Annotated in this window: 37 protein-coding genes; 16 read left to right on the forward strand and 21 right to left on the reverse strand. The window is 42.1% G+C overall.

Annotated elements, in window-relative coordinates; translation table 11 throughout:
• Positions 1 to 261: type II toxin-antitoxin system VapC family toxin (locus OSCI_RS03635; RefSeq protein ID WP_039961702.1), on the reverse strand; the 261-nt coding region annotated here is incomplete at its 3' end.
• A complete protein-coding gene (locus OSCI_RS03640; protein ID WP_007353501.1) occupies positions 258 to 560 on the reverse strand; it encodes a hypothetical protein in 303 nt (100 codons plus the stop codon). The genes OSCI_RS03635 and OSCI_RS03640, both read right to left, overlap by 4 nt.
• Before the next feature lie 414 nt (positions 561 to 974).
• Here OSCI_RS03640 and OSCI_RS03645 point away from each other — a divergent pair, with 414 nt between their 5' ends.
• A complete protein-coding gene (locus tag OSCI_RS03645; protein WP_007353503.1) occupies positions 975 to 1304 on the forward strand; it encodes a hypothetical protein in 330 nt (109 codons plus the stop codon).
• Between the two features lie 31 nt (positions 1305 to 1335).
• On the opposite strand, the gene OSCI_RS03650 is transcribed toward OSCI_RS03645, so the two are convergent.
• Positions 1336 to 3306: a TerD family protein gene (locus tag OSCI_RS03650; RefSeq protein WP_007353504.1), complete on the reverse strand. Its 1971-nt coding sequence runs from the start codon at positions 3304 to 3306 to the stop codon at positions 1336 to 1338.
• Positions 3307 to 3505: 199 nt separating this feature from the next.
• On the opposite strand from OSCI_RS03650, the gene OSCI_RS03655 reads away from it, so the two are divergent.
• From OSCI_RS03655 to OSCI_RS03665, 3 genes are all read left to right on the forward strand, one after another.
• A complete protein-coding gene (locus tag OSCI_RS03655; protein ID WP_007353505.1) occupies positions 3506 to 7186 on the forward strand; it encodes an NACHT domain-containing protein in 3681 nt (1226 codons plus the stop codon).
• Positions 7187 to 7702: 516 nt separating this feature from the next.
• Positions 7703 to 11125 carry a response regulator gene (locus tag OSCI_RS03660; RefSeq protein ID WP_007353506.1) on the forward strand — a complete coding sequence of 1141 codons (3423 nt, stop codon included), beginning with the start codon at positions 7703 to 7705 and terminating at the stop codon, positions 11123 to 11125.
• Positions 11126 to 11297: 172 nt separating this feature from the next.
• A complete protein-coding gene (locus OSCI_RS03665) occupies positions 11298 to 11981 on the forward strand; it encodes a Uma2 family endonuclease (protein ID WP_007353507.1) in 684 nt (227 codons plus the stop codon).
• Positions 11982 to 12051: 70 nt separating this feature from the next.
• Here OSCI_RS03665 and OSCI_RS03670 read toward each other — a convergent pair whose 3' ends face one another.
• The 4 genes from OSCI_RS03670 to OSCI_RS29550 form a co-directional block, all read right to left on the reverse strand.
• Positions 12052 to 12375 carry a S1 RNA-binding domain-containing protein gene (locus tag OSCI_RS03670; RefSeq protein WP_007353508.1) on the reverse strand — a complete coding sequence of 108 codons (324 nt, stop codon included), beginning with the start codon at positions 12373 to 12375 and terminating at the stop codon, positions 12052 to 12054.
• Positions 12376 to 12379: 4 nt separating this feature from the next.
• The gene (locus OSCI_RS03675) at positions 12380 to 13972 is read right to left on the reverse strand and encodes a hypothetical protein (RefSeq protein ID WP_007353509.1); all 1593 of its coding nucleotides are present in this window, start codon (positions 13970 to 13972) and stop codon (positions 12380 to 12382) included.
• 158 nt (positions 13973 to 14130) lie between these two features.
• Entirely contained in the window at positions 14131 to 14988 is an 858-nt protein-coding gene (locus OSCI_RS03680) for an oxidoreductase (RefSeq protein WP_007353510.1), read from the reverse strand.
• A gap of 108 nt (positions 14989 to 15096) precedes the next feature.
• Positions 15097 to 15234 carry a hypothetical protein gene (locus tag OSCI_RS29550; protein WP_007353511.1) on the reverse strand — a complete coding sequence of 46 codons (138 nt, stop codon included), beginning with the start codon at positions 15232 to 15234 and terminating at the stop codon, positions 15097 to 15099.
• A gap of 46 nt (positions 15235 to 15280) precedes the next feature.
• On the opposite strand from OSCI_RS29550, the gene OSCI_RS03685 reads away from it, so the two are divergent.
• Positions 15281 to 15868, forward strand: coding sequence for a Panacea domain-containing protein (locus OSCI_RS03685; protein WP_007353513.1), 588 nt, complete (start codon positions 15281 to 15283; stop codon positions 15866 to 15868).
• Positions 15840 to 16217, forward strand: a complete 378-nt coding sequence (locus OSCI_RS03690; protein WP_007353514.1) for a hypothetical protein — start codon at positions 15840 to 15842, stop codon at positions 16215 to 16217. The genes OSCI_RS03685 and OSCI_RS03690 overlap by 29 nt, the downstream gene beginning before the upstream one ends.
• A gap of 150 nt (positions 16218 to 16367) precedes the next feature.
• Here OSCI_RS03690 and OSCI_RS03695 read toward each other — a convergent pair whose 3' ends face one another.
• Genes OSCI_RS03695 through OSCI_RS03705 form a run of 3 tightly spaced genes read right to left on the reverse strand, consistent with a single transcriptional unit; the run spans position 16368 to position 18642 of the window.
• Positions 16368 to 18041, reverse strand: a complete 1674-nt coding sequence (locus OSCI_RS03695; protein ID WP_007353515.1) for an ATP-dependent nuclease — start codon at positions 18039 to 18041, stop codon at positions 16368 to 16370.
• A 35-nt stretch (positions 18042 to 18076) separates the two neighbouring features.
• Positions 18077 to 18334 (reverse strand): type II toxin-antitoxin system Phd/YefM family antitoxin, encoded by a 258-nt coding sequence (locus OSCI_RS03700; RefSeq protein ID WP_007353516.1) that lies wholly within the window; start codon positions 18332 to 18334, stop codon positions 18077 to 18079.
• Positions 18331 to 18642: a type II toxin-antitoxin system RelE family toxin gene (locus OSCI_RS03705; protein WP_007353517.1), complete on the reverse strand. Its 312-nt coding sequence runs from the start codon at positions 18640 to 18642 to the stop codon at positions 18331 to 18333. Before OSCI_RS03705 ends, OSCI_RS03700 begins: the two co-directional genes overlap by 4 nt.
• A 378-nt stretch (positions 18643 to 19020) precedes the next feature.
• Here OSCI_RS03705 and OSCI_RS03710 point away from each other — a divergent pair, with 378 nt between their 5' ends.
• Positions 19021 to 21261, forward strand: a complete 2241-nt coding sequence (locus OSCI_RS03710; protein WP_007353518.1) for a Tex family protein — start codon at positions 19021 to 19023, stop codon at positions 21259 to 21261.
• 388 nt (positions 21262 to 21649) lie between these two features.
• On the opposite strand, the gene OSCI_RS03715 is transcribed toward OSCI_RS03710, so the two are convergent.
• The 5 genes from OSCI_RS03715 to OSCI_RS28190 all read right to left on the reverse strand — a co-directional run bounded on the left by OSCI_RS03715 (position 21650) and on the right by OSCI_RS28190 (position 32128).
• Positions 21650 to 23683, reverse strand: a complete 2034-nt coding sequence (locus OSCI_RS03715) for a response regulator (protein ID WP_007353520.1) — start codon at positions 23681 to 23683, stop codon at positions 21650 to 21652.
• A gap of 6 nt (positions 23684 to 23689) precedes the next feature.
• Complete coding sequence (locus OSCI_RS03720; RefSeq protein WP_007353521.1) at positions 23690 to 24397, reverse strand: chemotaxis protein CheB; 708 nt, start codon at positions 24395 to 24397, stop codon at positions 23690 to 23692.
• Positions 24369 to 25196, reverse strand: coding sequence for a CheR family methyltransferase (locus OSCI_RS03725; protein ID WP_007353522.1), 828 nt, complete (start codon positions 25194 to 25196; stop codon positions 24369 to 24371). Before OSCI_RS03725 ends, OSCI_RS03720 begins: the two co-directional genes overlap by 29 nt.
• A 244-nt stretch (positions 25197 to 25440) precedes the next feature.
• A complete protein-coding gene (locus OSCI_RS03730) occupies positions 25441 to 31278 on the reverse strand; it encodes a HAMP domain-containing protein (protein WP_007353523.1) in 5838 nt (1945 codons plus the stop codon).
• A 613-nt stretch (positions 31279 to 31891) separates the two neighbouring features.
• Positions 31892 to 32128 carry a transposase gene (locus OSCI_RS28190; protein ID WP_407635881.1) on the reverse strand — a complete coding sequence of 79 codons (237 nt, stop codon included), beginning with the start codon at positions 32126 to 32128 and terminating at the stop codon, positions 31892 to 31894.
• A 362-nt stretch (positions 32129 to 32490) separates the two neighbouring features.
• On the opposite strand from OSCI_RS28190, the gene OSCI_RS03735 reads away from it, so the two are divergent.
• From OSCI_RS03735 to OSCI_RS03745, 3 genes are all read left to right on the forward strand, one after another.
• Positions 32491 to 33930 (forward strand): NB-ARC domain-containing protein, encoded by a 1440-nt coding sequence (locus tag OSCI_RS03735; protein WP_019487059.1) that lies wholly within the window; start codon positions 32491 to 32493, stop codon positions 33928 to 33930.
• A 95-nt stretch (positions 33931 to 34025) separates the two neighbouring features.
• Positions 34026 to 35723 (forward strand): protein kinase domain-containing protein, encoded by a 1698-nt coding sequence (locus OSCI_RS03740; RefSeq protein WP_007353527.1) that lies wholly within the window; start codon positions 34026 to 34028, stop codon positions 35721 to 35723.
• Positions 35724 to 35837: 114 nt separating this feature from the next.
• Positions 35838 to 36731, forward strand: coding sequence for a hypothetical protein (locus OSCI_RS03745; protein WP_007353528.1), 894 nt, complete (start codon positions 35838 to 35840; stop codon positions 36729 to 36731).
• Between the two features lie 7 nt (positions 36732 to 36738).
• Here the strand turns inward: OSCI_RS03745 and OSCI_RS03750 are convergent, their stop codons facing one another.
• Together OSCI_RS03750 and OSCI_RS03755 are read right to left on the reverse strand one after the other, a co-directional pair.
• Positions 36739 to 39210, reverse strand: coding sequence for a CHAT domain-containing protein (locus OSCI_RS03750; RefSeq protein ID WP_007353529.1), 2472 nt, complete (start codon positions 39208 to 39210; stop codon positions 36739 to 36741).
• 167 nt (positions 39211 to 39377) lie between these two features.
• Entirely contained in the window at positions 39378 to 42197 is a 2820-nt protein-coding gene (locus OSCI_RS03755; RefSeq protein ID WP_007353530.1) for a filamentous hemagglutinin N-terminal domain-containing protein, read from the reverse strand.
• Between the two features lie 207 nt (positions 42198 to 42404).
• On the opposite strand from OSCI_RS03755, the gene OSCI_RS03760 reads away from it, so the two are divergent.
• Positions 42405 to 42596, forward strand: coding sequence for a hypothetical protein (locus OSCI_RS03760; protein WP_019487062.1), 192 nt, complete (start codon positions 42405 to 42407; stop codon positions 42594 to 42596).
• A 70-nt stretch (positions 42597 to 42666) separates the two neighbouring features.
• Here OSCI_RS03760 and OSCI_RS29555 read toward each other — a convergent pair whose 3' ends face one another.
• Positions 42667 to 42834 carry a hypothetical protein gene (locus OSCI_RS29555; protein WP_155523384.1) on the reverse strand — a complete coding sequence of 56 codons (168 nt, stop codon included), beginning with the start codon at positions 42832 to 42834 and terminating at the stop codon, positions 42667 to 42669.
• A gap of 348 nt (positions 42835 to 43182) precedes the next feature.
• Between OSCI_RS29555 and OSCI_RS03765 the strand changes: the two genes are divergently transcribed.
• Complete coding sequence (locus tag OSCI_RS03765; RefSeq protein WP_019487063.1) at positions 43183 to 44568, forward strand: cation:proton antiporter; 1386 nt, start codon at positions 43183 to 43185, stop codon at positions 44566 to 44568.
• Positions 44569 to 44903: 335 nt separating this feature from the next.
• Complete coding sequence (gene ilvN, locus OSCI_RS03770) at positions 44904 to 45422, forward strand: acetolactate synthase small subunit (RefSeq protein ID WP_019487064.1); 519 nt, start codon at positions 44904 to 44906, stop codon at positions 45420 to 45422.
• Between the two features lie 294 nt (positions 45423 to 45716).
• Here the strand turns inward: ilvN and moaD are convergent, their stop codons facing one another.
• Both moaD and OSCI_RS03780 read right to left on the reverse strand, forming a co-directional pair.
• The gene (moaD, locus tag OSCI_RS03775; protein WP_007353535.1) at positions 45717 to 45977 is read right to left on the reverse strand and encodes a molybdopterin converting factor subunit 1; all 261 of its coding nucleotides are present in this window, start codon (positions 45975 to 45977) and stop codon (positions 45717 to 45719) included.
• Positions 45978 to 46039: 62 nt separating this feature from the next.
• Positions 46040 to 48868, reverse strand: a complete 2829-nt coding sequence (locus tag OSCI_RS03780) for a hybrid sensor histidine kinase/response regulator (protein WP_007353536.1) — start codon at positions 48866 to 48868, stop codon at positions 46040 to 46042.
• Positions 48869 to 49484: 616 nt separating this feature from the next.
• Here OSCI_RS03780 and OSCI_RS03785 point away from each other — a divergent pair.
• Positions 49485 to 49772 carry a hypothetical protein gene (locus OSCI_RS03785; protein ID WP_007353538.1) on the forward strand — a complete coding sequence of 96 codons (288 nt, stop codon included), beginning with the start codon at positions 49485 to 49487 and terminating at the stop codon, positions 49770 to 49772.
• 437 nt (positions 49773 to 50209) lie between these two features.
• Here the strand turns inward: OSCI_RS03785 and OSCI_RS03790 are convergent, their stop codons facing one another.
• Positions 50210 to 51586, reverse strand: a complete 1377-nt coding sequence (locus OSCI_RS03790) for a cytochrome P450 (protein WP_007353539.1) — start codon at positions 51584 to 51586, stop codon at positions 50210 to 50212.
• A gap of 256 nt (positions 51587 to 51842) precedes the next feature.
• On the opposite strand from OSCI_RS03790, the gene OSCI_RS03795 reads away from it, so the two are divergent.
• Both OSCI_RS03795 and OSCI_RS03800 read left to right on the forward strand, forming a co-directional pair.
• Positions 51843 to 54056 carry a transketolase gene (locus OSCI_RS03795; RefSeq protein WP_007353540.1) on the forward strand — a complete coding sequence of 738 codons (2214 nt, stop codon included), beginning with the start codon at positions 51843 to 51845 and terminating at the stop codon, positions 54054 to 54056.
• Between the two features lie 73 nt (positions 54057 to 54129).
• Entirely contained in the window at positions 54130 to 54723 is a 594-nt protein-coding gene (locus OSCI_RS03800; protein ID WP_007353541.1) for a Uma2 family endonuclease, read from the forward strand.
• Positions 54724 to 54879 lie beyond the last annotated feature (156 nt).

Below are 54879 nucleotides of genomic sequence, written 5' to 3' on the forward strand. Positions count from 1 at the left end.
ATTTAAAGCCAGTGAAATAACAGCTCGATCGACTGTAGCGACTTGGCAGAAGGTGGCTAACTGCCTTAAAAAAGCAAGTGTAGAATCGCGACCTTTACCTCTACGAATAATGTAGTAAAGATCGCTAAAAGTCGATCCTGAAATATAACCTTCAACTTGCCCTTGCTCAACGAACGATAAGACGCGATCGCTATCAGGAAAGAAAGGCTTTCGCTCAAGAGCAACATCGACTATAACATTGGTGTCTAACAAAATTTTCACAGGTTATGTTTCTCCTTCAAATATTCCCATTTTGCTTGTTTGTCTGGATCGTCGAAATCTTGTGTTTCAGGTGTGGTGTCTTCATCAAATAAACCCTGAAATGCCTTGACTTGGCTTTCAAACTTCCTCTTAGGTGTCTCTGGTTGTAATTCTTCGGTTACTGAAACTGTAGAACTGGCAACTTTATCAACTGTTTGCAAGAGGATAATTTCAACATCGCCTGGGGGCATATTAACAGGTTCGGCAACTATTAAATTACCTGCGGAATCGATAGTTCCTTTGAGTTTGTATGCTTGCATGATATTTGCCTATAACTCTATTTCTATTTTATATGGCACTTACGTATCCGTAACGCTGCCCTCTGGGGGGTATTTTTACCGCCTAGAGGGGCGAGTTACGTAAAAGTCTAAAGGTATAGAAGTGTTTATTTATACTTAACCTACTTAGTTTCTGCGATCGCTCTCTTGTCTTCTGCGACAATTCAGGGTGCGAAGGGGATTTTGAGCCTGAAATCCATCATTTTACCTACCTCCGTAACGCCAAACTTCACGCGGAGAGGGGATTTTTAAAGATTGAGTGAAATTTGCCCAAGACTATTTACACCCGTACTTTGGCGAGTAATGATTGAGGAAGTAGGGGGTGTCAGCCAGAGGGGGTTATACCCTTCGCTATAAGTAAAAGTTTGATGGCGCGACTCCCTGTGAGGAGGATTTATGAATAAAACAACTAATTTACTGACGAAATTTACTACCTCTGCACTGATATTAAGTCTTTTAGTTGCTGTGGCTGCTCCCAAAGCGTCTGCTGGCGATAAATTACCGCAGCAAAAGAGTGAAATCAAACTCGCCTCGCGCGATCGCGCCGCCTCTGAAACTTCAAAGCAATTTTTGCTCCCTCCTGTGGCGATAGTAGTTCGCGAAGTATTAGAAGAGGGAGAGTTACAATTTACTGAACTTTTAACTCTGAATGGTTTAGCCTTGGCCGCTAGCGGATTAGTGGGAATTCGCCGTTTTCGGCAAGGGAAAAAAGTAAATGGTCTTTAAGCTTTAGTGTTTAAAAAAGCTTAAATTGAGCTTATCTTCTACTTCTTCTACTCCTGCGAGGTCTGCTACTGGTGCTATCAGAATTAGAGGGAAATGTTTGCTGTTTTCTCGTCTCATTTTTAATGTTAGTATCGGGGTTAGAGGAGTTAAAGGTAGAATTTCTGCGGATGATAACTGGAATATTTACACGCACACCGCAGCGCCGACCTAATGAGTCTATATTAGTTGAATAATTACATTTTACTAGCTCTGGGCTTGGTGAGGCTGGCTCTTCAAACTTGTCGATCAGGGTTTGGGCTAGTTCGTAATTCTTTGTATCTCCCTGCTTAGAAAAAAGCTCTGCTGCTTGGCGGAAGTCTTGCAAACCTTGCGGTTTAGAGCCTATTTGATAGCGAATAGCGCCTCGTTCTAGGTAGGCTAGGGCATAGTTAGGGTTAAGGCGAATGGTTTGTTCATAATCTGCGTTCGCCTTTTGTTTAATTCCCATTTCATAGTAGGCTTGACCCCTGCTAAAGTAGGCATCTGCAAAGTTAGCATTAAATTTTAGTGCCTGGTTATAGTATTGAATTGCCTGATAGTTATCACCTAGTTTTGAATGAGAAATTCCTAAGCCGAGATAAGCTTGGGGTAAGTTCTGGTTGAGGCTAACTGCTTGGTTAAAATCTGCGATCGCGCCTCGATAATCGGCTTTTTCCAGCTTCAGAGAACCTTGATTGCTGAAAATAACAGCTTTTTGGGCTGTAGCGAATCTTTGACTAATAACAGTCTGATTCGCAAGGTAATTAGAGAGCTTTTGTTGAGCTGGAATATAAACAGATGCGTCTGTTGGAATCGCCTGTAAAAGCGCGATCGCTTGCTGCAATTTACTTTGCGAACCCTGCCAAACTTCCGCCGCATGAGGTGGATTTTTTACGGCAATAGCAGCTTCTAATGCTAATTTTTGAGCAGTTTCTAGACTTTGAACAGCTTTGATATTTTGCTCAACTGACACCAAACTGGGACGGAGGTTTGCTAAATCTGATTGAGCTTGATGATAGGCAAAACCAGGTAAGTTAGGGATTTTATCTAAATTTGCTACTGATTTTATGAGGCTTTCGCGTACAGTTGTTAGTAAATTTATATCTGTTGAAGTTCTAAATTTTTCTTGGTCAGCTATCAGTATCTTGGCTTGATTCAGACTTACTTCTTGTGATTTGATTAACGCAATCGCGCCTGCACTTACGCCCATAATTAAAACACTTAATCCTGCTAATAAACTTAGGGGGATTTTGCGATTTCTAGTAGGAACTTGATTATTAGTTTTGGGTGTTTTGCGTCTTTTTTTCTTACGCGGTTTTTTCGGTTCTGATTCTACACTTGAGTCGTTAATAACAGACTGAGAATTATCTAATGATGGGCTAGTTAACGATGCGCTAGCAGTAGATTGTATATTCTCGATATGATATTTATCAACAAAGCTTTGTAATCCAGCATTATATCCTTGTCCTACAGCCTGAAACTTCCATTCTCCTTTGTTTCTATACAAACGGCCAAACTCTACAGCCGTCTCTTGGGAAAAACTTTCTGCTAGATCGTAGCGGGTAATTTCGCTACCATTATCCAAGTTACAAATTCTGATAAAAGCATTTTTAACTAGGCTAAAGTTGGCATCTTTTTCTGGATTTTCTTCAATAGTACCAACAAATATTATTTCCTGAATATCAGAATTAATTTTTTCCAGCATCACACCATAAATCGCCTTATTTCCTGTCTTTTCTTGTTGTTCTTTCTTAGGTGATGATTGCAGGATAGCGCCATCAAAGGATTGTAGATTATTGTAGAATACAAAATATTGTTCGTGAGGAATTTTGCCATCTGCTCCTAACATAAACGCAGAGGCATCTATCTCATAACTTTGATCGGAGTGAGTTGACTCCCAACCGAGGGCGATCGCAACTTTCTTTAAATCGGGAGCTTGTTTAGAAAGGTTAAACCTTGCACCCTTAGTTAATTCGACTACCATCTGCGATCGCCCTATAAATATAAATATTTTATTGCAGAATATTATAATAGGTAGTAGATATCCCGCTTCTGAATTTTAACAAATCTTAAAAATCAGTCTAAGCGTGCATTCGCGTTGTGAAGACATAAATTCCTCAGTTAAGTTATACTATCATTAGGTTTAATTTTTATACTTTTTACAGTCAGGGTAAAAATTTACTATGACTTTAGCTCGATCGCTCCTCAAATTGTCAATTGTAAGTGCTGTTGTATTGGGTAGTGCAGTTATTTCAGCCGGAACTTTGCCAGCGATACCAGTGGTGGGGGGAATCCTAATAACAGAAAGCATTATTGATAGTATTCTCAATTCCTTTGCAGGTGTGGCTGGCGGTATTGCTGCAAATACGGCTGATAATTTATTGCCATCCACAGAACCTCAATTTGTTTCCTTGACTAATAATGATTTGACAAAAGCAGCAGGAAAGGCGATTGCCTCTGTGATTGCTGTTTTTGCTAAAAATCATAATGATAAAGATACAAAGTCTAAACTGGATAGATTAGCCAAAATTGCGAAAGATCGCTGGTCAGAAATTGCCAATGAGCAAATTGAACAAAGACACTACCCAGAAGAACTAAAAGAAATTAAATTACAAGAATTTCTCACTCCTACTGGTGAAAGTTTTACTGCTGAAACGGCTCTGGATATTGACGCTTGGGAGAAGATTGTTAATTTATTAGATAAGAAAGATACAGAGAAAAAGCATTTTTTGGGGAATCAAGCAACTGTTAATCCAGTAACTAATAGTCGAGTTGCTCACGAACTATGTCAAAATTTCCCGAAGGCTTTACGGGAAGTTTTAAAAGAGGATTTTAAGAAAGATGGTAAGGCTTTTGCAGTTTTGACTATTCAATTGTTACAAGAAACTCGGAAAAATTTAGAGAAAACCAGTGAAGATGTAACTAAAGTTATCGCCCGCTTACAACAGTTAGAAACTCAATTAACTGGTAGTGATGAACACCAGCAACAGTTATTTACAGAACTAGCTGCTAAAATTGACTCTGGTTTTGCTGAATTTTGTCAACGATTCGGAGTGGTAGAAACTAATATTACTCAAATTTTACAAGGCTTAGATGAAATTAAAGAGCATATCGAAGATATTAAAGAGAATGTGGAAAAGATTAAGGCTAGACTTGACAAAATTCTCCACTCTCAACCAACATCTTTAACGGCTGAACAATGGCGCGATGTTTGTTTTATTATGTTTGCAGATCGCGAACATAAAACCACCACAAATTTTTTGTATGGAATCGCTGGCTTTACTCCCAACTTTGATGATATTTATGTACGTCTAGCTTTAGTAGAAAAGCAAGTTAAACCTAAATCCGAAGCTAATATTACTCCTGAAACTGGATCGGCGGCTTATCGGGAAAAACCCACCCAGGAAATAGAAACTCAAATCAGTGAAGATGAGTTTTTTCATCAAGTATTGGGAAATGGGAAAAGTCCGAAAAGTCAAGGGCGTAGAATTGCGATTATTGGGGAACCGGGGGCGGGTAAAACTACGCGGTTACAAAAAATTGCTAAGTGGATTTTTAAGGGAAATTTAGGTTTGCCGATTTGGATCGATTTGCGGAAGTTGGACGGTAAATCAATTCAGCAATATTTAAAAGAAACTTGGTTGCATGATGCGACGGGAATTGAGAGTCATTGGCAAGGTTTAATTGAACAATTTAACCAGCAGCGAGTTTGGTTATTATTAGATGGTTTAGATGAAATGACTGTGCTGGCTAATGCTCACGAGTTGCTGAAATTACAGGGATGGGTGAGTAAGGCACGGGTAATTGTCAGTTGTCGGACGAATGTTTGGGATGGCGCAAGTTTCGGAAATAGCGATTACGATCTGTTTCGGAATCAGGATTTTGCGCCGGAAGAAGTGCAGAAATTTATTAGGAATTGGTTTGATCGGGCGAAACACCCGCAGGTTGGAGAATTTTTGTTAGCAAAGTTGGCGCAACCGGAACATCAACGCCTTGCGGATTTGATTAGAAATCCTTTGCGGTTAACTCTGTTTTGTTTGAATGGTTTGGAATATCGGGACAAGGGCGGTTTACCGGAGACGCAAGCAGCACTTTATGAGGCTTTTGTTGAGCAGTTTTACAAGGCAAATAATGAGAAAACTCAATCGGATTTGTGGACAGATAAAAATCAGCAAAAGGAGTTAAATCAGGTGTTGGCTGAGTTGTCACTGTGGGCGATGACGCGGGAGATGACTGCGAGTAGTTCGCGTTTTTTAATTCGCCCTAGTGAGTTGTCGCCACAATTAAAGCAAAAGTTGGGGGGTGAAGATGTAAATAATTGGTTGGCCTGTCGGTTGGGTTGGTTGAATTTGGTCGGTGTCGATCCCCAAAATCAGCAGCTTTATGGGTTTTATCATGCTACTTTTCAGGAGTATTTTGCGGCTTTGGGGGTGAAAAATGGTTGGTGTTTCTTTGAGGGAAATCGCATTTTTGATCGGGAATGGAAACAGATAATTTTGCTGTGGTTGGGGCGTAAGGATGTTAGGGATGAGGAAAAAGAGGAGTTGATTCAGACGTTGATTGACTTTGAGGATGGGTGTAATGATTTTTATACGTTTCGTGCCTATTTTCTAGCAGCGGCGGGGATTAGTGAGTTTAATTCTGGTAAGTCTGAGGAGATTGTTAATCAAATTGTGCGATTGGTTTCTGGTTATTTTAATGAAGAAAACCAGGAATGGATGATATATCTTGCTCCTATTAAAGAAACTGCCACACAGGTATTAAAAGAGACTGATAGGGGAAAGGCGATCGCATCTTTAGTTAATCTGCTGGCAGCTACTGAGGATGAATTTACCCGTGGCCTAGCAGCGGAGAGCTTAGGTAAAATCGGTCCCGGCAACCAAGAGGCGATCGCATCTTTAGTTAATCTGCTGGCAACTGCTGAGGATGAATCTACCCGTTGGCGAGCAGCCGAGAGCTTGGGTGAAATCGACCCCGGCAACCAAGAGGCGATCAGATATTTTGTCAATCTGCGGGCAACCACTGAGGATGAATCTACCCGTTGGCGAGCAGCCGAGAGCTTGGGTAAAATCGACCCCGGCAACCAAGAGGCGATCGGATATTTTGTCAATCTGGGGGATAAAGATACCTGGCAAGCAGTCTATAACTTAGGTAAAATTGGCACGGGCAACCAGGCGATCGCGGCTTTAGTCAATTTGCTGGCAACTTCTAAGGATGAATCTACCCGTTGGCGTGCAGCCAACAGCTTGCTTAAAACCATCGAAACTAACGAACAATATGCCTATGTTGTCTCGCAATTGCAACCCTATCTCAGCGATGAAACTTGCCAAAACAACTTCGAGCTATTTGACAATTGTTACCGAATCCTCTGGCAATGCGCCCAAAATCTCCCCTATCACCAATTCTATCAACTCTGGAACCAGCAACCCCACCCGGCAACCCTACCCCTCACCCAAAGATTAAAAAACCATCCTCCCCTCAACCAATATCAATGGCTGTTAATTGATGGCAGTAAATTCATCGACAGAGACAACCCCGCCCTAGATATTTATGACCAAATGCTGGCGGCAAACTATCCAGAAAGCAGCCAAAAACTCCCGGAAACCATGCAGCTATTCGGATTCTACTGGAATCAATTGCAACGGAATCAAACCGCCCCGATTTTAATCTTTTATGAAGACCCCGCGCCGCCCTTACGCCAAGGTTTTAACCCAGTTTTTCTCACAGCATTCAGTCGGTTAGCGGGTAAAATTTGCATCATTAGTGATGAAGTAAATCTCTGTGTGAAAACCTTTGCACCGAGTCATCCGAATTTAGAAAAAGAGATTTGCCGATGGATAGAGGAAGTGGACGCGAATAATTAATAATCAATATCATACACAACTCAGACTTCGTGAGGGCGCTTAGCTGCGTGTTCTTCCAGACGGTGAGCCATAAAGCAGAGTGTTGACGCTTTCGATCCCCTACAACATAATAGATACCAGAAGGCAGAAGACAGCTATGCTGAAAGCAGAAATTAGAAGAAAAATTCAATCTTCATCATGGTTTCAGCAAATAAGAATGTCTTCATCACCTTAGCAGTTGCTATATCTACAGGAGAATGGCGCAGGCATATCTTACAGTCGCTAACATCCTGTCTGCTTTTAAAATACGGTGGATAGTCCGCCTTTCTCAACAGGGTAAGTTAAAAGTGCGTGCAGTAGTTATTCACTAGCCTCAATTGAGAGCTAAATGCTTCTATGTTATTAGAACAGCTTTCAATTAAGGATATACTGCTTTTAATTACAATTACAAATTAGCAATTTGAACGCAAAGTTCATAGATTTTAGTAACTTAACTTTCCGATCGATTAGCAATTACCAATTACCCTAGTCTACCTTATGCAACTGAAAACGGCTATAAAATCTGTCACCCGTCCCGTTTCTAAAGTTTCAGGTAAAATTCCCCTCCGCATCTTGCTTGTAGTCCCCTTTGTTCTACAAATCTTTGGAGCAGTAGGACTCGTAGGATATCTATCATTTCGCAACGGACAGAAAGCTGTTAACGATGTAGCTACGCAACTTCGCAGCGAAGTTACTGATAGAGTACAGCAACACCTCCAGAATTATCTCCGCCAACCAAATGTCATCAATCAAATTAATGCCGATGCTGCTAAGCGCGGAGAATTAACTTTTGATGATTTCCCGGCTGCACAGTATTTTCTCTGGCAAGAAATCCAGTTGTTTAATGCCATTAACTCCATTTATATTGGGAGTAAAGAGGGAGAATTTATCTATGTAAAAAACGAACAGAACGGCACATACACAGGTAAAGTCGTTGAGCAATCTCCAGAACGTCGAGCCTATAAACTCGATAGCCAAGGTAATATAGGTGAGTTGATCGTAGTTGATAAATATGACCCCAGAACTCGACCTTGGTACATCAAAACAATTCAAACCAAGCAACCTAATTGGAGTGAGATTTATAACTTTACTGGCGGCGAATTGGGCATCACAGCATCGAGGTTGTTATATGACAATACAGGCACTTTTCGCGGAGTAATGGGTGTTGATTTAATTCTCAGCTTAATTAGTGATTTCCTGAAAAGTATCAATATTAGTCCTCAAGGTCAAGTCTTCATTATTGAACGTTCAGGTTTATTAGTAGGCACTTCAACTCCTGAAAATCCCTTTATTATGAACGACCTGGACAAGAAGGCAAAACGCCTCAGTGCCATCGATAGTAAAGATCCCTTAACTCGCGCTACAGCTCAATATTTAACCAAACATTTTAGCAATCTCAGCCTGCTTGAAAAATCAGAACAACTCGATTTTTTAATTGATGGTCAGCGGCAATTCGTGCAAGTTGTACCTTACAAAGACATAATGCGATTAGATTGGCTGATTGTCGTTGTCGTTCCCGAATCTGACTTCATGGAACATATTAATGCTAACAATCGCACTACAATTTTACTATGTTTAACTGCATTGCTATTAGCTACCTTTATAGGAATTATTACCTCCCGCTGGATTATTCGACCGATTATGAAATTAAAAGATGCAGCAACAGCTCTTTCTCAAGGAGAATTTAATCAACAAGTTAACATAGAACGTTCCGATGAACTAGGTGTTTTGGCTAAGGCTTTTAACAGCATGGCAAGGCAGTTACAAGAGTCATTTACTAGCTTAGAAACTAAAAATGCTGAATTGCAACAACTAGATAAACTCAAAGATGAGTTTTTAGCAAATACATCTCACGAACTCCGCACCCCCCTTAATGGTATTATCGGTATTGCTGAATCTCTAATAGATGGAGCTACAGGTTCATTACCAGACAAGACTGTTTCTAATCTGGCATTAATTGTATCTAGTGGCAGAAGGCTTTCCAATCTAGTCAACGATATTCTAGATTTCTCTAAGCTTAGCCACAATAATATGGAACTAGAAATTAAACCGATTGGGATGCGAGAAATTAGTGAAGTAGTGCTGACTCTTTCTCAACCGCTAATCGGCAAAAAATCTTTGCAATTAATCAATGCAATTAGTCCTGAAGTGCCGCTAGTAGATGCTGATGAGAATCGGATGCAGCAAATTCTACATAACATCATTGGTAATGCCATAAAATTCACAGAAAAGGGGATTGTAGAAGTTTCAGCAGAGGTTGTCGATTCTTCATCTAAGCTATTACAAGAAGGCTACATAAAAATAGTTGAAAGTAATGATTCATCAACACAAAATCAACGATTAGCGATTACTGTTGCCGATACTGGGATTGGCATACCAGAAGATAAACTAGAGAGAATTTTTGAGGCTTTTGAGCAGGGTGACGGTTCCACCGCTAGAGAATACGGCGGTACAGGTTTAGGTTTAGCAGTGACGAAACAGCTAGTAGAATTGCACCAAGGGGAAATTTGGGTATCCTCTAAAGTTGGAGTTGGTTCTAAGTTTATTTTTACTTTGCCTATTTCCCAAAATCAGCTTCAACCTAACCAATATATATCACCGATTTCTGCAATCGATAAAACGCAAGATTCAAACATCGCTCCTCTGATTCATCCTGAAGTTAAAGACTCATCGGGTAGCGAATTGAAGATTCTTATAGTTGATGATGAACCCGTTAATATCCAAGTTTTAATTAACAATCTTTCCGTTTTGAAATATGAGGTGACACAAGCAACTAATGGTTTTGAAGCTTTAGAAATTATTGAGAATGGATTTAGACCAGATTTAATTTTATTAGATGTAATGATGCCGCGAATGAGCGGCTATGAAGTTTGTCAAATATTGCGTGAAAAGTTTCCGGCTATTGAGTTGCCAATTGTAATGTTAACCGCGAAAAATCAAGTCACAGATTTAGTGGAAGGTTTTAATTCGGGCGCTAATGATTATCTAAGTAAACCTTTTTCCAAAAATGAATTGTTAGCGAGAATTAAGACTCATATTCGTCTGGCTAAAATCAATGCTGCTTATGGTCGTTTTGTTCCCCATGAATTTCTAAATTTCTTGGGACAAGAAAGTATTGTTGATGTGAAATTAGGCGATCAAATCCAGAAAGAAATGACGGTGATGTTTTCAGATATTCGCTCATTTACCACGCTATCCGAGGGGATGTCGCCCGAAGAGAATTTTAGTTTTCTTAATGAATACTTGAGTCGAGTTAGCCCCGTAATTCGCGATCATAATGGCTTCATTGATAAGTATATTGGCGATGCAATTATGGCTTTATTTCCACAGTCAGCGAATGATGCTGTTGCTGGTGCAATTGCGATGCAAAAACAAGTAAATATTTACAATGAAGAACGCCAAAAAGAGGGTTATCTTCCTATTTCGATTGGGGTGGGTTTACATACGGGAAGTTTAATGTTAGGAACTATTGGCTCTCAAGAGCGGATGGAAAGTACAGTAATAGCCGATGCAGTCAATCTTGCTTCTCGTTTAGAAGGGTTAACCAAGCTTTATGGTGCGGGGATTTTAATCAGTCATAAAACGCTTTGCTGTCTCGATTATACGGAAGAACAAAAGTTTAGATTTTTGGATAGGGTGATGGTAAAGGGGAAAAAGGCGGCGGTAGCAATATTTGAAGTTTTCGATGGGGAGGGAGAGGAGCAAAATCGATTAAAAACTCAGACTCAGGCGCGTTTTGAAGTGGCAGTTTTTCTTTATTATCAGCAACAATTTGATGAAGCAAAGATAATTTTTCAGGAAGTTTTAGCGGTTAATCCTCAAGATAAGGCGGCGATGCTTTATATTAAACGCTGTGAGAAATATCAACAGTATGGAGTACCGGAAGGATGGGAAGGTATTGAGGAATTACAAGAAAAGTAATTGTTAGTTGTTAGTTGTTGGTTGTTAGTTGTTAGTTGTTAGTTGTTGGTTGTTAGTTGTTTTGTCATTGCGAGCGTAGCGAAGCAATCTCAAGACCTTGAGATTGCTTCGCTTCGCTCGCAATGACGTTATGTGTTAAAATTAGATTTAATTAAACATAGGGGATAGAAATATGCTCACCTCTAACCTAATGGCTCCTCCTGTAACTATTGCTCCCTTAGAAAATGGCGATCAACTTACTCGTTTTGAATTTGAGCGGCGTTATCAAGCAATGCCGCATCTCAAAAAAGCTGAATTAATTGAGGGAATTGTTTATATGGCATCGGCATTAAGAATTAGAAATCATGGGGAACCTCATGCTTATATTATGACTTGGCTGGGAGTTTATAAAGCCTCTACTCCCGGAGTACAGGTGGGGGACAATGCTACGGTGCGGTTGGATACTGATAATGAAGTACAACCGGATGCTTTATTAAGAATTGAACAGGGTGGAACTTCGCGGATTAGTGAGGATGATTATGTGGAAGGGGCACCAGAATTAATTGTAGAAATTGCAGCATCTACTGTTTCTATCGATCGGCATCAAAAGCTGAAAGTTTATCGTCGGAATGGAGTAAAAGAGTATGTGATTTGGCGAGTTGATGATGGTGAGTTGGATTGGTTTTATTTGCAAGATGGGGAGTATCGGCAACGAGAAGCTAATGCTGAGGGGATGATTTGCTCTCAAGTTTTTCCGGGTTTATGGTTAGATAAGGCTGCGTTGTTATCGGGGGATTTGGCGAAGGTTTTGGCGGAGTTACAAGGGGGATTAAGGAGTGAAGAATATCTGGCTTTTGTGGGAAGCTTGGGGAAGTAGGGGATAAAGGCGATCGCAGCGATCGAACAGAAAGAGGAGGATGCGCGATCGCGATTTGTTCTGCGACTGGTTAAGATTTTTCGATTATTGCTGGTATTTTGAGATGAACTAAGGCTTTTTGCAATACACTGGGCTTCACACTCAACCAGATTTGATTGCGATCGTCCTGAGTATAACCTATCACTACAGCTCCAATTGGTGAACCAATATCTGGATACATTTCTGGAGTCATATCTCCAGTGTCTACAAAATCGGTAATTTGAACAAGACCTTGCACTTTTTCGTCGCCAATGTTTACGAAAATGCCGAAGGGTGCATGATGCTCAACTTTACCATGAATTAGTTCACCTAAACGATACTTGGACTTGACCTGATTCCAAAACTGATCGCTCATTGCATTACCTCGTTTTTGGGACTCTGGGATCTTGGTTTAAGAAAGGAAACAAATCACTAAAGAATTTATCATACATACTATGTAAATATGGATTCCGACAATCATCTTTAGAGCATTTTCTAGAATAGTAATCTCTAAAATCCATCCTATCTCCCTCAGCATCAAGCCTTTTTTCTGCCAAAGCCTCAATAAAGTTTGTACTAACGATACCTAGAAAATACTCTAATTCTTCAACTGCAATAGTATGCCAATGGTATGTTTCCGAAATAGAGGGATATAGCTGTCTAATTTCATCTCTCAAAATTGAATTAAGGAAGTAAGAGCGGTCATAGGTAACTACTAGCCTCTCAGTTATTTTAATACCATTGAACCAATCGGGAACTGTGCATAAACCACTTTCGACATCATTTTCAAATTTCCACATCTGATCCACACCACCACCAATACTTAGTTTAAGATTCTGCTGAATATCTTGGAGATTACCCCATTTCTTAGCATTTAAGTAGAGTCCTGATTGCTTTACTTCTATTAAAACAGCGATACCATTTTGAATTACAAACCAGTCTGGTGTATCTTTAGAATTTTGTTTAGAACCATATCTCCACTCTTTCTGCACATTAGCTTCCCCAAATGTTTTCTTTAGAAGTAAGCCAACATATTCTTGAAAAACAGAGCCAAAAGCACCTCGAAATGGATTACTTTTACCACTTCTAAAATAGTCTGACTCTGACAATGAGAAATAAAGACCTCTAGTTACTCGCTCATAAATTAAAGTTGGTATTGGTGTTATATAAACCTGAGAAAATCCAGGTTTAACATTACGATCTGGAATAATTACAGGCTTAAGGTAAAGTGGATTAAAGCGAAACTTTTCATACTCATTAGCTGGTGGTAACTCTTTCCTCGATAGAGAGCGAAAGTCACTATAACTACATGAAATCCAATTAGCAAATGCTTGTTGTTTGTTAATACAAAAATATTTTTTCATGGAATTTGGATACTTATCTATTTCTTCATGTAAGCGGAAAAATCCGTTCTTTGCACTATCTGAAAAAACCAAGCTTAAAAATAATATTTCCTGCAAATTCAAACCACAAAAGCTTTGAATTGCATCAGCTATATCAATTTGATTGCTGCCTGCAACTGTATTCCATAAATCTCCATAAATAATTAGGGTTCTTGGCAAAAGGTGAGAGGCTTCACGATCATAGTCAAATTGAGCAGATCCAAATCTAATAAGACAACCTTGTGGATTTTCCCTATCCTCTTGAAATGGATCTGGAAGTCCAAAAAACATATCAATAACTGTTAATAAATCATTTATACTCATATCTTGGCTACGATAATCATTCGAGTTTTCAATTAATCGCATAGACAAGTAAGCAAGAACCCCGTTAGAAACAGGTACATTACTGATCGTATATAATCCTTCCTGGAATCTGATTTCATAGGATAACTTTCCAATGAGCCTAAGAGCATCACAGAGTTTAAATTTCCTTAAATATTGTCCTATCTCATCTGGAGAGTATCGCTTACGTCCTCTAGGGGTGTAAGTGATTATATTTTTCCCAGCAATAGTTCCTTCAAATTTAGTCATATTATTTTAGTCCCCAAGGTTTATATTGGTTTGTTATTTTATTTCAATATCTCAGCTTGTAACTGATGGATTGATGATGGAAGATCCGATCGCGCATCTTCCATCATTCAATCTATCTATCCTCTCCGGGCTGAAAAACACTCTTTATCGAACTGCTATTAGCCGCCAATCGCCACAAAATTAACATCCGAAAAAGCAGTATCCTCTCCAACTTCGCGCCATTTAGCCATTTCTGCATCCGTCTCGGCACGTTTCCGATCCCAAAGACCATAGGCATCTGCACCCAACATTAAACGTAATGGTGGATCGCTGCTTTCTACAACCTGAATCATCACTAATGCCGCTTTGTGAGGGTCGCCAAGTTGTTTGCCGTTGCTGCCATAGAGATACTGACGAATGGGCTCAATGACTGGCTGGTAATCGGGAATCGTGGTTTCTGGACGAATATTAGAGTCGCCAGCGAACTCTGTGCGAAAGGCCCCTGGCTCAACGATCGTGACGCGAATACCTAATGGCTTTATCTCATCATACAGCGCCTCTGAATAACCCTCAAGAGCGAATTTGGACGCACCATAAAGCGCAAATCCACCGACGTTGACGCGACCGCCGATACTGGAAATGTTGAGGATATGGCCGCTTTTTTGACTTCGCATCATAGGCAATACAGCCCGAATCATTTCTGCACAAGCGATAAAATTGACTTCCATTTGTTCGCGGAGTTGTGCAAGAGAAAACTCTTCGGCTGCACCGAGACTACCACGCCCTGCGTTATTGACTAAGACATCAATACGCCCGAAGCTTTCGATCGCAGTTTGAACTACTGCTTGGCGATCGCTCTCGTTTGTAACATCCATATGTACAGCTATTGCTGTGTCTGGATATTTTTCCACCAAATCAGAGATACTTTCAGTTTTTCTGGCTGTTAGAATGGCGCGATCGCCACGACTGAGAACCGCTTCTGCGATCGCGCGACCAAAGCCGCTACTGGTACCGGTAATAATGTAAACCTTGCTCACTTTCGTCTCCTCCATTGAGAGTTTGCTTCAGAGGGGATGCTCTAACAGGCTATCTGAGAAATTTGAAGTTTGTCGAGTTGGGAATTACCCGGATGAGGAGATTTTAGACTAAGGGGAGGCGATCGAGCGGGGATTGGGGTGGTTAGCGATCGAACAGAAAGAGATGGTGGTGCGATCGCGCTTGTGGGAAAGTTGGGTGAGATCGCCGGCTTCATCTATAAGAATTATTATGTTAAAAATTGACAAATTTGTTAAAATAAGAAAACGTCTATTTAAAGCTGCGAGTTAAGCTATGATTGACTGTCTCAATGTGGCTTGCTACTTCATTATTAGAGCTTATGAGGATGGTATAGAAGCTGAAATGACAAATATGAAGGTTCAAAAGCTTTTATATTATGCTCAGAGCTTACATTTGGCACTGTACAATGAACCATTGTTTGCTGAAGAAATCCAAGCATGGCGCTATGGGCCTGTTTGTCCTCCTGCTTATAGATTCTACAGTGATTTCGAGGCGAGACAATTGCCAATTCCTAGAAAAGAATCATTGTCGGATTTTCCGTCTGAGAAGAAAGAACTTTTAGAAGAAATTTGGGAATACTTCGGTGGCTACCATGCTTATCGACTAAGTGATATGACTCACGGTGAATTTCCTTGGAAGAGAGCTCGTAAAGGTCTACCACCTCAAGCAAGTTCGACGGAGCCAATTCTTCTTAATGATATGAAGGCATTAGGTTATCAAAAGCTCGATCTGATAGAGCGCGATCACCCTGCATACCAAGTAGCAATGTCTGAAATTGTTAAAAAAGCGTTTGCTTCGGAATCCTTACATCGTATTGGTAAAGGAGAAGTGCATGACTGGCTTAACTCCCTTCTCCATTGAAGCATCCGATAATTTTAATCGTTCTTTCAAAAAACTTGCCAAGGTTCATAGAGATAGTTTTGTTGCACTGATTACAAAAACTTTGGAAGATTTGATTGACGATCAATATCCTAACAATTCTCGTAATGAACCTTTACCGGGAAAAATTCAACTACCAGAAGGATGGACATTTCATAAGTTGGAACTCTTGGTTTCAAAAGGCGCTTCGGGGCAAATTAGACTGATGTATTTGGTAAACGCAACTAATTGTATAATCAGACTGGTTTGGATTTACAGCCATGAACAGTTTGTTAAACGCCCTGCTGATGACGATCTAAAAAGTGCGATCAGAGAGATTTTAGATTTTTAAGGGTATGTTCTAGTTGTCACGGTTGGCGATCGCGTCCTCAAACAGAAATAGGAGTGGCGCGATCGCAGTTGCGGGAAAGTTGGGTGATGAAGGTTTTGGGGAGTCGCCCAATTTTTCAGGCGGTGATGAGGGATAAGGTGGATATTTTCCTTATGACGGGATGCCTTTTCTATTTGGATTTGTAAACCATTTTTTGATTTCTCCCAAAAAAAGCCATACGTCATCATCGGATGGTTTCAAGTAATCTGGTGAGTCTGGATCTTCTCCCATTTTCTCAAAGATGTTAATTAGCCACTTTGGTGTATGTCCAGTTACACCAAGAAAAGAAAGCCATGATTCTAATTCGCCTTTGCGTACAGCAAACAGACCGTACTCATCAAGTTTATCAAACAAATTATTTACTGCTTCTTTGTCACTATCGGAAAGGATATCGACACCTCCGTTTTGTTTCATATCCTTACCTGTTGCATCAATTTTTTGTTTAACACAACTTCGCAATGCAGCGAGTGATTGATGCTCAAGTTCTGGCATAAAACCACCTTTGAGAAAGTTTGTCCACGGTTGACCACCTTCTTTCAAAATGTCTACATCAACAATGCCAACTGCCGGAATTCCCAGTTCCCTCAACGGCTTAATGATAACGTGGACGGTTTGTTTATTTTGGGCGTTTAGAAATAAGCAGTTAGGTATTCCTAATTCTGGCTTGTAACGAAGTAATCGTTCATTAATTTCTTGGTAAAAAGCACGATCTGCATCAGATTCAGTTACAATTACAAACTCGTAAAATAATCCTCCAAGCACACCCGTTGAACGTAATAAAGGATTTCGCATTAAGTGAAGTATGTCCGTATTAGACAAAATCCTGGCTGTAGCGACTTCACTACGATACGTTAGCCTAACAATATTGACTGGTGCGCCTGAATGTATACATCCCATTACAAAGTCAGGACTATGAGTTGATACAAAAAGTCTTTTCTCTGACCCTAAGCTGGAAGAAGCAATCTCTTTTCCTAGTTTAAAGGATAAGGAAGGATGTAAGAATGCTTCGGGTTCATCAATTAGAACAATTGCAGGATCTCCCGCAATAATTTCTGTGATAATTCCAGTAAAGGCTTTTACTCCATCACTAGCCTGCTCAACTAGAAATGCTTCTGCTTGGAATCTTACTGCTTCATCATGAATTCCGCGCTCCTCCATATCTGTTGTAGGTGGACGTAAGGCAAGGCGAAGCCTAAGCTGTCCAAGAGAAGTGGGATCTATTACAAAATATGTACCAAAAGCATCGTGAATAACTCGTCTAACCTCTTTTCTCTTAGCATTATCGCAGAATAATACTTGGAAGCTAGTTTGAGGTTGGTGTTGAAGATCTCCAGCGTTTTGCTGTCCTATCAAATTGATTCGACTTCTACCATCTAAAATTAGTGTATTAGATGCGAGATACCACCTGCAAAAAAGTTGAGTTTGGCTATTTGTATTCTGCAATGCGTCTAGAAGAGCCTGCCTGGGGACTTGATTACGTTGGCCCTTTTTTCCAACAATTATGTGATCGTCGAGTAAATGTCCGTCACTAAGATTTGGCTCAAGAGTAACCTTTTTAATCTTCTCTTCAGCTATCTCAGTTGTAAATGTATCAAATTCAATGCTGTCTAGTATTACGTCCGTTGTATTCCGCTGTCCTGTAGAGCAATAGTAATTAATTTCAGCTAAAGCTTTACTTTTCCCAGAATTATTCGGACCTACAAATACAGTTACAGGTGTTGTAGCTATTTTTTCTGGAGCCGAACCGGAAACTCGACCAAATTTTAATTTGATAGTTTTTATCATGTTTTATAAAGTATGCAGAAAAATTATTTCCTTTATTATACTCCATATTTAGCTTTCATTTCCTCAATGCTAATCCCCTTTCCCTCTTTCAAACTTTGACGAGCTTGAGCAATCTCCACTTCAAAACGCGGCTCGCGCAACATCAATTCCTCCCACCAATCTTCTGCATCCTCAAACCCAATTAGAATTCCTACAGGTTGCCCATCACGGGTAATAATTACACTTTCCTTCTCGGCTATTTGCAAATAACCTGAAAGGTCATTTTTGACTTCATCCATAGAGACTTGCTTCATTCCTCTCTCCTGCCGAACTCGGCTAACCACATCATCGCCTCCGATTTCTCCCGAATTCGCAGGACTTCTACATTACCCTCTCCATCCTCAGTGTAGCTAACATCATAAAATACTCTTAGGTCATCAATCCGCAATCGATATTGAGGTCTTTGCATCTCTCGAAGACGCTTGATCCGACTCTTACTCGTCTTTTCTGGTTCGTATCTTAGGAATGTCTCGATCGCATCCAAGGCTTTAGCGCGATCGCTTGCTTTGAGGGCAACAATGTCTGCTTCAGCTTCAGGCGAAAAAATAATCTCGTATCTCACAATGACTCATTGATTCAATGGAATATGATTTTACACACTTTCAAATTTATCAATTGAGCCGAGCCTAATGCTGATTAACTTAATATCTATTGTTTACTCGCATTTGGCTAAACACACTCATTTTTACTAACCTACCGCATATTTTCTGTCTTGTCAATACTTCCTCAAAAAATTAGGATTTTGTAGTATCTATAGATTTGCGGTATAATCTCAATTTATTGCCCTAACTACCGCACATTAGCCCTTCGATCGCCATCGCCTTAATTAAGAAAAGCGATCGCTCCCCATCATAAATAGAATTTTATATCCAAATTTGGTATAATAAAAAACCTACCCCTTAACCTCATCCCATTATCGATTACTTCAACTTCAGAAAATATGTTCAATATTCCTCAACTGCTAGCACAAGAACTTTCCATCAATCCAGATCAAATTAATAGCGCTCTCGAACTTTTCGCCGAAGGAGCCACAATTCCCTTTATTGCTCGCTACCGCAAAGAACGGACGGGTTCTCTGGATGAAATTCAGTTGCGAGATATCTCCGAACGATTTACCTATCTTACCGAAATTGAAGACCGCAAAAAAACAATTTTAGATGCGATCGCATCTCAAGGTAAACTGACTGACGAATTAAAAGCTAAAATCGAAGCTTGCCTACAAAAAAACTTACTTGAAGACCTCTATCTTCCCTACAAAACTAAGCGGCGCACGCGAGCAACTATTGCTAGAGAAAAAGGATTAGAACCCCTAGCAGAATTTATCAAATCTCTTAACTTACCCCAGCCACAACCAGTATCCCTAGAAGCAGAAGCCACCAAATATATCTCCGAAGAGAAGGGTGTCAAAACCGCAGAAGAAGCTCTCAAAGGTGCTGCTGATATTTTAGCAGAAGAAGTCTCAGAAAAAGCAGAATTGCGGGCATATTTACGAGACTATTTGATGAAATCGGGTTCCTTTGTTTCGCGCATCAAAGATGAACATCCCGAAGGAAGCACTAAATTTGAAATGTACCGCAATTATCAAGTTGCTGTTAAAAACATTCAACCTCATAATATGCTAGCTTTATTCCGGGGTGAAACGGAAGGGATTTTAGACTTGGATCTTGCCTTCGATGAGTCTACTGTACTCTCCTATCTCGAATCTCAGGAAATTAAAACTAAGGTGAAAGCAGTCAGAGAATTTTATCAAGCGATGCTCAAAGATGCCTTCAATCGGTTGATGAAAACATCTCTAACTACGGAGGTACGTAGTAATAGGAAAGCTGACGCAGATTTGGAGTCAATTAAGACATTTGAAACCAATCTTCGGGAGTTATTACTATCGGCTCCCGCTGGGATGAAACCGACATTAGCTGTAGATCCGGGATTTCGGACTGGGTGTAAGGTTTCTGTACTATCAGAAACGGGTAAATTTTTAGAATATCAGACAATTTTCCCCCATCAAGCAGTTGCACAGCGTCAACAATCTGCTAATACTATTAAGCGGATGATTGAGACTTACAAAATTGAGTTAATCGCGATTGGTAATGGCACAGCTTCTCGCGAGACAGATGAGTTTATTGCTGAAGTTTTGGCAACCTTAGAAAGAAAGCCAATTAAAGTGATGGTGAATGAATCTGGTGCATCGATTTATTCAGCAAGTGATGTAGCGATCGCAGAATTTCCCGATCTCGATCTTACAGTCAGAGGAGCTATTAGTATTGGCCGCCGCTTGCAAGATCCGCTGGCGGAACTTGTTAAAATTGACCCCAAATCCATCGGTGTAGGACAATATCAGCATGATGTCGATCAAAAACTGCTCAAAAAGAAACTCGACGACACCGTAGAAAGCTGCGTTAATTATGTCGGTGTAGACTTAAATACAGCATCCAAAGAATTGCTGACCTTTGTATCGGGAATGACACCAACTGTTGCTAAAAATATAGTTAATTACCGCAATGAAAAGGGAGCCTTTAAAAATCGCCGTCAACTTCTGAAAGTACCGAAATTGGGGCCAAAAGCTTTTGAACAAGCTGCTGGTTTCCTACGCATTCGCGGTGGCGAAAATCCACTGGATAATACAGCAGTGCATCCAGAAAGTTACTTTGTCGTGGAAGCGATCGCTAAAGATTTGAGCGTGCCGTTAGCACAGATAACACAACTATCTGAAAAAGTCAAGTCTATTAACATAAAAAAATACGTCACCGAAACCATCGGCGAACCCACCCTCCGCGATATCATTAAGGAACTGGAAAAACCGGGAAGAGACCCGCGAGATGAGTTCAAATATGCCACTTTTAAAGAGGGAATTAAAGAAATTTCCGATTTGAATGTGGGCATGGAATTAGAAGGTATTGTTACCAATGTTGCTAACTTTGGTGCATTTGTTGATATCGGCGTGCATCAGGATGGTTTAGTGCATATTTCTCAACTCGCTGACAGATTTGTGGAAGACCCAAAACTGATTGTTAAGGTGGGACAAGTGGTAAAAGTGCGCGTGCTAGAAGTTAATGAGAAATTGAAGCGCATTAGTTTATCAATGAAGTTACAAGAGCAACAAAATAGCGATAGAAAAGCTACCAGCAAGCCTCAGCAATCACCTACTCTTAATGATTTGAAAGCTAAGTTTAATAGGAGGTAATACTAAATCAGGTTTGATATCTCCTTTATTATTCGGCGATTGAAATCGCTACTACACAAACGAAGTCCGCCTACGCGGACTAAAGAATAAAGAGAGTATTTAAGCCTGATTTGGTATAATACTAAATCAGGGTTAGTCATCCCCTTGATTAGTAATTTAGGATTTACGTATTACTTACGTAACACCGCCATCCTGGCGGTCAAATCACCGCCAAGATGGCGGCGTTACATATTTTTGTGTAAGTCCTGTAATTATCCATCTTATCCATCGTCATTGTTCGCTGTGCGAAGCAATCGCAGAGACTAGGCGATTGCTTCGCACGGCGAACAATGACAAAATTGTGTTAGTATGGCTAAGTCCTGAACAATTAACAATTAACAGTTAACAATTAACAATTAACAACTGGAGCTCGAAAAATTCCTGCCAGATTAGCAACTCCTGCTATTAACCGATCGGGCTCAATGGGTTTAGATAAGTGCATCTGGAAACCCGCTTGCAGTGCTCGTCGGCGCTCTTCAACTCTGGCGTAGGCAGTCAGTGCGATCGCAGGCATATTTCCTCCCCGCAGCGCTTCCATTTCTCTCACCCGCGCGATCAACTGATAGCCATCTGCTTCCGGCATTCCAATATCGCTTAACAGCAAGTCCGGCCAATAGTTCTCCAGTGCTGCTAGGGCCCCCGCCACCGATGCCGCCGATCGCACCTGAGCTCCGTGCTCCTCCAACACAGCAATCAAAAACTCGCGGCTGTCATCGTCATCATCCACCACCAGCAATTGCAAATTCGCCAGACTGGGGATAGCGATCGCATCTCCCACGCCTTGGAGTTGAGGCATTTCCTCCACTGCACCTCGATCGATCTGGCAAGTTGCGATCGGCAGAGAAACCGTAAATTTCGCCCCGATACCGCTGCTGTTGTTTTCAGCACCAACTGTACCGCCGTGCAGTTCCACCAAATGGCGGACGATCGCCAGTCCCAATCCCAAACCCCCGTAAGACCTAGTTGTAGTGCTATCAGCTTGGCGGAAGCGATCGAAAACATAAGGGAGAAACTCAGCAGAAATACCAATTCCCGTATCTATAATCTGAATTTCCGCATAGTCGCCAACTAATTCTAATCGCACCTCTACTTTGCCACCTTCGGGAGTAAACTTAATCGCATTTGATAGTAAATTCCAAACCACTTGCTGCAAGCGATCGCTATCGCCTATAACTTGACCAATATCCGAAATACAGACAAATTCTATTGCAATTGATTTCGTCTCAGCCAACGGCCGCAGAGCATCAATTGCCACCTCAATCACATACCCTAACGGAATCGGATGTAAATTTAAATTTAGCTTGCCCCGCAGAATCCGCGAAACATCTAGAATATCTTCGATCAGTTGCGCTTGAGATTTAGCATTGCGCTCAATTGTTTCTAGAGCTTTATCAATCGTTGCCTGGTCAAATTTTTTAGCCCGAAGTAACTTAGACCAGCCAAGAATTGCATTTAAAGGAGTGCGAAGTTCGTGAGAGAGAATAGCCAGAAACTCATCCTTCATCCGATTCGCTCTCTCAGCTTCGTGCCGCGCCACCTGCTCGCCGATTAACCTGCCTCGCTCTTCCTCTGCTTGCTTGCGGTCTGTGATATCGATAATTGTACCAACATGACCGATCGGTTTGCCCAAATCCGAAAACATGGGCGACGACTGCACATGAACCCAGCGCATACTTCCGTTGGCACTTAATCGAAACTCTTCGGAATATTCTTGACCTGTTTCCATCCATGCCAACCAATCTGCTACCACGCGATCGCGATCTTCGGGATGAACCGATCGCTGCCAAACATCTATCAAACCTTCCTCTAAATTTAACCCACAAATCCCTTTACAGCGCGGGTTAATATAAGTACAGCGACCTTCTACATCAGCGAGATAAATTCCCAGCGGCGAACAAGCACTCAACGTCCGAAACCGCTCTTCACTTTTACTCAGTTCAGTATTAACAGCAGCTAGCTCTGCGGCTTGGCGCTTAACCTCAACTGTTTTTTGAAATAATTCAACAAATACCGCCACTTTTGATGTCAATATTTCCGCTTCAATCGGTTTAAAAAGATAATCCACCGCACCCAAAGAATAACCTTTGAAAACCTGAGAGTCATTACTGGTAAATGCAGTGATAAAAATAATGGGAGTTAAGCGCGATCGATCTCTAGAGCGAATCAATGTTGCCGTCTCAAATCCATCCATTGCCGGCATCTGCACGTCGAGCAGAATTACCGCAAAATCCTCATTAAGCAGACATCTTAGAGCTTCCGCACCTGAATTTGCTTTTACTAAATTGTAAGAGGTACTGTTGAGAATAGCTTCCAGAGCCAGCAAGTTTTCTTCATGATCGTCAACTAAGAGTACATTTACTTTATCTTCATGCTGGATATTCATAGTTTTTTAATCTTTAATTGTTAGTAAATTGACCAAACAGGGAGCGATTTTTGATAGAGGTAAAATCCAGTCTACTTCAAAAGTTGCGATCGCCGCTGCTGGCATTACTCGGCATTCAGCCGAATCTGGTTCCTGTACAAATGTCAATCCTCCTTCAGCTTTAATTTTTGCCAGTCCTTGACTTCCATCGCAGCTTGCTCCTGTTAAAATTATGCCAATTGTTTTCTCACCAAAAGTATCAGCAGCAGACTCAAATAGGGCATCAATTGAAGGCCGCGCGTAAGAGATCGGAGCCTCAGTTGATAGTGCGAATGTAGGAGAGCCACGATTTTGAATTTTAGATAGTGGATTGTGAATAGCTTCTCTTGGATCGTTCGCGAATGTTATCAAATAGTTTTCCTGCAAGCTAAATTCACCGCCATCGGGGGATTCAATTAGCAAGTGATAATCAGCAGGAGCCAAATAAACTATTCCCGGTAAGATTGTCTCTTTGTCTTCCGCTTCTCTCACTCGGAGAGAGCTTTGCCGCTGTAAATAATCCAGCAGCATATTGTTAGAATTTTTGTGGCGGTGTTGCACGATAACTATCGGCAAGGGAAAGGTTGCTGGCAAATCAGCTAGCAGCACAGACAGAGCATTTAGCCCTCCCAAAGAAGTGCCAACCACAACTATTTCAAAATCGCTCTTATTTAACTCTCCGGTAAAGTTTTTCACTGCTTTCTATCGTCTCATAGTGTTTGTGGTAAGGGGTAAAATTGAGAGTCTCCTGATGTCCTAGTCCCAAAACTCCAAACATTCCCAGACTCTCATACAATAGCTTATGTACCCGTTGTTGGAGGGATGGATTGAAATAAATCAACACATTGCGGCAGAAAATCGCATTAAATTCATTAAAAGAACTATCCGTTGCGAGGTTATGGTGAGAAAAGATAATATTTTCTTTGAGCGAAGCCCGAAAAATTGCATTGTCATAGGCAGCAGTGTAATACTCTGAAAATGATTTTTTTCCACCCGCTTGCTGGTAAAGCTGAGTATATTCTTGCATTTGTTTCAGCGGAAATATTCCCGCCTTTGCTTTTTTTAACACTACTTCATTCATATCCGTAGCGTAAATTCTACAGCGATCGTAAAGTCCTTCTTCCTGTAGCAAGATTGCCATAGAATAGACTTCTTCCCCGGTTGAACATCCCGCGTGCCAGATGCGAATAAAAGGATAGGTACGTAGCAACGGCACAACTTTATTCCTGAAAGTAATGTAAAAGCTAGGATCGCGGAACATCGCCGTTACATTCACAGAAAGACCGAGGAGCAAGCGGTCTAGATATGCCGGATTGTGAAGTACCTTTTCCTGAAGTCCAGAGACGCTATTGAGGCTTTCCGAGCGAATAGTATTCCAAATTCGACGCTTGAGAGAAGCAAAAGCATAATTGCGAAAATCAAATCCGTAATAGCGAAACATTCCCTCTAGTAGGAGCTGAATTTCGATTGTTTCAAGTTCATGGCCGTTGTTCATTGGAAATTGTTAGTTGTTGGTTGTTAGTTGTTAGTTGTTGGTTGTTAGTTGTTGGTTGTTGGTTATTGTTTATCCTTGGCACGTTGTTTTTTTGCAGCACCTTCTAAGTAATTCAGGGAGAAATTTAGTTTGTCTGCTGATTTTTAATTTTTTAGCGAGTCGATCGCTTGCGATTATTCAACTTTGTTTCTTTCCACCGCTACCTCATAACAACAATTCACAACTAACCACTAACAACTAACCATTATCGATAAAGCCAAACGCGCAACAGTGATATTAACTGTTCGGTATCGACAGGTTTAGTAATGTAGTCAGACGCACCAGCGTCGATACACTTTTCGCGATCGCCTTTCATAGCTTTAGCCGTCAAAGCAATCATTGGTAGCGAACTAAATTGAGGTATATTGCGAATTGCTTGCATGGTCTCGTAACCATCCATCTCTGGCATCATCACATCCATCAGCACAATATCGATCTCAGGTGAGTTTTGCAAGACAGTAATCCCATCTCTACCATTTTCTGCATACATAACTTGCATTTGATGGCGTTCTAGCATACTCGTGAGAGCAAAAATATTTCGCACGTCATCATCTACAATCAAGACTTTTTTGCCAATGAGAGTAGAATCAGTTTGATAGAGTTGCTCTAGCATTTGACGCTTTGGTTCCGGCAAATTTGCCTGGACTCGGTGCAGGAAGAGAGCCGTTTCATCTAACAGGCGCTCTGGCGATCGCACATCTTTAATAATGATAGTTTCCGCCATCCGCTTGAGTTGAATTTCTTCTGCTCTGCTCAACTCTTTTCCGGTGTAAATAATAATCGGCAAACTTTTCAAATTTGCATCTTGCTTAATCAGCTCAATGAGCTCAAACCCACTCATATCTGGTAGTCCTAGATCCATAACGATACAGTCAAAATGTCCAGAATTCAAAATTGTTAGCGCCTCTGCACCAGTCCCCACTGCCGTTGTATAAACGTCGTGATTCCCGATTAAATCGATGATGCTGAAACGCTGCGTTTCGTCGTCTTCGACAACTAGCAAACTTTTCACTTGCCGCTCTACAAAACCCTTAATATCAGTCAAAGCTTTACTCAGCGCTTCGCTGCTGACAGGTTTTTGGAGGTACGCGATCGCACCTAACTGTAAACCGCGTTGTCGCCCTTCCTCAACGGATACAATGTGAACGGGAATATGGCGCGTATTCGGATCGTGCTTCAAACGATCGAGCACCGTCCAACCATCCATCACAGGTAAATTTAGATCCAGCATAATCGCCGTGGGCTTGAACTCTCGCGCCATCACCAAACCGATATCGCTCCGCAAAGCCACTAAACCTTTAAAACCATGTTCCCGCGCCATATCCAAAAGAATGCGGGCAAAATTTACATCATCTTCGATAATCAAAAGCACGCGATCGCCATCCTCAATATTTTCGCGATCGTCTGAGATGGAAGGCGACGGGTAAGGTGCCGGTAATTGGAAATTGGGGGAAGTAGCTGCGGAAGAAATAACAGGCAATACTGAATAATTAGCAGAGGGCAATTGGGCGGTTTGCCTGTCATTTGTTCCCAATGTCCTGTTATTCATCATCCGCGATTCTTGGTAAGTTTGGGGCATATAAAGCGTGAACGTACTTCCTTCACCAGGGCGACTCGTCAATTGAATTTCTCCACCTAATAGATTAGCGATCTCTCTGCTAATGGACAAACCCAAACCCGTGCCGCCATATTTACGGCTAGTGCTGCCATCAGCTTGCTGGAAAGCCTCAAAAATAACTCTGTGTTTTTCAGGAGAAATACCAATGCCGGTATCGCTAACTGAGAAAGCCAAAACAGTAGCCGAATTAGTTAAAGTTTCTATCTCTAAACTCCAGCCTTCCCGCGCCACTTCCACGCTCAATTTTACTTCACCCCGCTCTGTAAACTTAAACGCATTTGAGAGCAGATTCTTCAAAACTTGTTGCAGGCGTTTTGCATCAGTATAAAGACCTTTTGGCACTGCCCCGCTCAACTCTATTAGAAAACTCAACTTCTTATCCTGTGCAACTTGGCGGAACGTGCGATCTAAATGATCTCGCAAGTCAGTAAATAGCACTTGCTCGATTTCCACTGACATCGTGCCCGATTCAATCTTAGCAAGATCCAAAATGTCATTAATCAGCCCTAGCAAATCGGTTCCTGCGGAGTAAATTGTGCGCGTGTAATCAACTTGCTTGAGAGTCAAATTGCCATCAGTATTTTCAGAAAGTAATCTGGCGAGAATCAGCAGCGAATTTAGCGGAGTACGCAACTCATGAGACATATTTGCCAGAAATTCTGACTTGTATTTGGAAGTCAGAGCCAACTGTTCGGCTTTTTCTTCTAGCGACCTCCTCGCCTGTTCAATTTCTCGGTTTTTCCGCTCAACTTCCTGATTTTGCAGCGCTAGCAATTCTGCTTTTTCTTCTAGTTCCTCATTCGTCTGCTGCAACTCTTCCTGCTGGCTCTTCAACAGTTCTTCAGATGCTCTTAGCGACTGCGCTTGCTGTTCTAGCCGCTTGTTAGTTTCTGTGAGTTCCTTTTGCTGAGCTTGTAACTCTTCTGCTAAAGATTGCGACTGTTTCAGCAACTCTTCTGTCCGCATACTTGCCGCAATTGTATTTAAAACAATGGCGATACTTTCTGTGAGTTGATCGAGGAATGTTAAGTGAATTTCGCTGAAGCGGCGGAACGAAGCTAGCTCAATTACTGCTGTCACCTGTCCTTCAAATAGTACGGGTAAAACCACGACATTCAGCGGCGTAGATTCTCCCAATCCCGAACTAATTTTAACGTAATTATCCGGGACTTCTGTTAACAGTATTCGCTCTTTTTCCAGGGCGCATTGCCCTACCAAACCTTCGCCTAAATTGAATTTATTTCCTAAGTTTTTACGTTCGCGGTAGGCGTAGGTACTTAACAGTTTCAGAAAGGGATCGTGCTCCACAGAGTCCATCATAAAGAAAACGCCATGCTGAGCAGAAACCAGAGGTGTTAATTCCGAGAGAATTAGTTTAGAAACAGTTTCTAAATCCCGCTGACCTTGTAGCATTCGAGTGAATTTAGCGAGATTTGTTTTCAGCCAATCTTGCTCAGTATTTTTCTGCGTTGTCTCCCGCAGATTCGCAATCATTTGGTTAATGTTGTCTTTAACAATGGCAACTTCTCCTTCAGCGGCGACGGAAATTGACCTGGTTAAATCGCCTTTTGTTACCGCAATTGCCACTTCTGCGATCGCGCGCACCTGAGTAGTCAAATTCGCCGCCAATTCATTCACGTTATCCGTCAAATCTCGCCACGTCCCCGCCGCACCCGGAACCTTCGCCTGGCCGCCTAATTTCCCTTCAATTCCCACTTCCCGCGCCACTGTCGTAACTTGATCGGCAAATGTCGCCAGCGTATCGATCATCTCGTTAATCGTATCTGCCAGAGTCGCAATTTCTCCCTTCGCTTCCAGCATTAATTTGCGCTTCAAATCGCCATTTGCTACCGCTGTCACGACTTTAGCAATTCCCCGTACTTGTGCTGTCAAATTGCCCGCCATCGAGTTAACATTATCCGTTAAATCTTTCCAAGTTCCCGCAACTCCTTTCACCTCAGCTTGACCGCCCAATTTACCCTCAGTTCCTACCTCCCGCGCCACCCGCGTTACCTCAGAAGCGAAGGAATTAAGCTGATCCACCATCACGTTAATAGTATCTTTCAACTCCAGAATTTCGCCTTTGACATCGACGGTAATTTTCTTAGATAAATCCCCATTTGCCACCGCTTTTGTCACTTCCGCAATATTCCGCACCTGCGCCGTCAAATTCCCCGCCATCAAGTTAACATTATCGGTTAAATCTTTCCAAGTTCCCCCTACACCCCGCACGTAAGCTTGCACGCCTAATTTACCTTCCGTTCCCACTTCTCTTGCAACTCTAGTTACTTCTGATGCGAAGGAACTTAACTGATCCACCATGATGTTAATAGTGTTTTTCAGTTCCAGAATTTCGCCTTTAACATCTACAGTGATTTTCTTAGATAAGTCACCATTTGCCACCGCAGTTGTCACTTCCGCAATGTTCCGCACCTGCGCTGTTAAATTCCCCGCCATCGAGTTAACTGAATCCGTTAAATCTTTCCAGGTTCCAGCAACTCCTCGCACTTCAGCTTGTACCCCTAATTTCCCTTCAGTTCCTACCTCCCTCGCCACCCGCGTTACCTCAGAAGCGAAGGAATTTAACTGGTCAACCATCGTGTTAACGGTGTTCTTTAGTTCCAGAATTTCACCTTTAACATCTACAGTAATTTTCTTAGATAAATCGCCATTTGCTACCGCCGTCGTCACAGCCGCAATATTTCGCACTTGCGCCGTCAAACTGCCTGCCATAAAGTTAACGCTATCCGTTAAATCCTTCCAGGTTCCTGCTACGCCTCGGACATCCGCTTGCCCGCCCAGCTTACCTTCGGAACCTACTTCTCTCGCCACCCGCGTTACCTCAGATGCGAAGGAATTAAGTTGATCCACCATCACGTTAATGGTGTTTTTCAGTTCTAAGATTTCGCCTTTAACCTGTACTGTAATCTTCTTAGATAAGTCACCATTTGCCACAGCGGTTGTCACATCAGCAATGTTACGAACTTGTGCTGTTAAATTCCCCGCCATTGAGTTAACTGAATCCGTTAAATCTTTCCAAGTTCCCGCGACTCCCTGCACTTCAGCTTGTACGCCTAATTTCCCTTCCGTTCCCACTTCCCGCGCCACCCGTGTTACCTCAGATGCGAAGGAATTTAACTGGTCAACCATCGTGTTAACGGTGTTTTTTAGTTCCAGAATTTCCCCTTTAACATCTACGGTAATTTTCTTAGATAAATCGCCTTTTGCCACCGCCGTTGTCACTTCCGCAATGTTCCGCACTTGCGCTGTTAAACTACCTGCCATAAAGTTAACGCTATCCGTTAAATCCTTCCACGTTCCTGCTACTCCCTTAACTTCTGCTTGACCGCCAAGTTTACCTTCAGAACCCACTTCTCTCGCCACCCGCGTTACTTCCGAAGCGAAGGAATTTAACTGATCCACCATGATGTTAATAGTGTTTTTCAGTTCCAAAATTTCACCTTTAACATCTACAGTAATTTTCTTAGATAAATCGCCATTTGCTACCGCAGTTGTCACATCAGCAATGTTCCGCACTTGTGCTGTTAAATTCCCTGCCATTGAGTTAACTGAATCTGTTAAATCCTTCCAAGTTCCTGCCACTCCTCTAACTTCAGCTTGTACTCCTAATTTCCCTTCAGTTCCTACTTCCCTCGCCACCCGCGTTACCTCCGATGCAAAGGAACTCAACTGATCCACCATGATGTTAATAGTGTTTTTCAGTTCCAGAATTTCCCCTTTAACATCTACAGTAATTTTCTTAGATAAATCGCCATTGGCCACTGCGGTTGTCACTTCCGCAATGTTCCGCACTTGTGCTGTTAAATTCCCCGCCATTGAGTTAACTGAATCTGTTAAATCTTTCCAAGTTCCTGCCACTCCTCGCACTTCAGCTTGTACCCCTAATTTCCCTTCAGTTCCTACTTCCCTCGCCACCCGCGTTACTTCCGATGCAAAGGAACTCAACTGATCCACCATTGTGTTAACAATTTGGGCAGTTTGAAGAAATTCTCCTTTTAGGGGTCTATCTTCTATTTCTAAAGCTATAGTTTGCGATAAATCTCCTTTAGCTACCGCCCGAATTACTCTAGCAGTTTCCGAGGTCGGCTGGACTAAATCTGTAATTAGGGTATTGACAGAATTGACACTAGCTGACCATGAACCTTCAGCATTGCCGATGGTTGCCCGCTGTGCGATTTTGCCTTCTTTACCAACAACCGTGCCAATCCGGTCGAGTTCGGCTGCCATTCTTTCATTAAGCTCGATAACATCATTAAGTGTGTCAGCAATTTTCCCTGCAAGACCGGTCTGGTCTATAGGCATCCGAACTGAAAAGTCCCCTTTTTTGACAGCGACTAAGGTTCTAAGTAGCTGTTTTGCATAAAGATTATCGGAATTGACCTTGGTTATCTGTGCAGTTGACATAAATGTTACCTTTTGCGAGTTGGAAGGGGTTTCCTGATGTTGAAAGTTGATAGTTTGCAGTAGGGGCGAGGGTAGGTCTTCCCCTAGCTCTAATGAGTTTTTGGGAATGATATTATTGCTATTATCTGACTAAGGTACTAGCTGGTTGCTTCTGTCAAAAGGTGGATGACAATTCCGATCCCTGGTATTATCAAATTCAGTTTGTTCTGCCCTTCCCCGATTCTCCCTATCCTGCGATCGCCCCTACCTCTCCCCTCGCCTTCCAGTTTATAAAAAGTGGACTATTGCAATTACCCTCTTGAGCATTGAAGTTTGGGTCTGTAATAATCAGAGACACAACAGGCAAGTCAACAAACCTTGTTAAACCATATTGGACTGTCGGAAGCGCGGAGTGCGCCTGTCGCTTCCGATCTCCTTTCCTAGCTGCTAGGAGAGGTTTTTTTGTAAGAAGGGGCTACGATGCTCAGGGCTAGGGGCTAGGGGCTAGGATGCTCAGAGCTAGGGGAAGAAGGGGCTAGGGCGTGTTTTCTTGCCTCGTTGTATCCTAGAAAATAGGTAAAAATACGCGATTGCCTACGGCAGTGCGCTCCGCGCGATCGCAAGCAGTTAACGCTCATGAAGCGAGGAGACTTAAGTAACCCCTGCGTTTTAGCAGCTTTAATTTATTATTAATTCCCTCAACTATTCCATTGTTTGTTCTTTGTTCAAAATATCCTACTATCTCTGAAAACCACCTTTTAATAGTGTTTGCACTCTTTTTATAGTAAGGTTCTGCTTTTTTTAACCAATCAATAAGCGCAACAAAGCATGGTCTCGTTTGCCAGACAAAGAAGTGCGATCGCCAGCTAATTTAAAATAGAAGAGGATTTATGGACAATTTATTGATTTAAGCGTTGGAGAGTTAAAAATAATTTTGTCGCAGCAGCAAACCATCCTGGTAAGTTGACAAATCGCTACTTGCTGTCCAGATGTCAAAAGCCTACCATCTTGTCCTGAGAATGACAATAGCGGCGCGAAAATTGTAACTTTTAGCAACTTTACATTAACTTTATATTAAACCTATTTACTTTCAGACATTTTCCTTAGAGGCTCTTAATTAGCAATCTTTAAACTCTTTAATATATTAGTACAAATAGATTAAGTGCCAGTATTTTCACTCAAAAGGGTGAAGCTTAACCGCCACGCCATCATCGAATATAATAGTAGGCTCTATTGAATGACAACGAGGCACAAGCTTTGATTTCCCAAGAGTTCCTACAAAGCATCGCCGCCTCGCGCGGCATCAGACCAGCAGAATTAGAAGTGCTGTCCCTCTCACTATCAGGCATCTCCACCACTGAGATCGCCTCCCAGTTGGACATCAGCGAGGACTTAGTTCGCAAAAGACTCAGCAGAATTTACATTAAATTTGAAATCGAAGGACGAGGCCCAGTCAAATTCGCCAAACTGCAACAGCTACTCCACAACCTCTATCAAACTCATCTCGCCTCCGAAAGAGAACCCAAAATTGGGGTAATTGAGACGGGCTTGACAGATAACAACTCAGATTTACAAATAACAACTCATCCCTTAAATCCGTTACATAATCCGTTGCCAACTTCCTCCACAACTCACAATTCCCAGATTTTAAATCGAATAGATTGGAGTGAAGTCATAGATGTGTCAATTTTCTACGGCCGAGCAGAAGAATTAGCACAATTAGAACAGTGGATTGTCCGAGATAGCAGCCGCTTAATAGCAGTCGTCGGATTAGGAGGAATTGGCAAAACAGCACTTCTAACCAAACTAACACAACAAATTCAATCCTACTTTGATTGTGTCATTGGGCGAAGTCTCCACAACGCCCCGCCCCTAGAAAGTATACTAGCAGATTTGCTTAAATCCCTATCTCATCCTCACGAACCCGAACTGTCAGAAAAAGTAGATGAAAGAATCGTACAGCTAATTTCTTATTTGCGCGATCGCCGCTGCTTACTGGTACTCGACGACGTGCAAGCTCTCCTCCGCAGCAATGACGTTTACGGTCGCTACCTTCAGGGATATGAAGGGTATGGCGCACTTTTTAGGCGAATTGCAGAAGAACAGCATCAAAGCTGCTTAGTTCTCATTAGTCAAGAAAAACTGAGAGAAATTTCCCTGTTAGAAAATCCATCGCGCTCCATCCATTCCTTAAAATTAGAAGGATTGAAACCCGAAGATGCTCAGCAAATATTACTAGGGAAAAATTTAACAGGAAAACAATCTTGGCAAGAGCTAATTCAGCATTACCGAGGCAATCCTTTACACTTAAACCTGATTGCAGCAACGATTGAAAATATCTTTAACAGAGACGTTGGTGAATTTGTAAAATTGAAAACTACCGTCAGCAATACCGGAATCCTAGACGAGCCATTCCAGCGACTATCAGCTTTAGAAAAACAAGTCATGCAATGGCTGGCTAAGGAAGACAAAGCCCTGTCATTTCAACAATTGCGAGCTAAAATAGAAGAAATAGCAACTTCAGACTTAATTGAAGTCTTGGACTCGTTAGGAGGAAGGTATCTGATCGAAAAAGTCAAAAGCAAAGATACAAACGAATTCCTCTTTACCTTACAACCAGTTATTAAGAAATATGTCACAAAATATCATTTCTCATCCGCGCCGAAATTGTAGGGGCGGTGTCCCCGTACCCGCCCTAACACTAACATAGCAATCACGGGGGATTGCCCCTACAAAAATTACACACACAACTTAACCTACTTTTTTATGTGAGCTACTGCATAAACCCTGACTGCAAACATCGCCAAAATCCTGACAACTTAGAGTGCTGTCAAGATTGTGGTACTCCCTTGCTTATTAATCAGTGTTATCAACTCATTAAACCTCTACGTCCCCTAGACTCCCGAAATTCCACCGATATTTTTGAAGTCTACGATCGGGGAACTAAGAGAGTAATGAAAATTTTAAACTATGGCAATTCCCAATTAGTCGAGATGTTTGAACGGGAAGCCTTAACTTTGCAGCAACTAAATCATCCCGGAATTCCCAAAGTAGAAATAGACGGCTATTTCACTTTTACACCCCGCCATAGTTCCCAGACACTTCACTGCTTAGTCATGGAAAAAATTGAAGGTCAAAATTTAGAGCAGTGGCTAACTCAAAACAAACCTATTTCTCAATCTCTCGCCCTCAAATGGCTGAGGCAATTAATAGAAATTCTCGACGCAGTACATCAAAACCATTTCTTCCACCGCGATATTAAACCCTCTAATATTATGCTAACTTCCCAAGGTCAATTAGTTTTAATTGATTTTGGAACAGCTAGGGGAATTACAGACACTTACCTCTCAATTTTGAGAGGAGGATTAAATGCTACTACAGTTATTTCAGGAGGTTACACCCCTCCCGAACAAATTAATGGCAAAGCCACACCGCAATCAGACTTCTACGCTTTAGGGCGAACCTTCGTTCATTTACTAACAGGTAAAGCTCCTACTGACCTACCCATTAATCCTACAACAGGTCAGTTAGTTTGGCGAGATCGAGCCTTGCAAGTTTCACCCCCATTTGCGGATTTTATTGATGAATTGATGGCTGCCATACCAGCCGACCGCCCCAGAGATATAACTGCTATTTTGCGATACTTAACGGCAAAAAATCTCTTTGTGCGAAGCCTGTGGTGGCTGGTGAATTCTCGCAGATTTCAACATCGAGTTGGTCTGTCAATTACTCTAGCAGTTCTTGGTCTAGGAATTTATCGACTGTCATTTCCCTGGATTGCTCAACACTACTACGAACAGGGATTAATTGCTCAACAATCTCAAGAATTAGACCAAGCTAAAAACTACTATGAAACAGCTTTAAAATTCAATTCCAAAGATTCTAAAATTCATAATAATATCGGATTGATTTGCAAAGCTCAAAAGGATTTTATTTGTGCGGAAAATCAGTATAGAAAAGCTCTGGAGATTAACCCTTTTAATCCTGTTGCTGTCTACAATTTGGGAGGGTATTATGATGATTTAGGAGATTTTGAAAAAGCTGAAATTCAATACCGACTTGTCATGCAGTCAGACAGAGATGTAGCAGCGAATGCCGCTAGTAACTTAGCCCGCCTCAAAATTTTGCAGGGAGATAGTGAAACTGCTATTAAATTTAGTTTGCAAGGATTACAAAAAACTAACCAGCTTCAAGTGCAATCTGCTTTATACAAAAACCTTGGCTGGGCACGTTTTATGCAAACTGACTACGCCCAAGCGGAGACTGACTTGCGACGGGCAATTCAGTTAGATTCAAAGCGAACAGATGCTTACTGCTTGTTAGCACAGGTATTAGAAGTTCGGGGTGACAAAAAAAGTGCCTTAGCAGCCTGGAAAAATTGCTTGGATGACAGCAACTCCCCAAATCGGCTGGAGGTCAAGATTTGGCAAACTATGGCAATTCAGCGCATCAATGAGGCTCGCTAGTGCTATTTTAGATGAGAACGTATCACAGCTATTATGTTAAGAAATATTACAACAAGTAAATTTTGGCGTAAAAATAACGGTTAATTCCTGAGAGCTAAGTTGAAGGATTCAAACATGGCAGTTATGAAACGTCAAATATCTACTTCATTAGCTCTAGGATTACGGTTATTAGTTCTAAGTCTCACCTTAGCCAGTATAAATTGGAATCAGACTACAACACTGCTATTAGCAGAAACAATTCCTAACACTTCCGAAGTTAATGTATTAATTTCACAAACAAAGACAAATTGCGATCCCGAAAATGGCTGTCCTGAAGATCCTCGCGGCTCTATTGCAAACCCTAATACTCCCTATATTATCAGCCCGTTTGATGAGACAAATTTGCTTAATGACAAACCTTCAATATCGTGGCACGCCGTCCCCGGTGCAATTAATTACACTGTGCGTTTGAGAGATATAAAAGGTTCAGGCTTAGACTGGGAAAGAACTGTTGATAACTTCTCTACATTGGATTTAGGTGAAATTAAAATGCCTTATCCAGATGATGCAGCCGCTTTACAACCAGGAAGCAAATATAAACTAATTGTTGAAGCTAGGAGTCAAGCCACCCAGAAGCGTATAGAAGCTGGAACGGCACAATTTAGAATGTTGAGCAAAGAGGATATCGAACAGTTAAGAGAGGCTATTGAAAAAATAGATAAATCTAATTTTTCTAAAGAGGAGAAGGCATTTCTGTTGTCTGATATTTACAAAGATAAAGAATTAAATGCTGAGATGCGAGAAATGCTGGAAGGATTGGTAATAGCAGGCAGTAAAAAAGCTAAAATTTATCGTCTTTTAGGTGATCTCTATCGGCGGCAAGGATTAATTGATTTTGCCAAATCTCGATATGAAATAGCAGTCAGGTTGGCAACAACTGCACAAGATTCTAAAGAATTAGCAGCAGCACAAGCCGGGCTGAATAAAACTAATGAATTACTCAAAAAACGTAATGGTATAACTCCTTAATGACGAATCAAAGCCAGCTTCCCACTAAAATGAATGGAGCCCAGTAATAAGGATGAGCATACTTCTTGTAACCTTCTTTATTCTCAGGGTTTTTCAAGAAAGAAATTTGCGCTTTTCGCAGCGCTTCAGCTTTAGTTAAACCAGCCTTTAAACCCCGATAAAACTCACCCATCAACAAAGAAGTAGATTTGTCACTCACATTCCACAAACTTGCCAGCGTACTCCGAGCACCTGCTTGTACTGCGACCCCTGCAATACCCAAACCGGCTCGTTTATCTCCTGTTGCTGTTTGGCAAGCGCTGAGGACAAGTAACTCAATAATATCGCGGCTGCTTTCGGTTCTACCCCTCAATAAACGGTCTAATTGCCTAATATTAATCCGAGTATCATGGGCTAGAATTACTGTTTGTTCGGGGTTAGAACTGAAGATGCCATGAGTCGCAATATGAAGCACTGGAAATGTAGAAGTAGTAACTTTATTTTGAAAACGCGCTTTAGTAAAATCTTCATTGTAAAGTATTTCACTTTTTACTGTATTTTTTCTAATTTCATCTAATTCAGGTTTGATATTAATAAGTTCCTCAAAATAGGGTTCTTCTTGTTTAAAACTCGGCCCTTTACTAACGCCAGCAATTAAAACTCTTGATTGTTGCCAAGGTAAAAATTTAGGTTCCAGACTGCGAGCGCCTAAACTCACGGTAATGCTATACTTTTCTACCAAGTACTGATTGTCTTCATCTTGTAATAAAGCCATAGGAATACTTTGCAGTTCGCTGTCCAGTACAAATACCAATGTGCCTGTTTTTGGCAAATAACTTTTAGCAGGAGCAATTAACAGTTGATAAAGTTTTTGAGAACTAGATAAAATATCTGTAGAGGCGTTGTTATTAGGTATAAAATTTTTGTTTTGTAGGGTACTTCGCAAAGTTTTGACTGTACTTTGAAATTCCTGCCAATCAACACTGTAATAGTGGTATTGAGGCAAGTTATTTGGTTGGCCAAGGCTGACAATAACTTCAACTTTTTTCTGATCTTCTAAGGCAATTATATAGAAGACTGCATCGGGCAGAGTATTAACTTTACTTAACGAGATTAAGCCCAGAGAGCTACATTGTAGAAAATTTTGTAATTCTGCAAATTGAAGCTGTCCAATTACTTCCGTTACTCGCTTAAGTCTGTCTTGATTGAGTTCCGATTGCAAGAGCAAACGAATTAAATCATCATAGACTGGTTTGACGTTCTCCCGAAAGGAAAATTGCACGTCGGGATTGATGGATAGTAAATCTTGACGTACTGGTTCAAGAGTATTCACAGCAATATTATAGGCTGCGATCGCATCTGGCATCCTTCCAGTTTTTTCGTAAATATTTCCTAACTGATATTGCCACTTATACGCAATATCGTTAGCTTGAATTGATTGGGATAAATATACTGCTTTTTCCGTCGAACTTTCAGCTAAAGAGAGTTGATTTATTTGTTCATCTTTATACAGCTTGCCAAGGACACCATAAGCATAAGCTTCTGCTCGTTGATTTTTTAAATCTTTAGCCTGCTGGAGGGCATCTTTGGCGTATTGGATAGCCACAACTAATTGCTCGTTGGGCTTGAGATTGAGCTTTCCCAAACTAATCGCTAAGTTAAGTTTGGCATAAATTGACTGAATTGGTGGCAAGTTTGAAAATAAAGTTGAACTGTTAAAAATTTCATTAACTTGAGGTTGAATTTGAGACTGAAATTGAGCTAGTTTACGTTTAATTTCTGGGATATCTCTGCTCTTCAGTTCTGCTTCTAACCAATCTGCGATTTCTATTAACAAACTCAAGCGATTTAGTTTTGATTGCAGTTGGTTTGCAGTCGCACCATCGCTTGCTTCTTGATATAATCTTAAAGATTGCTCGGCTTTTTCAATCGCATCTATTCTATCGCTTGACAATTCTGTTCTTTCGTATGAATTTCGCATTCGGTTGTAAAAACCTCGTTTGGTATTTCCATAGCTAAGTAAACCGACACTAACTTCTGGAAACAAATTCAATGTTCTAGCCATTTCTAAACTCTTTTTCAAAACCTCTTCAGAGTTATCTATGTTGCCAATTATCCGTAAAACATCACCGAGATTTTGCAATCCAATTGTTACTACTTTAGAAGTATCTAATTTTCCCAGAGCCTGTTGCAGAAATTCCCTTTGTTGTTGACTCTTAATGTCTGTTTCATTGGGCTGTTTACAGGCAAGATTATCTTGATAGTCAAGCTTTACGGCTGTCAGTAAAATATGACAAGCACGGCGATATTGTCCTAATGCTTGTAAAGCAATACTTTGATTAATTTGACTGCCAGCTATTCCCTCTTTGTCGCCTAATTGCGTGTAAGCTTCTGTAGCTTGTTCCCAAATTTGTAGCGCTAACTCGGCTTTCCCTAATGCTAATTGTTCATGTCCCGTGACTATGAGATTCTGAGCTTTACTACGTAGTTGTTCAGACACATTTGAGGCAGAAACAGGTGATAAACCTACATTGTTAAATTGACCTATTAGAACACAAATAAAAGCTATGAATGCTCCTAAAAATAGATGGTTTAGAAGGGATTGCACGCTGCGTGAAAATAGAGTTTTTTTTCTTGCCATGTTTTTTATAAAAAAGTTTTTGGTTACTAATTAAGTGGTTCTTTTCGTCCATTACAAGTGGGTGTGAGTGACCAAAAACTATAGGGTGTAACGACAGGTGCATCGGCGACAAGTTCCACTTGACCGCTAGCATTAATTACCCATCCTTGAGCTTCCACAAGGCGATCGCTACTGTTTTCAGAATTGCCATTGACGACTGAAGAATTTTCTGTACTTCTAGTAATTTGACGCTCATCTACCCAACCTGCACTACTGTTAAGTGGTTCGCTGGGACTCGGTGGTTGGCCGCCGCGCCCAACATTAATAAATCTGCTGATTTGCGGGTTTCCTGTCGAACAGCGGCGATCGATTAAACTGGCAACATCTACAGGAGTTTGTGGCAAAACGAGTAAGGTAGAAGTGGGGTTAATATCAGGCGTTTGGATATCTATTGTACCGCTCAACTCAGGGGTTCCCCCAGTGGCGGTAATGTCGCTGTTTAGGGTTTGTTGCGATCGCCCCTCCGTACCAAAAATACCTTGTGCGTTAATAAATACTTGTCCCCCTCTAGCTTCTTCGGAATTCGCGCTGATGTCGCTATTTTCTAATGCTGCTAAGACTCCTGTATCAATGGTGATATTACCACCTGTAGCTGAACCTCTAGCGTTAGTAGTAATGTTACTGCCTCGGCGTAGTTGCAAGTCCTGAGCTTGTAAGCGAATATTACCAAAATTACCAGCAGAAGTTGTCGCTTTCAGCGCTCCATTATCCAAGCGAATAGAGTCCGCATTTACTATCAAATTACCTGCCGATCCTGAACCGTCAGCGCTGACAGTAACTTGGGCTTCATCCTGAACAATCAACTGCCCTGCTTGAACATTCAAGTTTCCCCCCGCACCTGTAGCATCTTTCCCCGTACTAGCAAATAAACCGCTAGGAGAACCTTCATTATTGCCAATGATGTTTGTACCAAACAAGGAAACTCGCTGGTCAAAATTGGGATCTATACCGGAGATAAGAATTTTGTCAGCGGCATTAATTGTTAAATTTCCCGCTCGTCCGCTACTGCCGGTGGTCGCAATTATCTGTCCGCCACCAGTAGCATCAAACCTATTAGCATTGATAGTAATATTGCCCCCATCGCTATTATTTAGGGTTTGGGCATTAACGACTGCTCCATTTGAGACTCGAAAATTATTTGTATTTACTGTAATATCTCCGCCTTGACCCGTTCCTTTTGATTCTGTTGGAGTGAACAATCCACTTGATGATAAGTCGGAGCCTACGCCATCAATATTAACGAAATCAGCAGCGTTCACCACAATATTGCCAGATCGTCCTTGCCCTTCAGTTCTGACGATCGCTACAGCACCATTCGTGACTGAAAGGGAACCAGTAGAAATGCTAATATTTCCTCCATCGCCAACCCCTGTCAGCTTGACGCTGCTATACACGCCAGAGGACTGTTGAAATTGAAGTAGTTCCCCATCTGGCAAAGTAATCTCTTGCAAGGGCCCTAACCCATCTAAGATTGTCCGATCGCGGACAAAAAGATTGATATTACCTGCATTACCCTGTCCTTGAGTGCTGGCTGTAACTAAACCACCATTTGTCATCGCCACAGAACCACTGGAAATATTAATATTCCCTCCATTGCCGATCGCATCATTCGCTTCCGCTCTGCTGTAAATGCCGCTGGAGATGTTGTTGCTACCTGCGCCATCAAAAGAGGTGGCATTGCGAATGTGGAGATTCACATCACCAGCGTTTCCCTGTCCTAAAGTGCTGGCTTTAATGAGCGCTCCATTTGTTAAAGAAAGGCTATCGGTTGTAATGTTAATACTACCGCCTTCACCAATCGCCTCGGATTCAACGAGGTTATACGCGCCTGTGGATTCGTCGTCGTTGCCCACTCCGTCAAACGAAATAGCTCCTGTAGCGTTAATTTCAATATTTCCTGCTTGATTGCCAGCCGCGCTTACCCCTGACTTAATGCCTGCTAAAAGCCTGCTCCCTCCTGCCAAGTTCAAATTCTGAACACTAATCGCAATGCTACCGCCGCCGCCAGCACGCACGTCTACTGTGGCACCGTTTGTCAGAAATACGTCGCCTCTCGCTACCTCATCTGGAAAGCTTAAACTTAGATTATTACTATCCCAATTGATCCCAACTGTTCCCCTTCCCCTTAAGCTGCCCAACTCAACTCTACCTCCCGGAGCCTGCAAATTTCCGCCATCTAATCTCACATCGCCACCTACGATCGCGATGGTTTTGCTAGGTAAAACTTGGAGTCCGACAATTTGACCGTTGCTATCGATCGCCCTAGATTGATTGACGATGCTGCCGGGATTTGAACCGTATTGCAAGCCAATGGGTACGTTTACTCTGAGCAAAGAGGAAGTTTGATTGGGAGCGATCGCGCTAAATTCTGTCCCGTCGGCCAGCTTGATAGCCCTCGCTGTACTCGCCAAAAAGGAGCCACCAATATTTAAGCTAGCGTTGGGGCCAAAAATAATGCCGTTTGGGTTGAGGAGAAATAGGTTAGCAGTGCCGTTGGCTTTGAGGATGCCGTCAATATTAGAAATCGAGCCTCCTGTCACTCGCGTGATGATATTCTGAACATCTAGGGGGTTATTGAAGTAGGCTGTGCTGCCTGTGCGGACGGAAAACTCTTTGAAGCTGTGGAAAAGGTTGTCACCGCCTCTAGTTCCTCCTGCGATCGAGAGGGTGTTGCCAGCAGGGGTGACAGTGGAATTGACTGGTAGAGTTGCGTCTGGGACAATTTGCGCTCTTGTCGGATTAGCTTGGCCCAAGTAGCACAAGGTTATGCTGCTAAAACTCCAGAATAGAATGCCACCCTGTTTCATCAACTTACTGCAAATAATTTATTGTCAAATTATCATATTACTGGTCTTCTACAAGCCGTTACCCTCGCACGCAATTCATAAAGGCGACTGTTTCGACTTCTGTTGGCAGTGCCGCACCATCCACTTCATCCATTCGGCTGTTAATTTCTAGGCAGTATAAATGTATCTCTGAAGATTGCTATTTACCGGACTTTACAAAAAAGCGAAGTGGAAGAGTATTTTTTTCGGGCTGCCAGAATGCTCATGCAGAGCGATCGCTTACCTTTAAAATCGACTAAATGCCACAAAAACACTATGCGCCCCCTGAAATGGCGCATCCAACCCATGCGATCGCAAACCAGAAACCGTTTGGAGGTGCAGCCCGAACAGCTTGTTAAGGCGATCGGCTTTTTGAAGTGAGGCGATCGCCTTGACAACTTTTGGATTAAACAGACTTTCTGGGAAAGTTATAACTTCAGTTCCTTCTCTCCTAGTTAGGGTGATAAGTAATGCTTATTTGAATAAGTGAAGCTTCGCGGAACTTATATTGCCCAGTTGAGAGTTGCGATCGCACAAATAAATGGATAAATTCACCCGTCAATGTGCCAGTAGCGATCGCGCCTGATTGGTTATGCCATTTAGTCGTGAAATTAGCCAATCCAGAGCCAACAGTAGAACCACCGAAACAGCAACAACAATTTACCCCATACAAGAACATCACCCTACGTAGGTGCTAGGGGAAGAAGAGGTTAGGGGTAAGAAGGGGTTAGGGTTGGGGGCTAGGGATTACAAAGCGTGATGCGATCGCCAAATCCAGAAACTAAGGGACAGCAGCAGCGACAGAGAACCCAAAAGGCGGAACATCTGGCCCAAAGATGAGCAGAAAAGGTGCGATCGCCAGGTATTGACCCCAGCCGGTTGTCCTTGAAACCACTGACTGTTAACCAGTAACTCTTAATAGGCAATATTCCTGATAAATTAAACAGGTTGCATTTCTGCGGAACTAATGGCAATTTCCATTACCTGGCTAACCTCGTTAACCCCAAAATTTTTGTTGTCGCCTCTGCTGGCCACAGCAACAGAGGCAGAACCCTCAATGGTACTTGCAGGAGTGCTCTTGAGTTTAGTTGTGATTTACCTTGCCAGCAAAGTTGGCGGCGAGTTATCTAATGCGCTAGGTTTCCCCCCTGTATTAGGCGAATTAGTTGGCGGCGTACTTGTAGGAATTTCCGCCTTACACCTGCTGGTATTTCCCGAAGGAGGGGTAAATAGTTCTGATTCTATAATCATGGACTTTCTTCAGCTAACTGCTGGTTTGAGCCCCGATGCAGCAGGGGCGACTTTTCAACTCCAGAGTGAAGTCATCTCCGTCTTATCAGAATTGGGCGTGATTATCCTGCTGTTTGAAGTAGGTTTGGAGTCAAATTTAAAGGAATTACTAGCAGCGGGAGCCCAAGCAACCATTGTCGCTTTTGTAGGAGTAGCAGTACCTTTTGCTGCGGGTACTGTGGGTTTGATGACGCTGTTTGGAGTACCTGCTATCCCCGCAATTTTCGCAGGTGCAGCCTTAACGGCCACAAGTATTGGCATTACTTCCAAGGTTTTATCTGAATTAGGTAAACTCACTTCTAAGGAAGGTCAAATTATTGTTGGCGCGGCTGTAATTGATGACGTTTTAGGTATCATCGTGCTGGCTGTGGTGGCTAGTTTGGCTAAAACTGGTGAAGTAGATGTGACGAATGTCATTTATCTGATTATCAGTTCCACTGTGTTTCTAGTGGGGGCAATTCTGCTAGGAAATGTTTTCAATAAATCCTTTGTGGCGATCTCAGATCGAATTAAAACTCGCGGCGGATTGGTAATTCCTGCCCTAATTTTCGCCTTTATGCTCTCCTACATTGGTGCTGCTATTCACTTAGAAGCAATTTTAGGAGCTTTTGCTGCTGGTTTAGTCTTTGACGAAACAGATAAACGCAAAGAACTACAAAGGCAAATAGAACCGATCGCAGATGTCATGGTGCCTGTTTTCTTTGTCTGCGTTGGTGCTAAAACTAATTTGGGTGTACTTAACCCAGCAGTTCCAGCTAATCGAGAAGGTCTGATCGTCGCAATTTTCCTAATTGTAGTTGCGATTTTGGGCAAAGTTGTTACTGGTGCAGCAGTTTGGGGTCAAGGGAATATTAATCGTTTAGCGATCGGCGTTGGTATGATTCCGCGAGGCGAAGTTGGTTTAGTATTTGCAGGAGTCGGTTCTGCCAGTGGAGTAATCTCACCACCTTTGGAAGCTGCGATTATTATGATGGTCATCCTCACAACGTTTTTAGCGCCTCCGCTGTTGCGAATCGTGTTTAAGGAGGGGGCAGGTGAGGTGAAGTCGGAAACACCTGTTTAAAGCTGCATTTTGTAGGTGGGCGCTGCAAATTCCCTCCTGGTACGAATAGCAGTCTGTAGTCTGTAGGGTGGGCGCTGCTAGGACTAGACCCTGGCGTGAGAAATATTATATTAGCAGCGCCCATCTTACCCAGCACCCACCTTACTTAGATTACAGCGTGAGAAATATTGTATTAGCAGCGCTCACCTGACTATTGACAGAATTTAACCGCACCGCAACCATCACCCCCGAAGGGGTGGGAGTGTCAACACTCAGGATAAAATAACTACGTGCAGGTAAAATGGTTGTGCAGATTGGCTTCAACAGAACCGCACGCAGCAAGTCTTGATAGGAAAATGAAACATACTATTTCGGTTTTGGTTGAAGATGAAGCGGGTGTCCTCACTCGAATTGCTGGTTTATTTGCCCGTCGGGGTTTTAATATTGAGAGTTTGGCTGTTGGCCCGGCGGAGCAAGGCGGGTTTTCTCGGATTACGATGGTAGTACCGGGAGATGACCGGATTATTGAACAACTCACTAAACAGCTATACAAGTTAATTAATGTGCTGAAAGTGCAGGATATAACGGAAATTCCTTGTGTCGAGCGAGAATTGATGTTGATGAAGGTTAATGCTACTAGCGCGACGCGATCGGAGATTGTGGAATTAGCTCAAATTTTTAGAGCAAGAGTGGTGGATATTGGCGAAGATTCCCTGACTTTGGAAGTAGTGGGCGATCCGGGTAAAATGGTGGCAATTGTTCAGGTGTTAAATAAGTTTGGCATTAAAGAAATTGCTCGAACTGGTAAGGTTTCTCTGACGCGGGAATCGGGGGTAAATACTGAGTTTCTTAAGTCTTTGGAAGCGAAGGTTTGATTTTTTAACGGTTAACTGTTAACTGTTAACGGTTAACTGTTAACTGTGTTCAGGGAGAGTTGGAGCAGGTTTCCTGAATCTCTCATCCAATCTTAATTTTCACTCTCCCATCTACTACTAATAAATTCAGCAATTTAGGTGATTATAGCAACCGCCAAGACAGTTAGGGCACTCGCTTATAGCCCAAACCATTGATTCTCTTCCCCTCTTTCCCATCTCCCTCATCTCCCCCATCTCCCTCTCCCCTTCTTCCCCTAGCCCCTAGCCCCTAGCCCCTAGCCCCTAGCCCCTCTTTTAACCGCCACTGACGGGAGGGATAAGGACGACTTCATCGCCGTTTTGGAGGATAGTTTCAGGTGTGGCAAATTCCAGATTAACTCCAAAGCGAGTGCGATCGCGCCACTGTTCTAATTTGGGATGTTCTGCGATCAAACGTTCTAAGACTTGAGAGACAGAGGTTTGTGAGGGAATTTCTAACTGTAATTCCGGCTTACCGTAGACTTCTTGGTAAACGGCGAAGAGTTTAACAGTAATAGTTATCTGTGAGTTGGGCATTCTGCGATCGCGTTTAAGAACTATATTAATTTTAAAGGCGATGGCAACCAGGAAGCCACTCCCTATTTTTCTCCTCTGTAGGATACAATCAACTCTTTGATTTTTTTGACCTGATAGCTCATGGCTAACTGGCGCAACTCTATAGCAAAGGGCATAAATTTCTCATCCAACTTTTCTAGCTGTTCGCTACGCTTGAGAATTTCTTTGAGGTTGCCCTTCATTGCCAACTCAAACAGGATCTCAATTTCCTCTTTGGGGGGAGGAACTAGAGAGACAGAAACCGATGGAGGAGCAGAGGAAAGGGACATAACGCTTACTTCTTCCTGCTGTCTTTCTTCATAAATCCATTGAATTTTCAAATACTTCTGTAACATCTCAAATAGTTCCTCTGCCTGCACAGGCTTACCGAGAAAATCATTCGCTCCGCCCTTTAAACTTTTATGCTGGTCAGTAGCAAATACGCTAGCAGATGAGGCAACGATTACCACATCTTTATATTCTGGCGAATGGCGAAGGCGGCGCATCATCTCAAAGCCATCTAGCACTGGCATCACCAAGTCAGAGATGATTAGATCGAATTTAAACTCCGCTGCTTTTTCTAAACCTTCTTGGCCATTTTTAGCCTCTATGATTTCAAATCCAAGGGGTTCCAACAGATTGACAATGACTGAGCAGTTTTCCCATTTATCATCGACGACTAAGATTTTCTGCTTCTTACCTTTGTAGCCAATAATTTTCCCTCCTTTGGCAATTGTGGCTGTATTCGCCCAATCTAGCGCTTCAGGTAAGTCTAAATCTAGCCAAAAAACACTTCCTGCTCCTAACTGGCTTTTCACTTGAATCTTACTACCCATCATTTGCAGAATTTTCTGACTAATTGCCAAACCTAGTCCCGTTCCTTCCGCCTGACGCTTGGTATTTCCTACCTGTTCAAATGGCAAAAATATTTTATCTAATTGGTCTGGTGTCATCCCAACGCCAGTATCTTCTATTTGAAAGCGGATTTTGTGGATGCGCGAGAGGGGCTTTTGCTTATTGTTTTGTACTCCTTCATTTGTCACAACTTCCAGATATTCTACCTTAAAAGTTACCGCTCCTGAGTCAGTAAATTTAATTGCATTGCCTAGTAAGTTAAGAAGTACCTGACGCAAGCGTTTTTCATCAGCGTGGATGCCAGTAGCTAGTTCAGAACTTGGTTGATAAACAAAGGTAATACTTTTTTGTTCGGCTCGAATGCGGCTGATTTCTGCTACTCCTTGCAGAAAGGAAGGAAAATGAAAATCTTTGGGGTATAGCTCTAATTTTTGTGCTTCAATTTTAGCCAGATCTAAGATGTCATTAATCAGGGTTAGTAAGTGGGAGCCACACTGGTGCATGATGTCGATGCCTTCGAGTTCTTTCGGAGCCATCGTTTTCGATCTTTGCAAGATTTGAGCATAGCCTAAAATGCCATTGAGGGGAGTTCTCAATTCGTGGCTCATATTTGCTAAAAATTCGGTTTTAGCTTGGTTGGCGGCATCAGCATTTTTTTTAGCTTCTGTGAGTTGGGCGGTACGTTCTTCTACACGAATTTCTAGTTCTGAATTTGTCTTTTCGAGCGCCTTAAAAGATTCTCGTAACTGCTGTGCCATTAGGTTAAAAGACTGACCGAGAACTTCTAGTTCTTTGATACCTTTAATTTCCACATTGTTGTCTAAGTCTCCACTAGCAATCGCTCTAGAAGCTGCACTTAAATGAAGAATTGGGTTAGTAATCCAGCGTGCGGTTAAGATGCCAAAAATGGTAGCTAATGTCAAAGCTCCCAAACATAATAAAATTGTTGTTTGGGTATTAGTATTAATTTGTTCCATGAAGTCTGTTTCAGGAACAGCCACTACGATTAGCCAGTCTAAACCGCGAGTATCTTGATAAGGCAGTGCTTGCAAGAATTGTCGTTTACCATCAAGCCAAAAGTCAAGTTGTTCTCGCTGGTCGATATGTTTGAGGTCGCCAAAGCGTTGTTGTAATTGCTGTATAGCAGAGCGCAATAAAGGATCGTTGCTGTTAGCTGCATTGATGCGTTTCGCTTGCCCATTTTCTACTAAAAATGGCTGTTCTAGGGTAGAACTAGCAACGATTAGTCCCGAACGCTCAATGATAAAAGTTTGACCGGAGCGACCGATTTTTATGCTTTTGAGGAAGTCACTAATTTGGGTGAGGAAAAAATGGTCTGCAAATACCCCAATCACTTCTCCGTTATTGTCAATTAGAGGAACGCTAGCCGGCAACACCATTTCTGGGAAAGCATGATAGGAAAACACTTCACCCCAGACTGGTTTACCTGCTTTCACGGCGGCCACGTACCAAGGTCTTGCCTCGATATTGAAGTTGGCTTTTTCCTGAACTAGAGCGATCCGTTTTCCGCTCTTGGTGATATCATAAAATCGAATACTACCTCCTGTAAGTTTACCTGCTTCCATGATTTGCAAGGCATCTTTTTTGGGTTTTAATGCACCAATAAACCCATTATATTTTTGACTGCCAAACATAATGGAGCCTGCGGTAGGAAATAGTTGTACTTGCTGTCCGAAGTAGCGCTCTAGGCTTGCCAAGTCTTTAACATTAAGGTAGCCTAGTCGCACTGCTTTTAGGTTGATTTGATTGACTAGATGGGGAGCTTCTAAATATTCGTTGAGTTTCTGATTGATGCGCTCGGAAACTTCGCTGCGGAGTTGAGTGGCGACATTATTAACAGCTTCTTGTCCGTTGCGTACTGACAACCAACCTGTGAGGCCCACAGCAGCAAAGATTTGCAAGATAAACGGTACGACTAGGATCAGACGTAGGGAAACTTCTTTTTTTGGTAACGGTTTGATAATAAATTGGTTGCAGAAGTCTGTAACATTTATCAATGTTTCTCCAGAGATAATGGGTTGTGGGTTTACATTTTTCCCAGTATTTACTGAAACGAGGTTTAGGAAGTAAATCTTAAAAACTGCTCTATTTTTTATAGTGATTTTGTTAGCAGCCGCAGTGTTTTGGTAAGTATTACTACTTAAGGACTTCCCGCTCCCGCAATCGTAATTATAGCTATTTATGACGCTTATGAGCCTTGATATTGTTTCCAGAATTTGTAAAGTTTTATAGTAATTAGCAAACTAATTAGCAGTCTTATCTATATACATTGTCTGTTTACAGCTATCTGTAGGTTGTTCTTATTTTTACTTTACAAATTATCTTTAAGAGAGTGCAATCCAGGAAACTTGATATAATGTATAATTATAATATAGGCTCAAAAGTAAGCGCATCCGAAAGGTTGCAAGGGCGGCCGAATGCTGCTGCGCCTGGTAGAGGACTCAGGCGATCGCGCCACTGGTAGAGTCAGCAGACAATCAACTCCTGAAAAGTTATGTAACATTCACAAGAGTAAGTTTGATTTAATGAAGTAAAACTCAAGCTCAGAATTGTAGGAAGACTTGTGAAAATTGGTATAAGATTAATAGTGAATTGGGGATTATAGGTGAACTAATGGCGAGCAATGATTTTAAAGTTCTTCAAATTATAGAGGCTAAAGGTTGGTATGCTTTTGGCAGTACCAAACATAGCAATCACATTGAGAGATGGGTGAGGCCTGTGGTGTGTTGGGTGTTAATAGAAGATAAAAAAAAGCGTCGTATAGTTACTGCTACTACTAATTATCAAATCGATATTGATAATAAAGAGGTGGAGTTTTTCGCCCATGAAAGTGAGATCAGAGATGTAGAAAATCTTCCGAAGTCTGTCTCAGTATCGGAGTTTCTAAAGACGGAGGATTGAGGGGTAATGGCTAATTGCTAATTGCTAAGGGTAAGGTGGGCGCTCGCCGAAACCATATTAGCTACTCGTGACAAGATTTTTACGGCGATCGCCCACCCTACAAGTTATATAAGCATTTATTTATGTCGGACTACTTAATGGGTAATTGGTAATTACTAATTGCTAATGGGTAATATAGCGAGTGAATTTTGACTTCTGGGTTCTTTTGACTGACTCCCGTGACTCCCATTTCCTTTAAGTACCCTACAAATAGAAAGGGCGGAAGATGTTAGCCATAGCTAACACACTTCCGACCGCTCTGAATTAACAGGGTATGCATATCTGTCTTTTATTATTACAGGCAGGCTTTTGATTTCTCAAGTGGGCTATTGCAATTACCCACTTTTACGGAAAATCATTGCAATTCAAGGTATTCCCAGGAACTCCTATTTCCAATTTCAAACAACACTAGCAAAGGGTTGAGGGACTTCTGGGCGCATTCTTCGCCCTGCGATCGCCATCTTCACGCCGCCAGCGGGCCCTAAAGTTACGCCCCGACGCTTCGCACGCACGGGATGTTTATCGGCTAAGGCTAAGTTGTAATCGCGCAGGATTACGGCTAATACTAATTTCATCTCTAGTTGGGCTAATGCTAGCCCAATGCAGCGACGGGTTCCGCCGCCGAAGGGTAAATATTCGTAAGGGGAGAATTGCCTTTCTAAAAATCGTTCTGGTCTAAATTCCAGGGGATTTGGGTATAAATCCTCGCGGCGGTGTGTGAGGTAAATTGAGCCAACTACGGTTGTGCCAGGTTCAAGTTGATAACCCATTAATGAAACGGGTTCGCGCACTACTCGCGGAAATGTAAGCATTCCGACGGGATAAATCCGTAGGGTTTCATTGCAGACGGCGGTGAGGTAAGGTAGTCGGAAAATCGCCATTGGGTCGGGATTTTCGCCTAAACTGTCGATTTCTTGTAGTAATTTTTCGCGTACTGCTGGTATTTGGTGTATCCAGTAAAATGCCCAGGCTAAGGCGGTGGCGGTGGTTTCGTGTCCGGCGAAGAGTAGGGTTAGTAGTTCGTCTCGCAATTCTTCACGGGTCATGGGTTGCCCGTTTTCGTCGATCGCGCCCATCATTAAGCTGAGGATGTCGGTGCGATCGCACTCTGGTTGGGCTCTGCGTTCTTCTATTTCAGCAAATAGGAGTTCGTCAATTTGCCGTTGTCGCTGCATCATCCGCCCCCAGGGACTCCAAGGGCCTAAATCTTGCTGCATCCAGTCGAAAAATAGGATGCTAGAACTCAGGGGTGAACCTGTCATGTCTAGCATTTCGCCGAGAATTGGTCGGAGTTTTTGGAAGCGGGGCCCTCGATCTAGGCCAAAGACGGTGTGGAGGATGACGCGCATGGTAATTTCTTGCATGACGCTGCGGGTGGAGAAGGGTGTGCCGATCGCTTGGTTACTGATAACTTCGCTGGCGATCGCGCAAATTTTCTCGCTGTAATTCCGCATCCGATCTCCGTGAAAGGGTGGCATTAATAATTGCCGCTGGCGTTTGTGGCGATCGCCTGAAAGCAGAATCATCGAATTCTCCCCTAGCATGGGTTTTAAAATCCCGTTCGCCCTTCCAGGGGCCTCAAAAGCTGTGCTTGTGAGCATTTCCTGCATCCCTTGGGGGTTGCTAATCATTACGAAGGGATCTAGTTTTCCCCATCTAGTTGTAAAAATGTCGCCGTATTCTTTTGCATATCGATCCATATATGCCAATGGATCGCCGATCCATTGAATTAACTGCACGTAGGAGAAAGTTTTGGGGCCGTTAGGTAGTGTCATTTTGGTTACAGTTTTGTAATTGTTAGTTGTTAGTTGTTAGTTGTTAGTTGTTAGTTGTTAGTTGGTAATTGATGAGTGGTAATTGGTAATTGGTAATTGGTACCTTCCCCATCTTCCCTTCTTCCCCTCTCTACCTCTTTCCCTAGTCCCTAGCCCCTAGCCCCTAGCCCCTTCTTTAATGATGATTTTTTTGTAACAATCAAGTTATAGAATTAATTTTAAATTGATTTCATCCCAAATTTTAAGGTATTAAGGAATGACTGCAACTACTCCGAAGGCAACGTCAACAACTCCCGCTTTTTGCGAAGGTATCCAGTATTTTGGTGAGGCTGTGCCGGGTTTTGAGACTTATGGGAAAACTCCTGCGATCGCGGAGGGTGCTGGTGCGATCGCGGATGCTACCGATCCCGCCGCCGTCTTTCAAACTTTACTTGCTGCCGATGCTTTGCGCTACTTGACACTGCAAGTCACGGGAAGTAAAGCTTCTGGTCATCCGGGGGGTTTTGCTAGCCAAGCGGAGGCTTATGCAGCTTTAGTCATGCTGGGCCACAAAAACATTCTAACGGAAGTAGGGCATCACGCGCCAGGATTTTACAGTGCCATGTTTCTCGATCGCTCTTTGGAGGATATGGGCATTGAAACTGTGCAACAATTGCGCGATCGCTTTCGCGAACAGCACGGACTATTAGGCCATCTTTCCGGTTATATTCCTGGCATTTTAGCACCTGCTGGCCCCCTCGGTCAAGGGCAACATTTTGCTATGGCTGCTGCACTTTTACACCGCGATAAACTGTTTCCTTTCACAATGGGAGATGGTGGGATGGGGGAACCTTATCCTATGAGCAGTATGGCACATTTTCACACTGCTTATCCTAGCGTTACCAACTTTTTACCCGTATTAGTTTGGAACGGTTTTTCTCAGGAACATCATAGCATGGTTTCGACTAAAACTAATGCCGAAATGATTGCTTATTGGCAAGGAAATGGTTTTGAAGAAGTCATCTTAGTTGATGCTAAGGAGTTTGACGACAAGAATCAAGCGGGAGATTATATTGACAGCACTGCTTTTTCAATCGCACAACGGCTGGCCTTTACCCAGGCTGTTTTAGAGGCTGTCGATAAAGCTGCAAAATCAGCCTTGGGTGGTAAATTGACTGTATTTATCATCAAACAATTGAAAGGCGCAGGCGTTCACGCACGGGGTGCGAAATCGCACAATCTTTATCCCAAAGATACGCTGGAGAGTCAGCATATTATTGATGCTTTGAAAGGTCGTGCTTTATCTGTAGAAGCTTGGGAATTAGTACGGACAAACTGCGAACGTGCTGGCGGCGGCCCTGCTGCTAAAACTGCTGTTACTGAATTTCAATTACCCTTAGCAGATTTAGGAGAATTGCCTTTAGAAGAGTATACCGTTGGCGGTGAAGCCAAGGTTTCCACAACCGCAATGGGGCGCTTAGTTGGTAAAGTCGGAGAACGCGATCGCACTTTTATTGTTACCAATGCAGATGGCAATGAAGCATCAGGAATTGCCAACATTAACCAAGCCTTGAAGATTATTCATCCTACCACAGATGACTTATACAATCAATCACCAAACGGTCAAGTTTACGAACCATTGAGTGAAGATGCTTGTGCAGGTTTAGCCGTTGGCTTATCGCTAATGGGAGCGCGTAGTTTGTGGTGTTCTTACGAATCTTTCGCCATTAATGGCTTACCAATTTGGCAAACAGTCACCCAAGCAATGGCAGAATTACGGCGACCAACTCCGGCTACTATTACCTTATTTACTGCCGGTGCATTAGAACAAGGTCGTAATGGTTGGACGCACCAACGTCCAGAGATTGAAGCTTATTTTGCCGCCATGATGCGGAATGGCAATGTATTTCCTTTGTTTCCCCCGGATGCTAACAGCATTCAAGTCTGTTATGATTGGGCTTTAACAGCTAAGAATAAGGGAATTGTGATTACTGCCAGTAAGTCACCCTTGCCAATTCGTACCACCTTTGAACAGACAAAACAAGGTTTAGAAAAAGGTGGCGTTGTACTGCAAGAAATTGCCGGGAAGAAGACCGTTGTATTTGCCGCGATCGGCGATATGACACTAATTCCTGTATTTGAAGCAGCAGCAGCTTTAGAAAAAGAAGGTATCGGTTCTCGGATTATTTCTATAATTAATCCTCGGCGTTTGTACCGTTCTGCTGATGTTGCTTGGGATACTTGTTCGGAACCCGATGGCGGTTTTATCAGCGATGCGGACTTTGAGAAAATGTTTGACGGTGATGCGTTAATTGGCGTAATTGGTGGTGCATCGGGGATGTTGGAACCAATTATGTTACGGAGTAATAGCAAGCGTGATACTTTCGCCTGGAAACGGGGAGAAACTACCGCAACAGCAGGACAATTGATGGCCTTTAATGGGTTGACTGCTGAGGCGTTGAAAAAACGCGCTATTGAGTTAGCTGATTAAGTTATAATGTGAGTAAATACCCCTGCCTAGTTTTTACTAGGTGGGGTTAGCCAGATTCAAATAGGCTATAACTATGACAACACAACTTTTAGAAGAAATAGGTACGCTTACAGACCAGCGATTGGTTCTCCCCAGTTATTATACTTGGGAACAATTTGAGGCGATCGAACTTTTAATGGCGGATACGCCGGGATTGCGAATCACTTATTTAGATGGGTTTATAGAGTTTATGACACTTGGAGAACAACATGAAACTATCAAGAGTCTTTTAACTATATTTATAGCACTTTATTTTTTTGAGCAGGGAATTGAATTTATCCCCGTAGGAAGTGCAACTCGCAGAGATAAAGCAAAAGAGGTCTCATTTGAGCCAGATGAGTCTTATTATATAGGAGGAAAGAAAGAGCATCCCGATTTAACTCTTGAAGTAATAATTACCAGCGGTGATTTAACAAAATTGTTAAAGTACAAGCGATTGAGAATTACTGAAGTCTGGTTTTGGGAAAATAATCAGCTTTCTGTCTACCGACTTCGAGGTGATGATTATGAGCAAATTTCAAGAAGTGAGTTTTTACCGGAGTTGGATTTAGATTTGTTGGTGCGTTGTGTTTTAATGCCTTCAAGAATTGAGGCGAGGAATGAGTTTATCAAGGGAATTCGGCATTAGTAATGACGTTAAGTGGGAGTAGGTAAATGAATCTAATAATCCTACAAAATTCTAGCCGAATTGCGGATGAAGATAGATTTTCAACTTCAGCTTTAATTGTCATCACTACTAAAGTTGTAGGTTTCGCTACAGGTAAGTAAATCCACTTAATTAAAT

It is taken from the genome of Kamptonema sp. PCC 6506 (assembly GCF_000180455.1).
GTDB lineage: Bacteria > Cyanobacteriota > Cyanobacteriia > Cyanobacteriales > Microcoleaceae > Kamptonema > Kamptonema formosum.

Coding starts and splice junctions, on each gene's coding strand:
- OSCI_RS03730 (WP_007353523.1), bottom strand. CDS start 31,278: ATGTCAACTGCACAGATAACCAAGGTCAATTCCGATAATCTTTATGCA.
- OSCI_RS03690 (WP_007353514.1), top strand. CDS start 15,840: ATGACTGGCTTAACTCCCTTCTCCATTGAAGCATCCGATAATTTTAAT.
- OSCI_RS03695 (WP_007353515.1), bottom strand. CDS start 18,041: ATGATAAAAACTATCAAATTAAAATTTGGTCGAGTTTCCGGTTCGGCT.
- moaD (WP_007353535.1), bottom strand. CDS start 45,977: ATGCCCAACTCACAGATAACTATTACTGTTAAACTCTTCGCCGTTTAC.
- OSCI_RS03660 (WP_007353506.1), top strand. CDS start 7,703: ATGCAACTGAAAACGGCTATAAAATCTGTCACCCGTCCCGTTTCTAAA.
- OSCI_RS03755 (WP_007353530.1), bottom strand. CDS start 42,197: ATGAAACAGGGTGGCATTCTATTCTGGAGTTTTAGCAGCATAACCTTG.
- OSCI_RS03700 (WP_007353516.1), bottom strand. CDS start 18,334: ATGAAGCAAGTCTCTATGGATGAAGTCAAAAATGACCTTTCAGGTTAT.
- OSCI_RS03785 (WP_007353538.1), top strand. CDS start 49,485: ATGGCGAGCAATGATTTTAAAGTTCTTCAAATTATAGAGGCTAAAGGT.
- OSCI_RS03800 (WP_007353541.1), top strand. CDS start 54,130: ATGACAACACAACTTTTAGAAGAAATAGGTACGCTTACAGACCAGCGA.
- OSCI_RS03710 (WP_007353518.1), top strand. CDS start 19,021: ATGTTCAATATTCCTCAACTGCTAGCACAAGAACTTTCCATCAATCCA.
- OSCI_RS03650 (WP_007353504.1), bottom strand. CDS start 3,306: ATGGTAGTCGAATTAACTAAGGGTGCAAGGTTTAACCTTTCTAAACAA.
- OSCI_RS03795 (WP_007353540.1), top strand. CDS start 51,843: ATGACTGCAACTACTCCGAAGGCAACGTCAACAACTCCCGCTTTTTGC.
- OSCI_RS03765 (WP_019487063.1), top strand. CDS start 43,183: ATGGCAATTTCCATTACCTGGCTAACCTCGTTAACCCCAAAATTTTTG.
- OSCI_RS03645 (WP_007353503.1), top strand. CDS start 975: ATGAATAAAACAACTAATTTACTGACGAAATTTACTACCTCTGCACTG.
- OSCI_RS03675 (WP_007353509.1), bottom strand. CDS start 13,972: ATGACTAAATTTGAAGGAACTATTGCTGGGAAAAATATAATCACTTAC.
- OSCI_RS03685 (WP_007353513.1), top strand. CDS start 15,281: ATGATTGACTGTCTCAATGTGGCTTGCTACTTCATTATTAGAGCTTAT.
- ilvN (WP_019487064.1), top strand. CDS start 44,904: ATGAAACATACTATTTCGGTTTTGGTTGAAGATGAAGCGGGTGTCCTC.
- OSCI_RS03665 (WP_007353507.1), top strand. CDS start 11,298: ATGCTCACCTCTAACCTAATGGCTCCTCCTGTAACTATTGCTCCCTTA.
- OSCI_RS03715 (WP_007353520.1), bottom strand. CDS start 23,683: ATGAATATCCAGCATGAAGATAAAGTAAATGTACTCTTAGTTGACGAT.
- OSCI_RS03655 (WP_007353505.1), top strand. CDS start 3,506: ATGACTTTAGCTCGATCGCTCCTCAAATTGTCAATTGTAAGTGCTGTT.
- OSCI_RS03670 (WP_007353508.1), bottom strand. CDS start 12,375: ATGAGCGATCAGTTTTGGAATCAGGTCAAGTCCAAGTATCGTTTAGGT.
- OSCI_RS03745 (WP_007353528.1), top strand. CDS start 35,838: ATGGCAGTTATGAAACGTCAAATATCTACTTCATTAGCTCTAGGATTA.
- OSCI_RS03640 (WP_007353501.1), bottom strand. CDS start 560: ATGCAAGCATACAAACTCAAAGGAACTATCGATTCCGCAGGTAATTTA.
- OSCI_RS03725 (WP_007353522.1), bottom strand. CDS start 25,196: ATGAACAACGGCCATGAACTTGAAACAATCGAAATTCAGCTCCTACTA.
- OSCI_RS03790 (WP_007353539.1), bottom strand. CDS start 51,586: ATGACACTACCTAACGGCCCCAAAACTTTCTCCTACGTGCAGTTAATT.